This is a genomic window from Pseudomonas sp. NFX98, from assembly GCF_047784845.1.
Taxonomy (GTDB): Bacteria; Pseudomonadota; Gammaproteobacteria; order Pseudomonadales; family Pseudomonadaceae; genus Aquipseudomonas.
This window is the reverse complement of record NZ_JBLNNF010000007.1, coordinates 227,635-284,619: the sequence shown is the minus strand read 5'-3', so window position 1 is coordinate 284,619 and position 56,985 is coordinate 227,635. Positions and strand designations below refer to the sequence as shown.

The following is a 56,985-nucleotide window of genomic DNA, read 5'->3' as shown; positions in this document are numbered from 1 at the left end:
TGAACTGGAGCAGGGCGATTACAGCGGCGACGACATCGAGTCATCGCGTATCGGTACGGAACGCAACGCGGCCCTGACCCTGCAACGTGCGGTGGAGGACGGCAGCTACAAACTGTTCGCCGACACCAGTCAGCGTGACGATGACGACCGCAATGGCCTGGGCCTGTCCCGGACCTGGCAATTGGGCGTGAGCGATGAGCTGGAAACCGGCGTCGACTGGCATCGCAAGAACGAAGACAGCGGCTTGATGCGTGCTTTCGGCCAGCAGGATCGCGTGTATCTGGGTGGTCGGCACAGCCTGACGGCCCGCGATCAGTTCAGTTGGGAAGTCGCGCAGCGGTCGTTTTCAACTCGTGCCGGTGACGATCTGGGCGATGGTCATGCGTTGAAAATGGAGCTCAACCACACGCTGGAATTCGCCGGTCCCAACTGGACCGTGCGCAGCGGTGTCGATTACCAGAAGAACCGGGTCAAGGACAAAAATCTGGATTATCTGTCCAGTAATTTTGGTGGTCCGGTCATCAGGGCGGCGCCTGTGCAGACGTTCGATCCTGAAACCGGTGTGCCCGATCCGATCAATCCACTGGACATCGAGACCGTCACCGCTGACGACTTGCTGCAAAGCCGCTATGGCCAACTGTATTTCGGCAGTTCCTGGCGCCGTGGTTTGCCCGGCGCGCTGGTGCGTACCAAACCGCAATACACCTGGCTGGTGGACTTGACGGCAGGCTGGCAATGGACCGATCAAACCTTCAACTACGGCATCAACACCGGCATCGGCGTTGAAGTGCTGGGTGACGACGAACTGGCCCTGACCTTCGGCTACCAATCCGCGCCACAAGGCGGGGACGGCAAGTCGGGCGGAACACTGGGCGTGAGCTACGGCGTGCGTTTCGGACGCTGATCATGGAATTTTCTACGGGAGAAAAACGTATGCAAGCAATTCGTAATCTGAGCCTGGCGCTGGCGGTCCTGTTCGTCGCCGGTTGTGCCAGCTTCACCGACGAAAGCAGCCCGAGCCTGCCGCGCACTGCGCAGTGGGGCATCGTGCCGATGGTCAACTATTCGCAGACGCCTCAGGCCGGTGAACGCAGCGAGCAGATCCTGCTCAGCGTTCTCAGCAGCCACGGTTTGCAGCCACGGGTTTACCCGGCCAGCACCCAGGGTGAACAAGCGCTGATGGACGACAACGAGCGTCTGGCCGGTGCCCTGGACTGGGCGCGTGAGCAGAAACTCGATTACGTCGTGGCCGGTAGCGTCGAAGAGTGGCAGTACAAGAATGGCCTGGACGGCGAGCCGGCAGTGGGCATCAGCCTGCGCGTGCTCGACGCCAGCAGTGGCCAGGTACTCTGGAGCAAGAGTGGCGCACGTGCCGGTTGGTCCCGTGAAAGCCTCGCGGGCACCGCGCAAAAGGTGCTCGACAAACTTGTTGGCGCCCTTCGGTTCGAGTGATCGCAATGAATTCTCCACACATGGATTACAGCCTGGCGCCTCGCGCCAGTGGCCCGGTGTCTTGGCTGGAAACGTTCCTGGTGACCGGCCTGGCCATCGGCCTCGGCCTCTGGCTGACCCCGGAAGACCCGATGCGAATGCACGGCGGTTTCCCCTGGCCGATTCTGGCGCCGCTGCTGTTGGGTGTGCGTTACGGTTTTGTCCGCGGCCTGCTCAGCGCCGCGTTGTTGGTAATGGCGGTATTCGCCCTGCGCTACAGCGGCCATGCCGCGTATGCGCAACTTGAACCGTCGTGGATTGTCGGCGTTCTGGTGTGCGGCATGCTGGTGGGCGAGGTTCGCGATCTGTGGGAGCGACGCCTGGAGCGTCTGCAGATGGCCAACGATTATCGCCAGTACCGTCTCGATGAATTCACCCGTGCGCATCAGATCCTGCGGGTCTCTCACGACCGACTGGAACAGCGCGTGGCGGGCAGTGACCAAAGCTTGCGCAGTTCCTTGCTGGGCTTGCGCGAAAGACTGCGGGTGATGCCGGAAGCGGGCGATGCACTGGCGGCATTGGCAGATCCGATCGTCGCTGTGTTTGGTCAGTACGGCGCACTGCGGGTGGCCGGTCTGTATCGGGTCGATGAGCGCGGTGAGCGGGTATTGCCTACACCGCTGTCGACCATCGGCGTCATGGGATCTCTGGATACCGAAGACGGCCTGGTCAAGCTGTGCCTGGAGCGCGGCGAGCTGGTAAGCGTGCGTCAGGAGTTGCTCGAAGCGGGCAGCTCGGCGCAGTTCTCGTCGTTGCAGGCGTGCATTCCGTTGATCGATGCCGAGGGGCGTTTGCTGGCGGTGCTGGCGGTACGGCAGATGCCGTTCTTTGCCTTCCAGGATCGTACCCTGAGCCTGCTGGCGCTGTTGGCGGGACACATCGCCGACCTGTTGCTGCGTGACGTGCAGGTGCTGCAACTGGTCGATGCCGATGCGCAGCATTTCACCCTGCAACTCAAGCGCTCGCTGGTCGACGTCGAGCAGCACAAGTTGTCGGCCGGTCTGTTCGCCTTTGAAATGACCCGCGCCAACGAAGAGCTGACGCGCTTGCTGGAACGCAGTCAGCGTGGTCTGGACTTGCACTTGCCGCTGCGCAACAACCGCGATCATCAGCTGTTGCTGGTGCTCCTGCCGTTGACCAGCCCGCAAGGCACCGAAGGCTACCTGGCGCGGATCAACCTGCTGATCCACGAACACTTCGGCATTGAAAGTGACATGGATAGCCTCGGCGTGCGGGTCATGCCGTTCAACCTGGAGCCTGGTGAACCCAACGGGCTGCGTAATTACCTGTTCAACGAGTGTGGTCTGAATGATCAGCAAGTGGCTGTTTAGCGGAGCCTTGTTGTTAGAGGCGGGCAGTTGGGCCAGTTTGTGGACCGACTTGCCCGAGGCGCATCAATTGCTGGTGTTCACCCTCAGCCATGGCCTGGCCTGCGTGATGTTGTGTGGCGCGGTCTGGCTGCTGTTGCCGGCGCGTTACCGCTCGCCGCTGCCGTGGAGCCCGCTGTTCATTTTCAGCCTGGCATTCTTTGTGCCGGTGCTGGGTGCGGTCGGCGTGGTCGCGGCGATCTTCCCGGCGCTGTACCTGCCGCGCAAACGCGACAAGCAAGAATGGCAAGCGGTGGGCATTCCGAGCCTGCCGTATCGGGCGCAGACAAATTTGCATTCGCCCATTTTCGCCGATGGCGGTTTGCAGGACGTGTTGCGTCATGCACCGGACCCGGATCAACGTCTGGCCGCCTTGCTGGCGACCAAACGCATGCCCGGCAAAGAAGCGGTGCCGATTCTCAAATTGGCACTGGGCGACCCGAGCGATGACGTACGGCTATTGGCCTACTCGATGCTCGACAAGCAGGAAAGCGACATCAACCTGCGCATCCAGATCGCTCTGGGCCAACTGCACGGCGCCACCGCCAAAGCCGCCGGTGTGTTGCACGGCACGCTGGCGCGCTGGTATTGGGAGCTGGCGTATCTGGGCCTGGCGCAAGGCAGCGTGCTTGAGCACGTACTCAATCAGGCCAACGAACATGCCGAACAAGGCCTGCAAGCGGGCGAGGGCGGTGAGCTGTTTTTGCTGGCCGGGCGCATTGCCCTGGAACGCGGTGACATCGAGCGTGCCGAAGTGTTGCTGACCCAGGCTCAGGAAAACGGCATGGGCGCGGCGCAGATTCTGCCGTTCCACGCCGAGCTGGCCTTCGAGGCCGGTCGTTACCACGAAATCCCAGGGTTGCTCGCCAGCCTTCCGGAGAAAACCCGTCAGCGCCCACCCTTCGCTGACCTGGTGAGGAGCTGGACATGAGTCACAAGGAAGAGGCGCCGCTGGCCGACATCTGCCTGCTGCTCGAAGGCACCTGGCCTTATGTGCGCGGTGGCGTGTCGAGCTGGATTCACCAGATGATCCTCGGTTTGCCCGAGGTGACATTCTCGGTGATGTTCATCGGCGGACAGCGCTCGGCGTATGGCGAGCGACGCTATCAAGTACCGTCCAATGTGTTGCACATTGAGGAAGTCTTCCTCGAAGACGCGACCCATCCGACCGACACCCGGGGCACGCCGCGCGAGGCCGACCTGCAGCAGTTGCAGGATTTGTATCGCTTCCTGCATCACCCGGATGCACCGGAACCAGCGCTGGGCGAAAGCCTGCTCGACAGCATTGCCCAAGGCCGTCTGACCCTCGACGACGTGCTGCGCAGCCGCGCCAGTTGGGAGGCGTTGAGCGAAGGTTATCGCCTGCATTGTGCCGACCCGTCGTTCATCAACTATTTCTGGACCCTGCGCTCGATGCAGTCGCCGTTGCTGATGCTCGCCGAGGCGTCGCGACGCATGCCGCGGGCGCGGGTGCTGCATTCGATTTCCACCGGTTACGCCGGGTTGCTGGGCTGCATTCTCAAGCAACGCTGGAACTGCACTTACCTGCTCAGCGAGCACGGGATCTACACCAAGGAGCGCAAGATCGATCTGGCCCAGGCCAGCTGGATCGCCGAGAGTTCAGGGCAGGCGCTCAACCGCAGCCTCGACGCTGGTTCGGGTTACATCCGTACCTTGTGGGTGCGCTTCTTCGAGCGCATCGGTCAGCTGACGTACAACAGCGCCGACAGCATCATCTCGCTGTATGACGGCAACCGTCAGCGGCAAATCAAGGACGGCGCCGACCCGGTCCGCACCCGGGTCATTCCCAACGGCATCGATTTGCCGCAGTGGACCGCCGCGCTCGAATCCCGCGCGCCAGGCATTGCGCCGGTGGTGGGGCTGATCGGGCGTGTGGTGCCGATCAAGGACGTGAAGACCTTTCTGCGGGCCATGCGCGGTGTGATCAGCGCCATGCCCGAGGCCGAGGGCTGGATCGTCGGGCCGGAAGAGGAAGACCCGGAATACGTCAGCGAATGCCGCAGCCTGATGGCCAGTCTGGGGTTGGAGGGCAAGGTGCATTTCCTCGGCTTCCAGCGCATTCAGGAGATTCTGCCGCAACTGGGCCTGATGGTGCTGACCTCGATCAGCGAGGCGCAACCGCTGGTGATTCTTGAAGCCTGGGCTGCCGGTACGCCGGTGGTCAGCAGCGACGTGGGTTCGTGTCGCGAGCTGATCGAAGGCGGCAGCGCCGAAGATCGTGACCTCGGTCTGGCCGGCAAAGTGGTCGCGATTGCCGACCCGCAAGCCACCAGCGTGGCGATCCTTGAACTGTTGCGCAGCCCGCAACGCTGGCAGGCCGCTCAGGCCAGCGGCTTGCTGCGGGTCAATCGTTATTACACCGAAGCCTTGATGCTGCAGCGTTATCGCGACTTGTATCAAGCCGCCATGGAGAACAGTTAAATGGCCGGTATTGGCTTCGAACTTCGCAAGATCCTGTCGCGCGATTCCTACACCGCGACCTTGCATGCCTACGTGTATGCCGGGCTGATCAGCTCCGGTCCCTGGGTGTTGTCGATCATCAGCGTGATGCTGGTGGGGATCATCAGCCTGAGCCGTGTCGTGCCCAATACGCTGGTGGGGCAGTTCCTGGTGACGGTGACGTACCTGATGGCCAGCTCGCTGATCCTCACGGGCGGCTTGCAGCTGTTTTTCACCCGGTTCGTTTCCGACCGTCTGTTCGAGCACAAGTACGATCAGATCCTGCCCAATCTGGTGGGTGTGCTGTTGCTGGTCACCATCGGTGCCGGGTTGCTGGGTATCGTTGTGCTGAGCGTGTTGTTCGATCAGCCGCTGATGTACCGGTTGCTGGTGCTGGCGAACTTCGTGGTGCTGTGCAACCTGTGGATGGTGATCATCTTCCTCTCGGGGATGAAAGCCTATAACCGCATCCTGCTGGTGATGCTGGTGGGCTACACGCTGATGGTCATCAGCGCATACCTGCTGAGCTTCCTCGGGATAGCGGGCCTGCTGCTGGCGTTGTTGATCGGGCACAGCACGCTGCTGTTCCTGTTTCTCTACGACATCCTGCGCGAATACCGTGCCGAGAAATTGGTGGCCTTCGATTTCCTTGAGCGCCGCCAAGTGTTTGTCAGTCTGTTGGTGACCGGCTTTTTCTATAACTTTGGCATCTGGATCGACAAGTTTCTGTTCTGGTTCAACCCCGGCACCTCGAACATCGTCGTCGGCCCGTTGCGCGCCTCGATCCTGTATGACTTGCCGATCTTCCTCGCGTACCTGGCGATCATTCCCGGGATGGCAGTGTTCCTGGTGCGCATCGAAACCGATTTCGCCGAATGGTATGACCGACTGTTCAGGGCCATTCGCGAGGGTGAAACCCTGCAGCACATCGGTTCGCTGAAAACCGAAATGACCCTGTCGATCCGTCAGGGCCTGCTGGAAATCTGCAAGGTGCAAGGGCTGACCGTGGTGCTGTTGTTCCTGTTCGCCCCGCGCTTGCTGGACTGGCTGGGCATCTCCAGTTACTACCTGCCGCTGTTCTACATCGACCTGATCGGCGTGAGTATTCAGGTGGTGTTCATGGCGTTGCTCAACGTGTTCTTCTACCTCGACAAACGCGCCGTGGTGCTGGAACTGTGCGTGATCTTCGCGGTGTTGAACGCCGGTTTGACCTTGCTCAGCATGCACCTTGGCCCGAGCTTCTTCGGCTATGGCTTTACCCTTTCGTTGCTGGTCTGTGTGTTGCTTGGGCTGCACCGGTTGTCCACGGCGCTGGAAGACCTTGAGTACGACACCTTCATGTTGTCGCGCTGATACATCCTTGCGGTAGAAAAAGGCACTGGCGATAAACCGTCAGTGCCTTTTTTTATTGGGCAAGCAGTTTGCCGTTGATGCCAAGGCGTATTCTCTGATGAATTCCAATTCTGTCGGAGCCCGTACCCATGAGCGATCTATTGCAAAAAATCCTCGACGCCCATGGCGGCCTGGAGCGCTGGGACCGATTCACCACGCTCAATGCCAACATCGTTTCGGGCGGCGAGTTGTGGGGGATCAAAGGTGTGGTGCAAGACACGATGCCCCGCGAGATGACCGTCAGCCTGCACCAGCAACAGGCCTCGGTTACCCCTTTCGGCAATCCTGATTGGCGCACGGCATTCCGGGCTGATTACATCGCAATCGAAACCTCTCAAGGCGAAATCGTGCGTGAACGTCCGAACCCGCGCGAGGCATTCGCCGGGCACGGCATGGACACGCCTTGGGACCCGTTGCATCGCGCGTATTTCAGCGGTTATGCGATGTGGACTTACCTGACGACCCCGTTTTTCATGGCGATGCCGGGCTTCAATGTGAGCGAGATCGAGCCTTGGCACGAAGGTCAGGAGATCTGGCGCGGGCTGCGGGTCGAGTTTCCAGAACACATCGCCAGCCACAGCCGCTTCCAGGATTTCTACTTCGGCGACGACTTTCTGCTGCGACGCCATGACTACCACGTCGATATCGCCGGCGGGTTTGCCGCTGCTCAATACGTGAGTGATTACGTCGAGGCTCAAGGCCTGCGTTTCCCGACGCGGCGTAGAGCTTATCTGCGGGACGAAAATCTGCAGCCACTGCGGGAGCGGTTGATGGTGTCGATTGACTTGAGCGACTTTCGTCTGAGCTAGGGACGCCTTTTACTCCGCGTCGTGGCGGTCTTTGGTCGTACGGATGAGGTTGTTGCGCAGCTTCACAATCGCCTGCTGCATTTGCACGAAATCCTCGGGGTCGAGACCGGTTTGCGGGAAGCCTTCTTCGGTCAGTTCTCCGCGCAGTTTTCGCCCTTCTTTTGTGAGACTGATCCGCACCTGGCGTTCGTCTTCCGGGTCGCGCTGGCGCAGCAGAAAACCCATTGCTTCGAGTTTTTTCAGGATCGGCGTGAGGGTGTTGGATTCGAGGAACAGCTTTTCACCGAGGCTGCCAACGGTCTGGTCGTCTTGCTCCCACAGCGCCACAAGGGTGATGTATTGCGTGTAGGTCAGGCCGAGCCGTTCGAGCATTGGCTTGTACGCCTTGCCGAAGGCGAGGTTGGAGGAATAGACCGCAAAGCACAGGAAGTCGGAGAGCTTCAGGTCGAGGGCGGATGTCTTTTCAGTGGGTTTCATACGCGTTCTCTCTGGGCAAAGACGGATGGGTTGCAAACTCGGACTATACATCGCATGCGATGGTGTCGGAAGTGCTCAGACCTTTGCCCTTCAATGTACACGTGTAACCGGCCGGTAAAGCCGACGACCGGTCCACCGGGAAACACCCTGGCGACCGGTCGTGGACTGCGTTACGCGGTCTGGACGTTGATGGCAACATCAATGTTGCCGCGTGTTGCCTTGGAGTACGGGCAAATGGCATCGGCGTTGTGGGCCAGTTCGGTGGCGATTTCGTGCGACAGGCCGGGCACGCGCAGGGTCAGTCGGGCCTGAAGAAAGTAGGCCGCGCCGGTCTGGCCCAGATCGACTTCGATGTCGACAGCGGTATCGGCCGGCAGTGTCACCTTCAGTTGTTGGGCCGCCAGACTCACCGCCGCGATGTAGCAGGCCGACCACGCTCCGGCGAACAGTTGCTCGGCTTTCGGGTGCGGCTGCACGCCGGTGAACACGTGTGCCGGTGTGGCGCTGCCCGGGGACGACAGTTCGATGTCGAGGTTGCCGTTATGACCGCGCGAGGTAGTGCCTGCGCTGCTCAGGGTGGTGTGGGTTTTGCCGCTGGCCAGTACTTTGTCGATTTTGCTCATGATGATTCCCTCAGATTTTCAATTATGTGCTACGTGTACGCTAACATCGCATGCGACGTATTAAGCCGTAATAACGTTCAGGGCTACGTCTATATTGCCGCGTGTCGCTTTCGAGTACGGGCAGATGGAATCGGCGATGTGTGCCAGTTCGGTCGCCACATCGTGTGCCAGCCCCGGTACGCGCAGGGTCAGTCGGGCCTGAAGGAAGTAGGCCGGACCCGTCTGGCCCAGGTCCACTTCGATGTCGACGGCCAGGTCTGCGGGCAGTGCGATGTTGCGCTCTGCGGCAACCAGGCCAACCGCTGCGGTATAGCAGGCCGACCATGCCCCGGCGAACAATTGCTCGGCTTTCGGGTGCGGCTGGGTAGCGGCGAACATGTGGGACGGTTGAGCGGAACCGAGGGACGACAGCTCGATGTCGAGGATGCCGTTGTGACCGCGTGAGGTTTTGCCGGCGCTGCTGAAGGTGGTGTGGGTTTTGCCGGTGGCCAGTACTTTTTCGATCTTGCTCATGGGGTGATTCCTTAAGGTTGGTAGTGTGTGCGATTACATCGCATACGATATGTTAGGTGTGGAAAACGGTTTATCAGTCGGCTGCTGCAATGATCCAGTTGTTACCGTTGTGACCTTGGGCAGCGCGAGCGGTGGTAATGAACAGGGTGTAGGTGCTTGCGGTGTTCATGGTTGAATCTCCAAACGGCAACGAAGGTTTATGTTGTTGGTCGCTTTCGATTAGATCGCATGCGATGGATGAATATTCTGCCAAAGCCCCAACGATGTCAAAGATTATTTTTCGCCTCGACGACGAACGGTCGAGACGGGTGGATTGGCCCACCCGCCAACCTGATCCTCAGCCAACAGGAATCAGTTCTTCGATGCTAGGAGCTGGCGCGCTTAGCGCAGGGTCTTGAACCCGGCCCGGACTTCCTGCGAGAAAAGCGCCGGCTGCTCCCATGCAGCAAAGTGCCCGCCTTTGGGAAGCCTGTTGTAATGCACGAGCTTGGGATATGCCTTCTCCGACCAACTTCTCGGCGCCGTATACAGTTCATCGGGAAACACGCTGACCGCCACCGGGATGTTGACGCCCTTGACGGCGAAAAAGGTCGACTTGTTTTCCCAATAGAGCCGAGCCGAAGACAGGGCAGTCTTGGTCAGCCAGAACAGCGTGATGTTGTCCAGGACGTCATCGGGTGTCAGTCCTTCTGGATGTCCGTCGATAGAGCGCGCAATCATCTCGTAGCTTTTAGGATCGTGATCAAGCATGAACGCTGCCAAACCTACGGGGGAGTCGGTGATGCCGGTGAGCGACTGAGGCCTGTCGCCCATCATGATTGCGTAGCCGATGTGCTTGTAGGTGTTGGCGAGTTGATCGGCCGCCAGTTTCTCTTCCCCGGAAAGACCACTCGGGACCGGGTCGCCACGGAACAATGCCGCATCCAGTTCAGGCGGGATCACGCCAGGCATGTTCGAGTGAATGCCGATCAGGCCAGGTGGCGCCTTTGCAGCCATCAGGTCGACGACGATAGCGCCCCAGTCGCCGCCCTGCGCCCCATACCGGGTGTAGCCGAGGCGCTTCATCAACTCGATGTAGGCATCGGCGATACGAACAGGATTCCAACCGGCCTCGGTCGGTTTCTCCGAGAAGCCGTACCCCGGCATCGATGGAATGACCAGGCTGAACGCGTCGGCGGCGCTGCCACCGTGCGCCTCAGGATCGGTCAGCGGGCCGATGACTTTCATCAACTCAATCACCGATCCAGGCCAGCCGTGCGCCATGAGCAGCGGTAGCGCATTTTCGTGTTTGGAGCGGATATGGATGAAATGTATATCCAGGCCATCAATCCGGGTGATGAAGTTTGGAAGGGCGTTTATTTTTGATTCGATTACTCGCCAGTCGTACTGTGTCGCCCAGTGTTTTGCCAGTTTTTGAATCGTCGCAAGTTGTACGCCTTGCGATGAGTCGTTCACTGTTTCCTTGTCCGGCCATCTTGTTGCTTGTATGCGTCTGCGCAACTCTGAAAGTTCTGACTCCGGGGCGCTGAAATGAAAGGGACGTATTTCGGTGGAAGCACTATTTGTTGTTTTTTGATTATTGGTCATAGCGTCAGTCTTGATTGAGAAGCCGAGTAGCCCTAGGGGTGCAGCCGCGCAGGTCACGGCAGCAGCGCCGCAAAATTTGCGTCTGCTAAGGGAAAGTTGTTTGTTGTTTTTGGGCATGCAGATTCCTCAGGCGCGAAGTCACACGTAGAGCCCCTTTAATGGAAACTGCTATTAGTTATAACTTTTCACGGGATTATCGAAATTCAAATAGTACAAACGAAAGTCACTATCTGACGGGCCTGATTTTATAGGCGAGTTCAGGTGCCGAATAGAACGGAAAAAGCGATCATCTTCGGTTTTTCCGCACATCCGGCTTGCGCCACCACTCGTCGCCAAGACTTAACACGAGCTTTGACATCATCAGGTCTTTGCTTGAATATTTATCTATCGCGTACGATTCAATCGTATGCATTTGATGGATTTCGAGAAAGCCCCATGAGCAAAACCGAAAAAGTCCCGGTCGTCTGCGACCGTGCCTATAGCCGTCCCAGAGGCCGTGCTTCATGAAGCTGATTCAGCTGCGGGCCTTCTGCTCGGTGGTCGACATGGGCAGTTTCCGTTCGGCAGCGCGAGAGCTGGACGCTGCGCAAAGCACGTTGACGGAGTCGATTCAAAGTCTGGAAAAAGAACTGGGGGTCACCTTGCTGGTGCGCTCCAATCAAGGCATCAGCGTGACCCTCGCCGGCAAGGTTTTTCTGCCCCGGGCGCGCTCGATCATTCTGGATTGCGATCGCGCGGTTCAAGACGTCCGACAGTGGAATGGCATGCCCGAAGGGCAGATCGCATTGGGTGTCACCGTGGAACCGTTGGCCGCGTGCCTGATGCCAGTCTTCAACAGTTTTACCCGCCGATTTCCAAAGGTGCAGCTGCATGTCGCCAGCGGCAAGACGAAGATGCTGATCGAGATGATTCGCGCTGGCCGGCTCGATTTCGTGATGTGCCCCTTGAGCCCCAACGTCTGCGATATCGACCTGCAGATCGAGCGGCTCTACAGCTCGAAGTCCAGCGTGATTGCGCGCAAGGGACATCCGCTTGCGGGTGCTCGCTCAGTTCATGATTTAGCCGATTGCGAGTGGATAAGTGTCCGCCCGGCCGGGGTCGTCGGCAGTGCGGAAAATCATCTGGTCGAGCTGTTCAGAGCTCAGGGCTTGCCGCCGCCAAAGATCGCGATCACCACCGAATCGCTGCTGGAAATCCTGCACATCATTTCCGAGACGGACTACTTGACCATTGAGCCCGGGATGCTGCCCGGCATGAAGCTGTTTTCCTCGTCGCTGATCAGCATTTCGATTCGCGAACCGTTGGAGTCGAATGAGGTGTGCCTGGTCAGCCGTCGAGTGTCACCCTTCACCCAGGTCACACAAGAGCTGACCAGCATGCTGATCTCTTACTCGCGCTTGCGTCATCGTGCGAGGGGGTGAGCCTGGGACAGGTCATAGGACCACTTTGACCCGATCTCTCACCACATCACTGCATGGCAGCAGCCTGTCTACGTCGTCGAGCTCCGTGGCGTGATGGATACCCCATTCGATCAGCGAATCCAGGATGGGCCGCAGGCTTTCGCCAAGCGGGGTGAGCAGGTATTCGATGCCCTGGCGATCCACGGCGATGGGTTGCCGGCTCACCATTCCATGTTCCTCAAGCGCGCGAAGTTGCTCGATCAACACCTTTTGGGAGATACCGGCGATGCGCTTTTCCAGATCACAGGTGCGTTGCGGGCCGTCCAGCAACACATGAAGGATGACCGCTTTCCAGCGCCCGGAAAGGACACCTAGCGCACGTTCGACTGGCAAGCCGGGGAGTCTATTGATCGTCTTCATTTGTGACCACTGACCAAACGGTGTGTAGAGGAGGCGAATATCGAAAAGTACATTTTCCTTCCGATCCGTTCCGACCCGAAGGAAAATCCATGATAGACCTGTTTGATTCCCAATTGGTTGGCGGCACCGTCGCGCTGAAAAACCGCATTGTCATGGCCCCCATGACTCGCACGCGGACCTCCGAGGGTGATATCCCGAATGAGTTGATGGCCACCTACTACGGTCAGCGGTCAAGCGCCGGCCTGATCGTGGCCGAGGCAACCGACGTTGCGCCGTCCAGCAACGGCTATGCGATGACACCTGGCATCTACACGCAGGACCAGCGGCAGGGCTGGCGTCTGGTGACCGATGAGGTTCACCGCAACGGCGGCACGATATTTCTGCAACTCTGGCACGTCGGCAGGATGGCCCATCCATCGCTCATGCCCAACGGCGAAGCGCCATGGGGCGTCACCGAGGAAAGGGCGGATTCGCAAGTGTTTGCCCATGACGCGGATGGCGCGTTGGGCTATATGCCCGCAGGCAAGCCAAGACGCCTGAGGACGGAAGAAGTGTTTGCCTTGGTCGGCACCGTTACTCAAGCCTGCGTCCAGGCGCGGGAGGCTGGATTTGACGGGGTCGAAATCCACGCAGCCAATGGTTATCTGTTCGAGCAGTTCATGAACTCGGTGCTCAACACGCGCACCGATTGCTTCGGCGGCGGCAGCGTGGAAAACCGTACACGATTCCTGATGGAAGTGGTTGAAGCGGCAGTGCGCGAGTTGGGGCCGGGGCGCGTGGGTGTCCGCCTGTCGCCGTTCGGCAAATTCAACGGTATTCCGGCGGACCCTCTGACTGAAGAAACCTTGCTGTACGTTGCCGATAAATTGGGTCGCCTCGGCGTCGCCTACCTGCATCTGGTCTACGAACTGATGCCGGAAGCGAACATGGAAGTTGCCGAGTTCAAATCGCGTCACCTCGATCACGCCCTGCTGGCCAAGGTTCGAGCGGCGTTTCCCGGCAAGATCATTTGGTGCGGCGGATTCACCGATCGCCAGAGCACGCAGGATGCGCTCGACACCGGATTGGTGGACCTGATCGCCTTCGGCAGACCCTACATCGCAAACCCGGACCTGGCCGAGCGCCTCAAGCATGGTTGGCCGTTGGCGGAAGCGGATCGCTCAGCGTATTACACCCGGCGTGGGGAAAGGGGGTACACGGATTTTGCTGCATATCCTGAGCGGTAGTGTTGCGGGCGGGATAGCGGCACATGAATGCTGAGGTTTTGCTGAATTTCAGGCATAAAAAAAGACGTCCGTGGACGTCTTTTTTTTATTTGGTGGAGCCGGGGGGATTTGAACCCCCGTCCGCCAGTACTCCGCTGTCGGTACTACATGCGTAGCCGTGTCTATTAAGTTAACCCTCAGCGACCCGACGGGCAGGGTGCTTTGGGCGAGTTGTGTAAGTTTTAGCCGATTCGTCCACAACGTACTGCACGGCGATTCTGTTCTATATGACAATCACTTTGGGTTTACAGACATCCCCTGGTGATTGCTGGACCCGAAGGTACCAGAAGCTCAGGGCTAAGGCTGCTTACGCAGCGAGAGCGAATTCCTGGCCGTAGTTTTCGTCATTGGCAACTATAAGTAGTTGCAACAGTGGATTTACGAGTTCTGTTACCAACTCGGCATGCACCTAAAGTTTCGCGACCGGCGTCGAATCCTAAACGGCCCCGAACTCATTGCTCGTGAATCAGATGAGCAACAAGCCTGTGTAGTCTACGTCAATGTGCCCCGGAAGGCCAACCCGAAGGTTGGCCTTGTCTGGCATCAGTTCCGGGTAGGGTTGCGAATCTGCATTTTGGTGATGATGCCGGAGGAGATTTCCACGCAATCCTTGTCGTTCCCGGCCGCCTGGGCTGTTTTCGCTTTTGTCAGGGCAGCTTTGACGGTGTCCATTGTGCCTTCCGGGAGGGACGGCGCGCTGTCCACGAAATCGCTTATTTGTTGAATGTTCCCGTCACACAGATCCTTATCCGCCGCAAACACCGGCGACGCCAACATTGCAGTAGCGATGAACAATCCAGCAATTGCAGAGTGCTTCATGGTTATCTCCTTGCGCATGAGGGCTCGGTGCTGCCGGTGAAGCGGGCTGCTGGCCGAGGTGGTTATAAGCCCTTTCACAGAGCCTAGCTAAATGACTATAGCCGCGCGCAGGAATTCGGTTTTTTTTTGCAGGTGGATGATGGCGATGCACAGCAAAAAGGGGCAAGAAAATGCCCCTTTTTCAGTCCATCACCCTTAAGCCGGACGTGCTTGTGTCACACGATCCACGAGATACACCAGCCCGTGATAATCGATCCCGCCGTGCTGGCTCAGGCCGATTTCGCAGGTGCGGCTGGTGGAAATGCCTTCGCTGCAATACTGCACCGCGTCCTTCAAGGTGCGCAGGGAATGCGCATTCAATTCCGGCGTGGTGAAGCCTTTGTCGCCGGCAAATCCGCAGCAATGAATGCCTTCGGGGATGACCACGTTTTTGCTGCACTTGCGCGCCAGATCGATCAGCGCCTGGCTTTCCCCAAGGTGTTGGGTGCTGCACGTGACATGCACCGCGATCGGCGTGTCCAGTGGAGTGAAGTCCAGTCGATCCATCAAATGCGTGCGGATGAATCGCACCGGATCGTAGAGGTCCAGGCGCACATCGCCCAGGTCCTGAGCCAGGCGCAAGGTGCAGGGGCTGGTGTCGCAGTAAATCGGATCGAGCCCTCCGCGGCTGGCGTGGAGCAGGGCGCCGATCAGTTCCTGACGCTTGTGTTCGGCCTGTTCGGCATAGCCTTTTGAGGCGAACGGCTGGCCGCAGCAGAGGTTGTCCAGATTGTCCGGGAAGACCACCTGATAACCGGCCTTTTCTAGCAGACCGCGGGTTTTGTCGTACAGCGACATTTGCTCTTTGTCGCCGGCCGCTGGTCCCATGGCACGTGAAACACACGCGGCCAGATACACCACGCGCGGACGCTCGTCCGTCACCGTCGGGCTGAAGCGAATGGCTTTTTCCGGTTGCGGCATGGCGTTGGTCCATTGCGGGACCTGACCTTTGGACAAACGCGTCAACGTCGCCGATAACTTCGCCAATCGTGGTGCGCCCAGCAACATCCGCGCACCATTCGCCACGTGCAGGGTGAAACGCGCGCCTTGCAGCGCCGTGGCGAAATTGCCTTCAAGCCAATTGGCGGTTTTCGTATGGGTGGCGTGCTGGCCGCGAAGCTTTTTCACCAGTTCGCCGGTATTGATTCCCACGGGGCAGCGTTGCGCACACAGACCGGTCGCAGCACAGGTGTCGATGCCCTGATATTCATACGCCGCTTCAAGTTCGCGGGTATCGACCCCGGCGCGTTTCTTCGCCTGGATGTCACGCCAGATCACGATGCGCTGGCGCGGGCTCAGGGTCAGGCCTTTCGATGGGCAGACCGGCTCGCAGAAACCGCATTCGATGCACTTATCCACAATCTCGTCGGCGGCCGGCAACGGCTTGAGATGCTTGAGATGGATTTGCGGATCGTCGCTCAACACCACGTCCGGGTTGAGAATGCCGTTGGGGTCGAGCAGTCGTTTGAGCTGCCACATCAACTGATAGGCATCGCTGCCCCATTCCAGTTCGACGAATGGCGCCATGTTGCGTCCGGTCCCGTGTTCAGCCTTGAGCGAGCCGCCGAATTCCACCGCGACCAATTGCGCCACATCGTCCATGAACGCCTGGTAGCGTGCGACTTCTTCCGGATTGTTGAAGCCTTGGGTGAAGACGAAGTGCAGATTGCCTTCCAGAGCGTGTCCGAAAAGGATTGCTTCGTCGTAGTGATGTTTGTCGAACAACTCGATCAGCCGGTTCACACCGATGGCCAGTTGTTCCACCGGGAAGGTCATGTCCTCGATGATCACCGTGGTTCCGGTTTTGCGCACTGCGCCGACAGCGGGGAAAGTGTCCTTGCGGATCGCCCAGAGTCGGGCGTTTTCCAGCGGGTCTTCAGTGAAGTCGACTTGCTTCTCCACCGGGAAAGACGCCAGTGACGCCATGATCTGCGCCAGTTGTTCGTGCAGCAGTGTGGACGACGCCGCGCGGGATTCGATCAGCAGGGCGCAGGCATTGTTCGACAGATGCTGTACGAAAGCGGGCATGCCGGGTTTGCTTTGCACCGAACGCAAACTGCGTCGGTCCAGCAGTTCCACCGCCGACACCGGTTGGCTTTTCAGTACGGTGACCGCGTTGCAGCAGGTTTCCACATCCGGGAATACGATTAGCGCCGAGGCCTTGTTCGGGTGATCGATCACGGTGTCGTAAGTCACCGCGCTGATGAAGCCGAGCGTACCTTCGGAACCCACCAGCAAGTGGCTCAAGATATCCACAGGCTCGTCGTAATCCACCAGGGCGTTGAGTGACAGGCCGGTGGTATTTTTCAGACGGTATTTGTGGCGAATTTTGGCGGCGAGTTCAGCGTTTGCCCGAGTCTCGCGCCCCAACGTCGCCAGACGTTCCAGCAGCTCACCATGGCTTTGGCGAAATGCCGCGACACTGGCAGCATCTTCGGTATCGAGTCGACTGCCGTCGGCCAAAACCAGACGAATGCCCGCGAGGGTGTGATAGGTATTTTGCGCCGTGCCGCAGCACATGCCGCTGGCATTGTTGGCGACGATGCCGCCAATTTTGCAGGCGTTGATCGACGCCGGGTCCGGGCCGATCTTGCGCCCGAACGGTGCCAGCCACGCGTTGGCCTGCGCGCCGATCACGCCCGGTTGCAGGCGAATTTGCGTGCCCTGGCCACGGATCTCGCGACCGTTCCAGTTATCCCCAAGCACGATCAGCACCGAATCGCTGATGGCCTGCCCGGACAGGCTGGTGCCGGCGGCGCGGAAGGTCACCGGCACCTGATCACGCTGGGCCAGTTTCAGCAGCTCAACCACTTCATCTTCGGACTCGACGCGGATCACCAGTTGCGGAATCAAGCGATAGAAACTGGCGTCGGTGCCAAAAGCCAGGGTCGACAACGGGTCGTCGAAGCGACGCTCCCGTGGAATCAGTTGCTGCGCATCACGCAGGAAAGCGGCCGGTAGACTCATTGGTCCTCCAGGATCAACACCACCAGATCTTTCGGACCGTGGGCGCCGTAGGCCAGCACTTGTTCAATGTCAGCGGTTTTCGATGGGCCGGAGACTAGCAGCGCATTGGTCGGCATGCCTTTGGCCCAGTCGAACTCCTGCTGCACCTGATAGAAGTTGTCGCGGACTTCGCTGGCCTTGAGCAGGGCGAAATGCACTGGTGGCGCGAGGCTCATCAGGCGCGGCTCTTCCCGTGTCGGCCAGAGAATCAGGCTGCCGGTGGCAGCGATGGCGCCAAGAGTGCCGGTCAGGCTCGCCGGGGTGTCGTTGAACAGTTCGGCTTTCCATTCTTCCATTGGGCGATCGTAGGCCTTGAGTGTCGGCAGGCCAGGATTTTTCTCCCAGTGATGTGCGACACGCTGACCGTGAGGTGTGGTCGGCGCGATCAACAGGCTCGGCAACCGACGCTCCTGCAGTAGCTGTGCAAGCAACTCAGGCCAGGCTTCATCTGACGTCAGGTGGATTTCCGTGTGCACGGCTTCCATCAGTTTGCGCAGTTGCGGGATGCGTTGTTCGGCGGTGTAGGTGTAAGGCTGCGTCACCAGATCGACATCGAAGTTGTCAGCCACCGGCGTGGTGCCTGTCAGACTTTTACGCAGTTTGGCGAGGATGTTGTGCTTGGCGCTCATCAACGATCTCCCTGTTTGGCCAGATGCTCGCGAGCCAGGTCATGCAATGAGCGGGCAGCGGGTTTCGGGGCGCTGTGGTTTTGCGTCCACGGGCCAACATTGCTGGGTGTAAGTGCACGCAGGCGCGTCGCGGCCAGACCGAACAGGCGATACAGCGTGGGCGAGCTATTGAGTTTCGCCCAGGCGTTCCAGATGAAACGTTCCTTGCGCGAGTACTTGCTGCCCTGGCCGCGCATCACTTGATTCGTGCTGTCCGGCGCCTTGACGTTTTCTTCGCGCAAGCGACGCAGCAACGAAGGGATCGGGATTTTTACCGGGCAGACTTCACCGCAGGCACCGCACAACGAAGAGGCGCTCGGGTGGTCGGGGACTTTCGCCAGGCCAACCATGTGCGGGGTGATGATTTTTCCGATAGGGCCGGGGTAAACCTCGCCATAGGCATGGCCGCCGATTCGGGTATAGACCGGGCAATGATTCATACAGGCGCCGCAGCGGATGCAGTTCAGGGTCTGACGCAACTCGCTATCGGCAAAGGCCTGGCTGCGACCGTTGTCGAGCAGCACCAGATGCACTTCCTGCGGGCCGTCGAGCTCATGTTCCTTGCGCGGGCCGGAGATCATGTTGACGTAGGTGGTGATCGGGATACCCAGCGCCGAACGGGTCAGCAGCGACAGCAGCGGCACCACGTCGCGCAGGTTTTCCACGACTTTTTCGATACCGGTCACGGCGATGTGCACCGGCGGAACCGTGGTGGTCATGCGCCCATTGCCTTCGTTTTCCACCAGCAGCAAGGTGCCGGTTTCGGCCACGGCGAAGTTGACACCGGAGACGCCGATGTCCGCTTCGAAGAATTTCTGCCGCAGGACCCTGCGACCGATCTGAATGAGTTGGTCTACGTCCTTGGTGTATTCCACGCCAAGTTTGTCGTGGAACAAGGACGCGACCTGACCGGCGTTCTTGTGGATCGCCGGCATGATTATGTGTGAAGGCTTCTCGTGGTCGAGCTGGACGATGTACTCGCCCATGTCCGATTCCAGGCATTCAATGCCCTGTTCAGCGAGGACATGGTTCATCTCCATCTCTTCGCTGACCATCGATTTGCCCTTGATCACTTGCCGCCCCTCGTGAGCGCGGATGATCGAGAGGACGATGCCATTGGCCTCGTCCACCGTTTCCGCCCAGTGCACTGTCACACCGTTGCGGGTCAGGTTCTGTTCAAGTTGCTCGAGCAGCTCGGGCAACTTGGATAACGCACGAGCGCGGACGGCATTGCCCAGCGCACGCAAATGTTCTCTTTCGTGGGCATCGCTGAAAGCGGCCGCACGTTTGCTCATCAGTGAATCCATCGCCTTGCGGAAGTTGCCTCGCAATTGCGCATCACCCAAGGCCTCGTGAGCCCGGGTGCGGAAATCCTCTTCTACGGTAACCGTAGGAATAATCTCGGCGGCGCTCATCGGGCACCTCCGGTACGTTGCCAGAGGAAGCTGGCCAGATGTTGGCCGCGCAACGCTTCCTGCTGTTTTTCCAGCGAGCCGTTGATGTTCATCAGACAACCGCAGTCGGCACTGAGTACCTTGTGTGCGCCGGATTCCTTCAACGAGCGGGTCTTGTCAGCCACCATCGCGCCGGAAATATCTGGCATACGGACGCTGAAAGTCCCACCGAAGCCACAGCATTCGCTTTCATGGCTGTGGTCGACTCGCTCCACGTTGCTCAACTGCGCCAACAACTCGCGGCCGTGCAGGTGGGTGTTCATTTCACGGCGTGCCGAACACGACGTGTGCAACGCGACTTTTACCGGCTCGCCACTGTCATTGAGCTGCACCTTGCAGACAAACAACAGGAACTCGGCCAGCTCAAAGGTTCTGGCGGCCAGGGCCTGAACCTGTTTCAGCGTGTCCGGCTCGTCCTTGAACAAGTCGGCATAGTGTTCACGCAACATGCCCGCGCAGGAGCCCGAAGGCACCACCACCGGATAATCCCCGGCGAACAGCGCCAGTTGCGAGCGCGCCACGGTCCGTGCCTGCTCGGTGTAACCCGAGGTGTAGGCCGGTTGACCGCAGCAGCTTTGCCCTTGCGGGTATTCGACACGGATGCCTTCGCGCTCCAGCAAGTGGATCGCGTCCATTCCGGCTTCCGGGTAGAACAAGTCCACTACGCAGGTCCCGAACAGGTACACCCGTTGCGGCTTCTCGCTGGGGTATTGCCGAGGCTCGGGCAGTGGCGGGGCGACACGGGTCGCATTCGGCACAGCATTGTAAAAAAGCTCGCTCATCAGGCGTGTCTCCGGGTGGGCCCGGTTATCCGTCCGCTGAGGCTGCTGAATATAGAGAGAGATTCTTTCAGCAGCCTTACAGACCGGGTTGTGAATAGCTGACGCCGGAATCGTGGTCCGGCGTCGGTTTTTTCCATGTCGCGTGTAGTACTTAGTGCACCAGCATGCCGGTGAACCAATAGGCTTGAGCCAGGGTGATCAAGCCGACAATCGTGGCGAAGAACAGGCTGTGCTTGAGGGTGAAGCGGAACAGGTCAGATTCCTTGCCCACCAGCCCGGTCGCGGCGCAGGCGACGGCGATCGATTGTGGCGAGATCATCTTGCCGGTCACGCCGCCGCTGGTGTTCGCCGCGACCAACAGGGTGTCGTTGACGCCGATCTGGTGTGCGGTAGTCGCTTGCAGCGAACTGAACAGCGCGTTGGACGAGGTATCGGAGCCAGTCAGGAATACGCCCAGCCAACCGAGGAACGGCGAGAAGAACGGGAACGCTGCGCCAGTGCCGGCCAATACCAGGGCCATGGTCGACGACATGCCCGAGTAGTTGGTGACGAAAGCGAAAGCCAGCACCATGCCGATGGACAGGATCGGCCAGCGCAGTTCGTAGAAGGTCTCTTTCAAAGTGGTAAGACCAATTCTGAAATTGATCTTCAGCACCAGCATCGAGATCAACGCCGAGAAGAAAATCGCCGTGCCGGTCGCGGAAATCGGGTCAAGTTTGAACACCGCTGGAATGGCGGTCGGGTTGGCCACGATCGGCGCGACCTTGATCACCATTTGATCAAGGTGCGGGATGGCAAAGTTGAACACGAAGCTGTACATCGAACCGCCGGTGGCAAACATCGCCTTGAACGGTTTCAGGGTCCAGATGGTGACCAGTACGGTCAGGATCAGGAATGGCGACCAGGCTTTGAAGATTTCACCCAGGCTGTAAGGCGACGCGACGGTGCTGCGTTTCTGACCAAAACCACCGACGCTTGCGGTGACCACGGAGGCCGAAACGGCGCCGGCGATGTGTTGGCCGGCGGCGCGTTTTGGCTGCCAGACTTTCAGGAACAGGGTCAGGGAGATCAGGCTGGCCAGGGCCGAGGTGATGTCCGGCAGCTCCGGGCCGATGAAGTTCGATGTGAAGTACTGGGTCACGGCGAAACTCAAGCCGGCGACCAATGCTGCCGGCCAGGTTTCCCGGACGCCGCGCAGGCCATCCATCATGAACACCAGCCAGAACGGCACGAACAGCGACAACAGCGGCAGTTGGCGACCCGTCATGGCGCCGATCTTGAACGCGTCGATGCCGGTCACTTGGCCGGCGACGATGATCGGAATCCCCAAGGCGCCGAAGGCTACCGGAGCGGTATTCGCGATCAGGCACAGGCCTGCGGCGTACAGCGGGTTGAAGCCCAGTCCTACCAACAGCGCGGCGGTAATCGCCACCGGCGCACCGAAACCGGCCGCACCTTCGAGGAAGGCACCGAAGCAGAAGCCGATCAGCAGCACTTGCAGGCGCTGGTCGTCGGTAATCGACAGCACCGAGCTGCGGATCACTTCGAACTGGCCACTCTTGACTGTCAGCTTGTAGAGGAACACGGCCGCCACGATGATCCAGGCAATCGGCCACAAGCCGTAGGCGAAGCCATATCCGGCGGCGGCGAACGCCATGTCGACGGGCATCTGGAAGGCGAAGATCGCCACCAGGATCGACAAGCCCAGCGTGATACTGCCGGCCACATGACCTTTGAGGCGGAACACGGCCAGGGCCAGGAAGAAAAACACGATGGGAATGACGGCTGCGAGCGCGGATAAACCGAGGCTGCCGAGAGGGCTGTAGAGCTGTTGCCAGGTTTGCATATGGGGTGGCCCCTAATTGTTGTTGGTCAGGCACTGATCAGCGTTCTTGGATAATTGGTAAGACCAATTTACAATCGCTGTTGGCTAGGGTAAAAGTCTTGTGTGCGGTGTGTCAATTTGCCGCCCTAAAACTTTTGTCGAATGCGTGGCCTGATCGGGCATCTGGTCCGCTCGGTTAAATGTTGTCTGGCAGGTGCTGGCGCGGCGCGAATCGGCCAGAATAGAGCCCCGGCGAGCCGTCGGGATCGTGGAGAAATCGAGTTATGGGGTTTGATCAGATTCGTCAGCGCCGTTTGTCTGACGATATTGTCGAGCAGCTGGAGGGCATGATCCTCGAAGGCACGCTGAAGGCGGGTGAGCGCTTGCCGGCCGAGCGCGCATTGGCCGAGCAATTCGGCGTATCGCGTCCTTCCTTGCGTGAGGCCATTCAAAAGTTGACGGCCAAGGGCTTGCTGGTCAGTCGTCAGGGCGGCGGCAATTATGTGGTGGAATCCCTGGGCACGACCTTCAGTGATCCATTGCTGCAACTGCTGGAAAGTAATCCCGAGGCTCAGCGAGACCTGCTGGAGTTTCGCCACACCCTGGAAGCGTCCTGTGCTTATTACGCGGCGTTACGCGCTACGGATGTCGATCGCGAGCGACTGACTGCGGCCTTCAATGAATTGCAGGACTGCTATTCGCGGCACGATGAAGTCAGTCGGGCGGAAGAGGGCGCGGCAGATGCCAAGTTCCATTTGGCGATTGCCGAGGCCAGTCACAACGCGGTTTTGTTGCACACCATTCGTGGCTTGTTCGATCTGCTCAAGCGCAACGTGGTGACCAACATCGGCGGCATGTACAAGCAGCGCACTGAAACCCGCGACATGCTGATCACGCAGCACCGGGAGTTGTACCTGGCGATTATCGAAGGCAGGGCGGAACAGGCGCGGGAGGTTTCCAGTCGGCACATTCTGTATGTACAGGAAGTGCTGGAAGAAGTGCGTCAGGAAGTGCAGCGCATGGCCCGGGCGGAGCGGCGCAAGGGGATGTGATCGTTTAATGCAAAAAAGATCGCAGCCTGCGGCAGCTCCTACAGGGAACGCATTCCAGGGTAGGAGCTGCCGCAGGCTGCGATCTTTTCGCTAGCGCCGCAAAACTCAGGCCGAAAGTTTAATCTTCCTTGCCTTTGTTGCGCACCGCACGCTGCAACTCGCGACCGGCGTCACGTTCGCGTTCGGTATCACGCTTGTCGTATTCCTTCTTGCCCTTGCCCAGAGCGATCTCGCACTTGACCATGTGCTTGCTCCAGTACCAGGACAGGCAGATGCAGGCGTAGCCCTTCTGCTGCACGGCAGCGGCGAGCTTTTCCAGCTCGCGCCGGTTGAGCAGGAGTTTACGGGTGCGGACCGGGTCAGCGATGACGTGGGTACTGGCAGTCGTCAGCGGCGTGATATGGCTGCCAAGCAGCCAGGCTTCGCCATCCTTGAGCAGTACGTAACTGTCAACCAGCTGCAGCTTGCTTGCCCGCAGACTTTTTACTTCCCAGCCGGCCAGGACCAGACCAGCCTCGAACTTATGTTCGATGAAGTAATCGTGTCGCGCCTTTTTATTTTGCGCGATGGTCCCTGTTGGGTGTTTCTTCTGTTTAGCCATAGGGGCGGCATTATAGGGAGTTGCAAGCGAGTCGGCTACGGTGTTGCTGCGTGCTTGAGCAGGTTGATTGAATCCCGGACAATGCGCGCTCTTTTTTCAACGCTTGGTCGTAATATCAATGTCGACAGACAAGGTTTCTGTCCACGGCAGTTGGGCTAGCCGCTGGGTTTTCATACTCGCCGCGACCGGCTCGGCCGTGGGGCTGGGCAGCATCTGGAAATTCCCGTACATGGTCGGCGTCTATGGCGGCGGCGCCTTCGTGCTGATGTTCCTGGCCTGTATCGCGCTGATCGGCATTCCGGTGATGCTGGCGGAAACCCTGATCGGCCGACGTGCGCGGCAGAGTCCGGCCAACGCCTTGAAGGTGCTGGCGCTGGAGGCGGGGCACTCGTCCAAATGGTCCTGGGGCGCCTTTGCCGGGATGATCACGGCGTTACTGATCCTGTCTTTCTATAGTGTGGTTGGCGGTTGGTCGCTCGATTACATCATCGATATGGGGCGCGGCGATTTCCAGGGGGCGACACCTGATCAGGTGGGTGCTTATTTTGGCGGCGTCATTGCCGACCCGTGGCGCCTGACACTTTGGCACACGATTTTCATCCTGCTGTCGGCGATCGTGATCGCCAAGGGCGTGGTTGCCGGGCTTGAACGCAGCTTGCGGATCATGATGCCGCTGCTGTTCGTGATGATCCTTGTGCTGTTGGGTTACAGCATGACCAGCGGGCATTTCATGGAGGGCGTGCATTTCATGTTCGACTTCCAGCCGGAAAAAGTTCTCGACGGCTTGTTGCCAGCCATGGGGCACGCGTTCTTTTCCCTTAGCGTGGGTGTCGGTTCGATCATGATCTACGGCGCCTACATGCCGAAGAATTCGTCGCTTTCCGGGACCGTGGTTGGCGTGGCATTGCTCGATACCTTTGTTTCGCTGGTGGCCGGCCTGGCGCTGTTTCCGATTGTGTTCGCCGCAGGGCTGAACCCGAGCGAAGGCCCTGGCCTGATGTTTGTCAGCCTGCCGTTTGCCTTCGGTAACGTAGCGTTCGGCCAAGTGATGGGCGTAGTGTTCTTCGTGCTGGTGGCGATTGCAGCCTGGAGTTCGGCGATCTCGCTGCTTGAGCCGATGGTGGCGTACCTGGTCGAACGGAGCAAAATCAGCCGCGCCTGGGTGACCTTCTGGCTGGCATTCAGCTGTTGGTTTGTTGGCCTGGGCACTGTGTTTTCCTTCAATATCTGGAAGGAAGCCAAGTTTTTCGTGAACGAAGACGGTTTGTTCCACCTCTATCAATGGGGCGCCGCGGGCGGACTGGACTTCTTTGGCGTGATCGATTTCTTCACCTCGCGAATCATGTTGCCACTCGGTGGTTTGTGTTTCGTGGTGTTTGCGGGCTGGGTGATGGGGCGGGAAGCGGTGCGCGACGAATTGTCGATCCGTAATCCTGCGTTATTCGCCTTGTCTTTGTTTTTGATGCGCTATGTGGCGCCCATCGGCATTCTCGTAGTATTTGCCGCCCAGCTGTGGAAGTGACGCTGACATGACGACACACATTTCACGTTCGGCCTTGCTGCCGTACCCGGCACAAGCCCTGTATGACCTGGTCAACGACGTGGCGCGGTACCCGGAGTTCCTGCCCTGGTGCTCAACAGCTGAAGTCCTCGAAAGCTCCCCAGAACACATGCGCGCCAGCGTCGGTGTGGCCAAGGGAGGGCTCAGCCAGCATTTTGTAACGCGTAATACGTTGGTTCCCGGTCAGTCGATCGAAATGAATCTGGAAGAAGGGCCGTTCACTCAATTGCACGGAGTCTGGGTATTCAAGCCGTTGGGCGAAAAGGCCTGCAAGATCAGCCTGGACCTGTCGTTCGATTACGCCGGTCCCATTATTCGCGCGACCCTCGGACCTTTGTTCAATCAGGCGGCCAACACGCTGGTGGATGCGTTCTGCCAGCGGGCCAAGCAAATACATGGTTGAGGCAGGGGGCGAGATCGAGGTGGCGTATGCCGCCGTGGATCGTCAGGTGCTTTTGTCGGTGGTCGTTCCGGCAGGGACAAACGTTCGGGCAGCGATGCTCAAATCCGGTATCGGCCAGGCGTTTCCGGAGCTGGATCTGGCTACATGTCCTGTGGGGATTTTCGGCAAAGTGATCGTCGATGCGGACAGTCGACCGGTTCAGTCGGGGGATCGCATCGAGATTTACCGGCCGTTGCTGGCGGATCCGAAGGAAGTTCGGCGGTTGCGTGCGGCCAAGGCGGCCGAGGCTAAAGCCCGGAATCAGTGAATCGGTAAACGTCAGGCAATAAAAAACCCGGACATGCCGGGTTTTTTATTGCGTCGCAAATTATTGCGGCGTGGTGTCCAGTGGTTCTGGAGTCGGGACTGGGACAGTCTCTACACCGTCTACTTCTTTCTGGATCTGATCGAGCAACGAGCCTGGCTTGGTCGGTTTTTCCGGTTTCGGCTTCTCGACGTTCTCTGCTGGGGCGGCCACTGTCGTGCCACTGTCCTTGCCGAGAATGGCTTCGTCGCGGCTCACGCCTGGCATGAAATCACCAGAGAGGCTGACAAGCTGATCATTTGGGTTGAAGATAACGCTAATGCGTTCCTGTTGGCGTTCACCGCCACCCGGTTGCAGGCTGTACAGATAATCCCAGCGATCGGCATGGAACGTGTCGGTCAGCAGAGGGTTACCCATGATAAACCGTACTTGCTTGCGGGTCATTCCCGGGCGTAACTGGTCTATCATGTCCTGCGTGACGACATTGCCCTGCTGGATGTCGATTTTGTAAACCCCGGGGAATGAACAACCGGCGAGTGCGAGCAGTCCCACAAAGGTGAAACTGGTTAGCAAGAGCTTGGTGTTTTGCATCGGTGGGCGACTTCCACTATCTTGGCTGGGACAACGTAAACGCCGATCATACCCGCATTAAGAGAAGCTGCGAAGCAGCATCGCGAGAAAGCTGACCATGGTTGAAAATAGCGAACTACGCAAAGCCGGCCTCAAAGTGACCCTGCCACGGGTCAAAATTCTGCAAATGCTCGATTCCGCCGAGCAACGCCACATGAGTGCTGAAGATGTTTACAAGGCACTGATGGAGGCTGGCGAGGACGTCGGTCTGGCCACGGTTTACCGTGTACTGACCCAGTTCGAGGCAGCTGGCCTTGTGGTGCGGCACAACTTCGACGGGGGCCATGCGGTCTTCGAGCTGGACGACGGCAAGCATCACGACCATATGGTCAACGTCGAAACCAGCGAAGTGATCGAATTCTTCGACGAAGAAATCGAGCGCCTGCAGAAAGCAATCGTCGACAAGTATGGCTTCGAGATGGTTGATCACAATCTGGTGCTGTACGTACGCAAGAAAAAGTAAGCAGTCGCGCGAACGCAAGGTTCGCGAAACGAACGAAGGCGACCCCAGGGTCGCCTTCGTGCTTTCTGCTTGCCTTAAACTTTTGCGGTCACCACCATTTTTTTGGCGTGGGCCAGGGATTCCTTGGTGAGATTGATGCCGCCCAGCATTCGAGCCACCTCTTCGACACGATCGTTCTTGCTCAACTTGGAGACGGCGGTGCGAGTGGCATCCTCGCCTCGTACCTTGTGCACAAACAAATGCTGGTGACCTTGTGCCGCCACTTGCGGCAAGTGGGTCACGGTCAGCACTTGTCCGCGTTCGCCAAGTCGACGCAGCAACTGGCCGACGATCTCGGCGGTCGGGCCGCCAATGCCCACGTCAACTTCGTCGAACACCAGCGTCGGCACGCGAGAGGTTTGTGCGGTGATCACCTGGATGGCCAGACTGATCCGCGACAGTTCACCGCCCGATGCGACCTTCGCCAAGGCTTTTAAAGGCTGCCCCGGGTTGGCGCTGACCAGCAGTTCTACCTGCTCAAGTCCGTTAGGCAGCAATTCATCGCCGCTGTTGGGACGCAGCTCAATGGTGAATCGGCCGCCAGGCATGCCCAGTCGCTGGATTTCCTGCTCCACGGCGCTGGCCAGGCTGCTGGATGCCTGGTGGCGCAAGTCGCTTAGCTCCCGGGCCTTTTCCTGGTAGTGGCGGGCATAGGACGACAGCTCGTCGCTCAGTCGCTCGATGGACTCATCGTTGGCATTCAGGGTTTCGATTTCATCCAGCAGGCGCTGTTGCATCTCCGCGACTTCGGTCGGTTGAATGCGATGTTTGCGCGCCATGGTGTAAATCGCGTCGAGACGTTCTTCCAGGTATTGAAGTCGCGCCGGATCAGCGTCGAAATTGTCCAGGAAGCGGTTGAGCTCGCCCACGGCTTCTTCGACTTGAATCTGTGCGCTGGTCAGCAAGCTGCTGGCTTCGCCCAATGCGCCAATTGAGTTGTTCACGCTCGACAAGCGGTTGAGGCTGGCGGTAAGTGCATTCAGGACATTGCCGGAATCACTTTCGCTGCACTGCTCGACCACTTGCCGGCAAATACCCAACAAGGTTTCGGCATTGGTCAGGTTCTTGTGTTCCTGTTCCAGCTGTTCCAGCTCATTGTCGCCAAGGCCGAGGTTTTCCAGCTCTTCAAGTTGATAACTGAGCAATTGGTGGCGAGCGCGCTGTTCATCGCCGGAATTGGAGAGTCGCTCCAGTTCCTGCCGAGTCTGGCGCCAGCGCTGGGCGGCAAGCTGCACCTGTCGGGCGAGATCGGTAGCGCCGGCGTACTCATCGAGCAGGCGGCGGTGGGTGTCGGTCTTGAGCAGGGATTGGTGTTCGTGCTGGCTGTGGATATCGATCAGCAGCTCGCCCAGTGCCTTGAGGTCCCCCAAAGGGCAGGGCGTGCCGTTGATGTAGCCGCGCGAGCGACCTTCGGCGGTGATCACTCGGCGCAGGATGCACGGGCCATCGTTTTCGAGGTCGCGTTCGGCCAGCCAGGCGCTGGCTTCCGGAATGTCGGCCAGGTCGAAGGTTGCCAGGATGTCGGCCTTGTCTGCACCGGGGCGGACCACGCCGCTGTCGGCGCGATCGCCGAGGGTCAGGCCCAGGGCGTCGAGCATGATCGACTTGCCGGCGCCGGTTTCCCCCGTGATCACGCTCATTCCGCGATCGAGTTCGAGATCGAGATGTTCAACGATGGCGTAGTTGTGTACGGACAGGTGCACCAGCATAAAGGCCGCTCCCAGGCTTTAGGTCTGGTTATTTATACAGTGTTTTGTTTCTGGCTGACAATGCCCTCGCTTAGCTCGTTTCGCTCGATCCGACGAAATCCTTAGCGCGCCTTGGAATGACAATACTGAGCTTTTTGTAGGGTTAATCACTTCCACCCCTTGAAGCCGGATTTTGCGGCCCCATATAGCTGGGCAGAAGCGCGAGTCGAGCTCGCGGACGATATTGAAAGGAGAATTTTATGGCTGACGAACAGACAGTGGATACGCAAAATCTAGACGCCGATCAGGCTCCCCAGTCCTCGGGTGATGACCTGGCGGCTCGTGTACAAGTGCTCGAAGAGCAGCTGGCAGGCGCGCAGGATCAGGCTTTGCGTGTAGCCGCCGATCTGCAGAACGTCCGCCGTCGTGCAGAGCAGGATGTAGAAAAGGCGCACAAATTCGCGCTGGAAAAATTCGCCGGCGATCTGCTGCCGATCATCGACAGCCTGGAGCGCGGCCTGGAATTGTCCAATCCGGATGACGAAAGCATCCGTCCAATGCGCGAAGGCATCGAGCTGACCCTGAAAATGTTCCAGGACACCCTGAAGCGTTATCAGCTGGAAGCGATCGACCCGCATGGCGAACCGTTCAACGCCGTTCTTCATCAGGCGATGGCCATGCAGGAAAGCGCTGACGTCGAGCCGAACAGTGTGCTCAAGGTGTTCCAGAAGGGCTACCAGCTCAATGGTCGTCTGCTGCGCCCGGCAATGGTCGTGGTCAGCAAAGCTCCGGCACCGGTTTCGCCGTCGATTGACGAGCAGGCTTGAAATTAGCCGCAAGGCCCCCATTTAGAAGTCAAGCGTTTAAGTGCTACCGCAGTTAGCCACCACTGCTGCGGCAACCAAATCCAAAGTTTCGGGAGAGTGAACATGGGCAAAATTATCGGTATCGACCTGGGGACTACCAACTCCTGCGTCTCCGTTCTTGAAAACGGCGTAGCCAAAGTTATTGAAAACGCCGAAGGCGCGCGTACCACGCCGTCGATCATCGCTTACGCCAACGATGGCGAAATCCTGGTGGGCCAGTCCGCCAAGCGTCAGGCAGTGACCAATCCGCACAACACCCTGTACGCGGTGAAGCGTCTGATCGGTCGTCGCTTCGAAGAAGAAGTCGTACAGAAAGACATCCAGATGGTGCCTTACAAGATCGCCAAGGCTGACAATGGCGACGCTTGGGTTGAAGTGAACGGCCAGAAAATGGCGCCGCCACAAATTTCGGCTGAAATTCTGAAGAAAATGAAGAAGACCGCCGAAGACTACCTCGGCGAGCCAGTGACCGAAGCGGTGATCACCGTTCCGGCCTACTTCAACGACAGCCAGCGTCAGGCGACCAAAGACGCCGGCCGCATCGCGGGCCTGGACGTAAAACGTATCATCAACGAACCAACCGCAGCCGCTCTGGCTTACGGTATGGACAAGGCCAAGGGCGATCACACCGTGATCGTTTACGACCTGGGTGGCGGTACTTTCGACGTTTCCGTGATCGAGATCGCTGAAGTCGATGGCGAGCACCAGTTCGAAGTGTTGGCCACCAACGGCGACACGTTCCTGGGTGGTGAAGACTTTGACATTCGTCTGATCGACTACCTCGTCGACGAATTCAAGAAAGAAAGCGGCATGAACCTCAAGGGTGATCCGCTGGCCATGCAGCGCCTGAAAGAAGCCGCTGAAAAAGCCAAGATCGAGCTGTCTTCCGCTCAGTCGACCGACGTGAACCTGCCGTATATCACTGCAGACGCCACCGGTCCTAAGCACCTGAACGTGAAGATCTCCCGCGCCAAGCTGGAAGCGCTGGTTGAAGACCTGGTTCAACGCACCATCGAACCTTGCCGCATCGCTCTGAAAGACTCCGGTATCGATGTTGGCGCGATCAACGACGTGATCCTGGTCGGCGGTCAGACCCGTATGCCACTGGTTCAGAAGCTGGTGACCGAGTTCTTCGGTAAAGAAGCTCGTAAAGACGTGAACCCGGACGAAGCTGTTGCCATGGGTGCTGCCATCCAGGGCGCCGTACTGGCCGGTGACGTTAAAGACGTTCTGCTGCTCGACGTTAGCCCGCTGACCCTGGGTATCGAAACCATGGGCGGCGTGATGACTGCGCTGATCGAGAAAAACACCACGATTCCTACCAAGAAATCGCAAGTGTTCTCGACTGCCGACGACAATCAGGGCGCCGTGACCATTCACGTGCTGCAAGGTGAGCGTAAGCAGGCTGCACAGAACAAGTCCCTGGGCAAGTTCGACCTGGCCGAGATTCCACCAGCACCACGCGGCGTGCCACAAATCGAAGTGACCTTCGACATCGACGCCAACGGCATCCTGCACGTAGGCGCGAAAGACAAGGCTACCGGCAAGACCCAGTCGATCGTGATCAAGGCCAACTCCGGTCTGTCCGACGAAGAAATCGAGCGCATGGTGCGTGATGCCGAGGCCAACGCCGAGGAAGACCGCAAGTTCGAAGAGCTGGCCGCTGCCCGTAACCAGGGTGATGCATTGGTTCACTCGACGCGCAAAATGGTCGCTGATGCTGGCGATAAAGTGAGCGCTGAAGAGAAGACTGCAATCGAAGCTGCTGTTGTAGCGTTGGAAGCCGCTGTCAAAGGCGACGACAAGGCTGCGATCGAAGCCAAGGTTGAGGAGCTGTCCAAGGTCTCCGCGCCAGTGGCTCAGAAAATGTACGCCGAACAGGCTCAGCCAGCTGAAGGCGCGGCACCGCAAGGTGAGTCGGCCGAGAAGGCTGACGACGTTGTCGATGCTGAGTTCGAAGAAGTAAAAGACCACAAGTAAGTTGTTGGTCGCCCGGTTGACTGCCTTCAGGCGGTGACTGGTAGGATGTCGCCGCGCGGGAGCTTGCTCCCGCGTTGGCGTGTCTGGAATACGCGAATTTTTACAGCATGCGACAGCGTTTGCGTGCTGGAGGCATGGCCGGGAATGCTCCTGCTTTCCGAGCTGAAAGTGCCACATCGAAACAAGACCAGGATCGTTGAATTGACGTGAGTTGGGTCCGGGCCTGTATTGGGGCTCAACGAGTTCGACGAGGCTCAGGAGAGGTTTGTCGAACGTCCTCAAGAGTGCAAATGACTTATGGCAAAGCGTGACTATTACGAAGTATTGGGTGTTGAGCGCGGCACAAGCGAAGCGGACCTGAAAAAGGCCTACCGTCGCCTGGCGATGAAGCACCACCCGGACCGTAATCCCGATGACAAAGCGTCGGAAGAGATGTTCAAGGAGGCCAACGAGGCCTACGAAGTGCTGTCCGATTCCAGCAAACGTGCGGCGTACGACCAGTACGGCCATGCCGGTGTCGACCCGAGTATGGGTGGCGGCGGTGCCGGTTTCGGCGGCCAGAACTTCTCCGACATCTTTGGCGATGTCTTCAGCGACTTCTTCGGTGGCGGTCGCGGCGGTTCCCGTGGCGGTGCTCAGCGCGGCAGCGATTTGCGCTACACCCTGGAGCTGGATCTGGAAGAAGCGGTGCGCGGCACTACGGTGAACATCCGCGTTCCGACATTGGTCAACTGCAAGCCATGCGATGGCTCGGGTGCCAAGAAAGGTTCTTCGCCAGTGACTTGCCCGACCTGTGGCGGCATTGGCCAGGTGCGTATGCAGCAAGGCTTCTTCTCGGTGCAGCAAACCTGCCCGCGCTGCCATGGCCAGGGCAAGATCATTTCCGATCCGTGCGATTCCTGTCACGGCGAAGGTCGTGTCGAAGAGTACAAGACCCTGTCGGTGAAAGTGCCGGCCGGTGTCGATACCGGTGACCGCATTCGCCTGTCCGGCGAAGGCGAGGCGGGCGCTCAAGGCGGACCGACCGGCGACCTGTACGTGGTGATCAACGTGCGCGAGCACTCGATCTTCCAGCGTGACGGCAAGCACCTGTTCTGCGAAGTGCCTATCAGCTTCGTCGATGCGGCGCTGGGTGGCGAGTTGGAGATTCCGACCCTTGATGGTCGAGTCAAACTGAAAATCCCTGAAGGGACTCAGACCGGCAAGCAGTTCCGCGTGCGTGGCAAAGGCGTCGCGCCTGTGCGTGGCGGCGGTGCCGGTGACTTGATGTGCCGTGTGGCGGTCGAGACGCCGGTCAACCTGAGTCGTCGTCAACGCGAAATGCTCGAAGAGTTCCGCAGTTCGCTGGCGGACGACAACAGCCATTCGCCGAAAACCACTGGCTGGTTCGAAGGCGTGAAGCGTTTCTTCGGCGATTTGTAAGGAGACAGGCATGCGACGTATTGCTGTGATGGGTGCCGCCGGGCGCATGGGTAAAATCCTGGTCGAGGCGGTGCAGCAGCGTGCGCCGTTGACCGGTTTGACGGCTGCCATCGTGCGACCTGGCAGCACGCTGATTGGTGTGGATGCTGGCGAACTCGCTTCGTTGGGGCGTATTGGCGTGCCGCTGTCCGGCAACCTGGATGCGGTCGCGGAAGAGTTCGATGTGTTGATCGACTTCACGCTGCCGGAAGTCATGCTGAAAAACCTGGCGTTCTGCCGCAAGGCGGGCAAGGCCATGGTCATCGGCACCACCGGGCTGGATGCTGCGCAGAAGCAGTTGCTGACCGAGGCGGGCAAGGATATTCCCATCGTGTTCGCCGCGAATTTCAGCGTGGGTGTAAACCTGTCGCTGAAACTGCTGGAAATGACGGCGCGGGTGCTCGGCGATGACGCGGATATCGAAATCATCGAGGCGCACCATCGGCACAAGATCGATGCGCCTTCAGGTACTGCCTTGCGTATGGGTGAGGTGATTGCCGGCGCGCTGGATCGTGACCTGTCGAAAGTCGCGGTTTATGGGCGTGAAGGCCATACCGGTGCGCGTGAGCGTGAAACCATCGGTTTCGCCACGGTTCGTGGTGGTGATGTGGTTGGTGATCACACGGTGCTGTTCGCTTGTGAAGGCGAGCGCCTGGAAATCACCCACAAGGCATCCAGTCGCATGACCTTCGCCAAGGGCGCGGTGCGTGCTGCATTGTGGCTGGACGGGCGCGAGCCGGGTCTTTACGACATGCAAGACGTGCTCGACCTGCGTTAAGATGCACCTGAAATCGGGCTCGCGCACAGCGTTTGAGCCCGGTTTTGTTCCGCCAAGCGACGACCTGTCGCATTCTCTGGCCTTTCGGGCTCATTGGCGGTAGACCAAAAATGCCTTTTTCTGTAAGCTACAGCTTTAGTGTGTCCACTAAAAGCGCGCAGAATAATTCAGTGAAGAAGCGGGGTGACGTGTCCATACGTCACTCCGCTTTTTTACAACCTGCGATCGCCCTTTCAGGCTTTATTTACGGGAGGTCTTCTTGACTAAGCCAGCCATACTCGCCCTTGCTGATGGCAGCATTTTTCGCGGCGAAGCCATTGGAGCCGACGGTCAAACCGTTGGTGAGGTGGTGTTCAACACCGCAATGACCGGCTATCAGGAAATCCTTACCGATCCTTCCTACGCCCAACAGATCGTTACCCTGACTTACCCGCACATTGGCAACACCGGCACCACGCCGGAAGACGCCGAATCGAACCGCGTCTGGTCCGCTGGCCTGGTCATCCGTGACCTGCCACTGGTAGCGAGCAACTGGCGTAACACGATGTCCCTGTCCGATTACCTGAAGGCCAACAACGTTGTCGCCATCGCCGGTATCGACACCCGCCGCCTGACGCGCATCCTGCGTGAAAAAGGCGCGCAGAACGGCTGCATCATGGCTGGTGACAACATTTCCGAAGAAGCCGCCATCGCCGCTGCCCAGGGTTTCCCTGGTCTGAAAGGCATGGACCTGGCGAAAGTCGTCAGCACCAAGGATTCCTACGAGTGGCGCTCGACTGTCTGGGATCTGAAAACCGACAGCCACGCGACGATCGAAGCCTCCGAGCTGCCGTACCACGTGGTTGCCTACGACTACGGCGTCAAGGTGAACATCCTGCGCATGCTGGTAGAGCGCGGTTGTCGTGTGACCGTGGTGCCGGCGCAAACGCCTGCTGCCGATGTATTGGCGCTGAAGCCGGACGGCGTGTTCCTGTCCAACGGCCCTGGTGATCCGGAGCCTTGCGACTACGCGATCCAGGCGATCAAGGACGTGCTGGAAACCGAAATCCCGGTCTTCGGTATCTGCCTCGGTCACCAACTGCTGGCCCTGGCCTCCGGCGCCAAGACCCTGAAAATGGGTCACGGTCACCACGGTGCCAACCACCCGGTCCAGGACCTGGACACTGGCGTGGTGATGATCACCAGCCAGAACCACGGTTTTGCGGTAGACGAAGCGACCCTGCCAGCCAACGTCCGTGCGATCCACAAATCGCTGTTCGACGGCACCCTGCAAGGGATCGAGCGTACCGACAAGAGCGCCTTCAGCTTCCAGGGTCACCCTGAAGCCAGCCCTGGCCCGAACGACGTAGCGCCTTTGTTTGATCGCTTCATCAACGAGATGGCCAAGCGACGCTGATCGCTCGCCCTGATGTAGCAACGCTTGAGGGCGGTCCCGACATCGGTGGCCCCCTCAAGTCAGAGATTGAACAAGACGGCTTGCCGACTGACCTGCGGATTTGAGTGACAAACCCATGCCAAAACGTACAGACATTAAAAGCATCCTGATTCTCGGCGCTGGCCCGATCGTGATCGGCCAGGCCTGCGAATTCGACTACTCCGGCGCCCAGGCCTGTAAAGCCCTGCGCGAAGAGGGTTACCGCGTCATCCTGGTGAACTCCAACCCGGCCACCATCATGACCGACCCGGCCATGGCCGACGCCACCTACATCGAGCCAATCAAGTGGCAGACCGTTGCCAAGATCATCGAGAAAGAGCGTCCGGACGCGCTGCTGCCGACCATGGGTGGCCAAACCGCTCTGAACTGCGCACTGGACCTGGAGCGCGAAGGCGTTCTGGAGAAGTTCGGCGTAGAAATGATCGGTGCCAACGCCGACACCATCGACAAGGCTGAAGACCGTTCGCGTTTCGACAAGGCGATGAAATCCATCGGCCTGGACTGCCCGCGTTCCGGCATCGCCCACAGCATGGAAGAGGCCAACGCGGTCCTCGAGAAGCTCGGCTTCCCGTGCATCATTCGTCCGTCCTTCACCATGGGCGGCACCGGTGGCGGTATCGCTTACAACCGTGAAGAGTTCGAAGAAATCTGCGCCCGTGGTCTGGATTTGTCGCCGACCAAAGAGCTGCTGATCGACGAGTCGCTGATCGGCTGGAAAGAGTACGAGATGGAGGTCGTCCGCGATAAGAAGGACAACTGCATCATCGTCTGCTCCATCGAAAACTTTGACCCGATGGGCGTGCACACCGGTGACTCGATCACCGTTGCTCCGGCGCAAACCCTGACGGACAAGGAATACCAAATCATGCGTAACGCCTCGTTGGCGGTACTGCGTGAGATCGGCGTGGAAACCGGCGGCTCCAACGTTCAGTTTGGCATCTGCCCGGACACTGGCCGTATGGTCGTGATCGAGATGAACCCGCGTGTATCCCGTTCCTCGGCACTGGCTTCGAAAGCCACCGGTTTCCCGATCGCCAAGGTCGCGGCCAAACTGGCCGTGGGTTACACCCTCGACGAGCTGTCGAACGACATCACCGGCGGCAAGACCCCGGCGTCCTTCGAGCCGTCTATCGACTACGTCGTCACCAAGCTGCCACGCTTTGCCTTCGAAAAATTCGCCAAGGCTGACGCGCGTCTGACCACTCAAATGAAGTCGGTTGGTGAAGTCATGGCCATCGGCCGTACCTTCCAGGAATCCCTGCAGAAAGCCCTGCGTGGCCTGGAAGTCGGTGTTTGCGGTCTGGACGAAAAGGTTGACCTGAGCAATCCGGAAAGCATGAGCGTGCTCAAGCGCGAGCTGACCGTGCCGGGCGCCGAGCGTATCTGGTACGTGGCGGACGCAATGCGCGCCGGCATGAGCGTTGAAGACATCTTCGGCATGACCATGATCGATCCTTGGTTCCTGGTGCAGATGGAAGATCTGATCAAGGACGAAGAGAAGGTCAAGACCCTGGGTCTGACCAGCATCGACCGCGACCTGATGTTCCGCCTCAAGCGCAAAGGCTTCTCCGACATGCGCCTGGCCAAGTTGCTGGGTGTGACCGAGAAGAGCCTGCGTGCTCACCGTCACAAGCTGGAAATCTTCCCGGTCTACAAGCGCGTCGACACCTGCGCTGCGGAATTCGCCACCGACACCGCTTACCTCTACTCGACGTACGAAGAAGAGTGCGAAGCCGCGCCGTCGGGCCGCGACAAGATCATGATCCTGGGCGGTGGTCCGAACCGTATCGGCCAGGGCATCGAGTTCGACTACTGCTGCGTACACGCGGCACTGGCCCTGCGCGAAGACGGTTACGAGACCATCATGGTCAACTGCAACCCGGAAACCGTTTCCACCGACTACGACACCTCCGATCGCTTGTACTTCGAACCAGTGACCCTGGAAGACGTACTGGAAATCGTCCGCGTCGAGAAGCCGAAAGGCGTGATCGTCCAGTACGGCGGCCAGACCCCGCTGAAACTGGCGCGTGCCCTGGAAGCCGCTGGCGTGCCGATCATCGGCACCAGCCCTGACGCCATCGACCGTGCCGAAGACCGTGAGCGTTTCCAGCAAATGGTTCAACGCCTGAACCTGCGTCAGCCGCCAAACGCCACCGTGCGCAGCGAAGACGAAGCGATTCGTGCCGCCAGCAAGATCGGTTACCCGCTGGTGGTGCGCCCGTCCTATGTACTGGGCGGTCGTGCGATGGAAATCGTTTACGAAGAAGAAGAACTCAAACGCTACCTGCGTGAAGCGGTTCAAGTGTCCAACGACAGCCCGGTGCTGCTGGACCACTTCCTCAACTGCGCGATCGAAATGGACGTGGACGCGGTTTGCGACGGCAAAGACGTCGTGATCGGCGCTATCATGCAGCACATCGAGCAGGCTGGTGTTCACTCCGGTGACTCCGCATGCTCGCTGCCGCCATACTCGCTGCCGGCGCACATCCAGGACGAGATGCGTGAGCAGGTCAAGAAAATGGCCCTGGAACTGGGTGTGATCGGTCTGATGAACGTTCAGTTGGCGCTGCAAGGCGACGACATCTACGTCATCGAAGTCAACCCGCGCGCTTCGCGTACCGTACCGTTCGTGTCCAAGTGCATCGGTGTTTCCCTGGCAATGATCGCGGCTCGCGTGATGGCCGGTAAGACTCTGAAAGAAATCGGCTTCACCAAGGAAATCATTCCGAACTTCTACAGCGTGAAAGAGGCGGTCTTCCCGTTCGCCAAATTCCCTGGCGTTGACCCGATCCTCGGCCCAGAAATGAAGTCGACCGGTGAAGTGATGGGCGTGGGTGACACCTTCGGTGAAGCGTTCGCCAAGGCCCAGATGGGCGCCAGCGAAGTGCTGCCGACCGGCGGTACTGCGTTCATCAGCGTGCGTGACGACGACAAGCCGCTGGTTGCGGGCGTGGCCCGTGATCTGATCAACTTGGGCTTTGAAGTGGTTGCCACTGCCGGTACTGCCAAGCTGATCGAAGCCGCAGGCCTGAAAGTGCGCCGCGTGAACAAGGTGACCGAGGGTCGTCCACACGTGGTCGACATGATCAAGAATGACGAAGTCACCCTGATCATCAACACCACCGAAGGTCGTCAGTCGATCGCTGATTCTTATTCCATTCGTCGCAACGCTCTGCAGCACAAGATTTACTGCACCACCACCATTGCTGCCGGCGAAGCTATCTGCGAAGCGCTGAAGTTCGGTCCCGAGAAGACCGTACGCCGCTTGCAGGATCTACACGCAGGATTGAAGGCATGATCAAATACCCAATGACCGTCCAGGGCGCCAAAGCCCTGGAAGAGGAGCACGCTCACCTGACCAAGGTCGTTCGTCCGAAGCTCAGCCAGGACATCGGTACGGCCCGCGAGTTGGGTGACTTGAAGGAAAACGCCGAATACCACGCTGCTCGCGAGCAGCAGGGTATGGTCGAGGCGCGGATCCGTGACATCGAAGGCCGGATTCAGAATCAGGTCATCATCGATGTCACGACCATTCCGCACACCGGCAAAGTGATTTTCGGCACCACCGTCGAAATCGCCAACGTCGAGACGGATGAGCGCGTCACTTACCACATCGTGGGTGAGGATGAGGCTGACTTCAAACTCGGCAAGATTTCGGTCGGCTCGCCACTGGCCCGCGCCTTGATTGCCAAGGAAGAGGGTGATGTGGTCGCCGTGAAAACGCCTGGTGGCGTTATCGAGTACGAGATTGTCGAAGTTCGCCACATCTAAAGGCATGCGCCCGCTCCGTGCGGGCGCCATGCTCTGGCAGCTGGCCCAGATGTTTTGGGTTGGCGGCCTGTGGTTGTTGCACATCGGTCTGCCGCCGGTGCTGGGTCAAATCGGCCTGGCACCGCTGCTGGTTGATGAAGTCGCAGGTACGCTCAATGCGCTGATGGTCGGATTCTCAGCCGCGTGTGTGATTTTTCAGGCTTTGGTGCTGATACAGGCCGAGGGCCTTGCCAGTCTATGGCGCGATATTCGTGGGCAACTGCTGTTGATGGCGCTGTATGCGTGCGGGATGTACATCGTCGTGCGCATCGGCTGGCCGGATGCGGTGCGTTGGCAGGTTTTCAGCTTTTTGATTCTGGGCTTCTCCGGGCTGGTGCTGGTACTGCAACCGGTGCCGGAATGGAGTGGCAGGGTGCGCGAAGCACACCCGTAACCCTTGTCATCACTTGAAGCGATGAACGTTCGACAGCTGCTTGTTGACGCTGAAGTTCTTGCGGTAGATCAGCGCCATCTTGCCGATGACCTGAACCAGGTCCGCTTTGCCGACCTTGCACAGTTCTGCAATGGACGCCAGGCGCGACTCGCGATCGAGGATGTTGAGCTTGATCTTGATCAGCTCGTGATCCGCCAAAGCGCGTTCAAGTTCGGCTAGGACACCTTCAGTCAAACCGTTGTCTGCCACAATCAGAACTGGTTTCAGATGGTGGCCAATGGATTTGTACTGTTTCTTCTGCTCTTGAGTGAGCGGCATAATCTGACCCTTTCGTCTGGATTCTGTAAAATGGCGGCCATTTTACCCGAGGGTTCGTGACTCCGCCCAACTAATCACGACCCTTATCATCGAGGTGCCCAATGGCGCGTTCCAAGACAAGCCTTGAGTGGCTGAAAAGACATGTCAATGATCCCTACGTGAAGCAGGCGCAGAAGGACGGCTACCGCTCGCGTGCGAGTTACAAGCTTCTGGAGGTCCAGGAGAAATACAAGCTGATCCGTCCGGGTATGACCGTTGTCGACCTAGGTGCGGCGCCCGGTGGCTGGTCGCAGGTCACTAGCCGGCTGATCGGTGGGCAGGGGCGTCTGATCGCCTCGGACATCCTCGAAATGGACAGCATTCCGGACGTGACTTTCATCCAGGGTGACTTCACTCAGGACGAAGTGCTCGCCCAGATCCTGGAAGCCGTGGGTAATTCGCAGGTGGACCTTGTGATTTCCGATATGGCCCCCAATATGAGTGGTACGCCTGAAGTGGACATGCCCAAAGCCATGTTCCTGTGTGAGCTGGCGCTTGATCTGGCGGAGCGGATACTCAAGCCTGGTGGTAATTTCGTGATCAAGATTTTTCAGGGTGAAGGTTTCGATGTTTACCTGAAGGACGCCCGTAAGAAATTCGACAAGATCCAGATGATCAAGCCGGACTCTTCTCGTGGCAGCTCTCGCGAGCAATACATGCTGGCTTGGGGCTATCGCGGTCGCAGTGAATAAAACGAGCTTTTTTGGCCGGGCGATAGGTTTTTCGTATTTCGCCTCGCGTGCATAAGCGAATATTGTGTAGAAAGTGTTTCACAAAGGGTTACAGACGGCGCCTGCCAGAGTTGTAGGTAATGTAGTAAGTTAGGCCGGTGAATATCATGCGAAGCGCGCGCCACCAGCGGCGCTTGCTTCAGAGGGTAGTTAATTGAACGATATGGCAAAGAATCTGATCCTGTGGTTGATCATCGCGGCAGTCCTGGTGACGGTGATGAACAACTTCTCCAGCCCTAACGAGCCGCAGACCCTCAACTATTCCGACTTCATCCAGCAGGTCAAGGATGGCAAGGTCGAGCGCGTAGCGGTTGATGGCTACGTGATTACCGGCAAGCGCAACGATGGCGACAGCTTCAAGACCATTCGTCCGGCAATCCAGGACAACGGTTTGATCGGCGACCTGGTGGATAACCATGTCGTGGTCGAAGGCAAGCAGCCTGAACAGCAAAGCATCTGGACCCAGCTCCTGGTTGCCAGCTTCCCGATCCTCGTGATCATCGCTGTGTTCATGTTCTTCATGCGACAGATGCAGGGCGGTGCCGGTGGCAAGGGCGGGCCGATGAGCTTCGGCAAGAGCAAGGCGCGCCTGCTCTCCGAAGATCAGGTCAAAACCACTCTGGCTGACGTCGCTGGTTGCGATGAAGCCAAAGAGGAAGTCGGCGAGTTGGTCGAGTTTCTGCGGGATCCGGGCAAGTTCCAGCGTCTGGGCGGTCGCATTCCACGCGGCGTGCTGATGGTGGGTCCACCGGGTACCGGTAAAACCTTGCTGGCCAAGGCGATTGCCGGCGAAGCCAAAGTGCCGTTCTTTACCATTTCCGGTTCCGATTTCGTCGAAATGTTCGTCGGTGTCGGTGCCAGCCGTGTTCGCGATATGTTCGAACAGGCCAAGAAACACGCTCCATGCATCATCTTCATCGACGAAATCGACGCCGTCGGTCGTCACCGTGGTGCCGGTATGGGCGGCGGTCACGACGAGCGCGAGCAGACTCTCAACCAGTTGCTGGTGGAGATGGACGGCTTTGAAATGAACGACGGTATCATCGTGATTGCCGCGACCAACCGTCCCGACGTGCTCGACCCTGCGCTGCTGCGTCCGGGCCGTTTCGACCGTCAGGTTGTAGTCGGTCTGCCGGATATCCGTGGTCGCGAACAGATTCTCAAGGTCCACATGCGCAAAGTGCCAATGGGTGACGACGTCGCTCCGGCCGTGATCGCTCGTGGTACTCCGGGCTTCTCCGGTGCTGACCTTGCCAACCTGGTCAACGAAGCGTCGCTGTTCGCTGCCCGTGCCGGCAAGCGCATCGTCGAGATGAAAGAATTCGAACTGGCCAAAGACAAGATCATGATGGGCGCCGAGCGCAAATCCATGGTCATGTCCGAGAAAGAAAAGCAGAACACCGCTTATCACGAAGCCGGCCACGCCATTGTTGGTCGCGTCGTGCCTGAGCATGATCCGGTGTACAAAGTGTCGATCATTCCGCGCGGTCGTGCGCTGGGTGTGACCATGTTCCTGCCGGAAGAAGATCGCTACAGCCTGTCCAAGCGTGCGCTGATCAGCCAGATCTGCTCGCTGTACGGTGGTCGCATCGCTGAAGAGATGACCTTGGGCTTCGATGGTGTCACCACGGGTGCATCCAACGACATCATGCGTGCCAGCCAGATTGCGCGGAACATGGTGACCAAGTGGGGTCTGTCCGAGAAACTCGGTCCGTTGATGTACGCCGAAGAAGAGGGCGAAGTGTTCCTCGGTCGTGGCGGTGGCGGTCAGAGTGCAAGCTTCTCGGGCGAGACGGCGAAGCTGATCGACTCTGAGGTGCGCAGTATCATTGATCAGTGCTACGGCACGGCGAAGCAGATCCTCACGGACAACCGTGACAAGCTCGACGCCATGGCTGATGCCCTGATGAAGTACGAAACGATCGACGCCGAGCAGATCGACGACATCATGGCGGGGCGCACCCCACGCGAACCGCGTGATTGGTCAGGTGGTACCGGTACATCCGGAACACCTCCGGCGGTGCAGGATGAGCGTCCGCAAACACCTATCGGCGGTCCGGCTGCTGACGTTTAAGGTTTGAAATGACTTCTGTTCAGTCCTCGACCCGGTTGCCTTGCGGCAACCGGGTTCTTGATTTGGCCCAGACGCATGTCATGGGCATTCTCAATGTCACTCCCGATTCTTTCTCCGACGGTGGCCAATACAGCCAGCTCGATGCGGCTTTGCGCCATGCTGAAGCCATGGTTGCGGCCGGAGCGACGCTCATTGATGTCGGTGGTGAATCGACACGACCAGGCGCAAGGGCGGTTTCACCGCTGGAAGAGCTGGAGCGCGTTGCACCGATCGTCGAACGGATACATCGCGAGTTGGATGTGATTATTTCCGTCGATACCTCCACGCCAGCCGTCATGCGCGAGACCGCACGGCTGGGGGCTGGATTGATCAATGACGTACGTTCATTGCGCCGCGATGGCGCACTGGATGCGGCGGCGGCAACGGGTTTGCCGGTCTGTCTGATGCATATGCTCGGTGAGCCGGGCGACATGCAGGACAACCCCCAGTACCGAGACGTTACGAAAGAGGTCGGCGAGTTTCTTGCCGAACGCATGGTTCAGTGTGCGGCGGTGGGTATTCCGGCTGGGCGGATCATTCTCGATCCGGGCTTCGGTTTCGCCAAAACCTTGCAGCACAATCTAAGCTTATTCAAAAATATGGAAGCTTTGCATGCCTTGGGGCGGCCCCTGTTGGTCGGGGTTTCGCGCAAGAGCATGATCGGTCAGGCGTTGAATCGCCCGGTGGATGAGCGCTTGTACGGTGGTCTAGCCCTCGTGGCGCTGGCTTCGCACAAGGGTGCGCGTATATTGCGCGTCCATGATGTAGCCGAAACAGTCGATGTGGTGAGGATGATCACCGCAGTGGAATCAGCCGAATAAGAATGATGGAGCGCTTATGACTAAGAAATATTTTGGCACCGACGGCATACGTGGTCGGGTCGGTGAGTACCCGATCACTCCTGACTTCATGCTCAAGCTGGGCTGGGCAGCGGGCATGGCATTTCGCAAGATGGGTGCCTGCAAGGTGCTGGTCGGCAAGGACACGCGGATTTCCGGGTACATGTTTGAATCGGCGCTTGAGGCCGGGCTGACTTCGGCGGGTGCCGATGTGATGCTCTTGGGCCCGATGCCGACTCCGGCCATCGCTTACCTGACGCGTACCTTCCACGCTGAAGCCGGTATTGTGATCAGTGCTTCGCACAATCCGCATGACGACAACGGCATCAAGTTTTTCTCCGGCAAGGGCACCAAGCTCCCGGATGAAGTCGAGCACATGATCGAAGAGTTGCTCGATACCCCGATGACAGTGGTTGAGTCGAGCAAAATCGGCAAGGTCTCGCGAATTAACGACGCTTCCGGCCGTTACATTGAATTCTGCAAAAGCAGTGTGCCAACCGGTACCAGTTTCGCGGGTCTGAAAATCGTTATCGACTGCGCCCATGGAGCGACCTACAAGGTTGCGCCTAGCGTTTTCCGGGAGCTGGGCGCCGAGGTCGTGGTGCTGTCCGCGCAACCCAACGGTTTGAACATCAACGACAACTGTGGTTCGACGCACATGGGGCAGTTGCAGGCTGCTGTCCTGGCTGAGCACGCGGATCTGGGCATCGCCTTCGATGGTGATGGTGATCGCGTTCTGATGGTCGATCACACCGGCACTATCGTCGACGGTGACGAGCTGTTGTTTATCATTGCTCGTGATTTGCATGAGCGGGGCAAGCTGCAAGGCGGCGTGGTCGGTACGCTGATGAGTAACCTGGGCCTTGAGTTGGCCTTGGCGGACCTGGCGATTCCATTTGTGCGGGCCAATGTCGGTGACCGTTATGTCATCGCTGATCTGCTTGAGCGCAACTGGCTGGTGGGTGGTGAAAACTCGGGTCATATCGTGTGCTTCAACCACACCACTACGGGTGATGCGATCATTGCCGCGCTGCAAGTGCTGATGGCGCTGAAAACTCGTTCCGAAGGCTTGGGTCAGGCTCGTCAGGCGCTGCGCAAGTGTCCTCAGGTGCTGATCAACGTGCGTTTTGGCGGTGGTGCGAGCCCTCTCGATCATCCATCGGTGAAAGAGGCGAGCGAACGTGTGACCAAGGCCATGGCGGGGCGCGGGCGGGTACTGTTGCGCAAGTCCGGAACGGAGCCGCTGGTACGCGTCATGGTTGAAGGCGAAGACGAAACGCAGGTTCGTGGCTACGCCGAAGAGCTGGCAAAACTGGTTACTGAAGTTTCTGCCTGAATTCGGCTTGCCAGCCATGATTGTGTTGGGTAACATCTGCGCCCACTTTGACCGACGAGGTACAGCATGCGTCGCCCTATGGTAGCTGGTAACTGGAAGATGCACGGTACCCGCGCCAGCGTCGCTGAGCTGATCAACGGCCTTCGTGACTTGGCCTTGCCGAGCGGTGTTGATGTCGCGGTATTCCCGTCCTGCCTGCATATCAATCAAGTGATTGACGGCTTGCAAGAAAAGTCGATTTCGGTCGGCGCGCAGAATGCTGCGGTGGAATCCGGACAAGGTGCGTTGACTGGTGAAGTTGCGCCGAGTCAGTTGGTGGATGCAGGTTGTTCCCTGGTGCTTGTCGGGCACTCCGAGCGCCGCCAGATTTTGGGCGAGCAGGACGCAGTGCTGATCCGCAAGTTCGCAGCGGCACAGGCAAGTGGCTTGATCCCGGTGTTGTGTGTAGGGGAGACCCTCGAGCAGCGCGAGGCGGGGAAGACTGTTGAAGTCGTCTCGCGTCAGCTGGGCAGCATCATCGACGAGCTGGGTGTCGGTGTATTTGCAAATGCAGTAATCGCTTACGAGCCGGTCTGGGCCATTGGCACCGGGCTGACTGCTTCGCCGCAGCAGGCGCAGGATGTGCACGCAGCCATCCGTGCCCAGTTGGCGGCAGAGAATTCTGAAGTCGCACAAGGTGTGCGGCTTCTATACGGCGGCAGCGTGAAGGCGGCCAATGCGGTCGAACTGTTCGGCATGCCGGATATCGATGGGGGCCTCATTGGTGGGGCTTCCCTGAATGCAGATGAGTTCGGTGCGATCTGTCGCGCCGCGGGAAACTGAAAAAATGCTGGAAACAGTCGTAGTCGTTTTTCATCTGCTGGGTGCATTGGGCGTAGTTGCTCTCGTATTGCTGCAGCAGGGTAAAGGTGCGGATGCTGGCGCGTCTTTCGGAGCAGGTGCTTCAAATACTGTGTTCGGAAGCCAAGGTTCCTCTACCTTTCTTAGTAAGTTTACTGCTATACTTGCCGCAGGTTTTTTCATAACCAGCTTGGGGTTAGGTTACTTTGCTAAAGAGAAGGCTCATCAGCTGACTCAAGTAGGTCTCCCAAATCCAGCGGTACTGGAAGTTCCAAAGCAACAACCGGCTTCTGATGATGTCCCGGTGCTTCAAGAGCAAAAGTCGGCTACTCCAGCGACTGACGTGCCTCCAGCTCAAGAGCAGAAGTAAGAAGGTTTCAAACGTAGTATTGCCGAGGTGGTGGAATTGGTAGACACGCAACCTTGAGGTGGTTGTGCCCATAGGGTGTAGGGGTTCGAGTCCCCTTCTCGGTACCAATTAGTCAGGAGAGCCCGCTGTTGCGGGCTTTCTTGCAGGTGGAAGGTTACATTGACCCTGTAGGGGATCGGTCGTATACTTCCGCCCCAGCTTTGTCGCGGGGTGGAGCAGTCTGGTAGCTCGTCGGGCTCATAACCCGAAGGTCGTCGGTTCAAATCCGGCCCCCGCAACCAGTTTAAGGAGCCCCTTTTAAGGGGCTTTTTGTTAGCTGGACACTTTCAACGCCGCTGTTCGACGGCGTTTCAAGGATGGGCGTTTCGCCCATTTTTTTATTTTGCATAGCATGCACATACATGCACTAGGGGGTTCAGGTGTCGAGCAAGCTAGAAGAGTTGCAGGCCTTGCTGGCCCCGGTGGTCGTGGCCCTAGGCTATGAATGCTGGGGTATTGAGTTTTCGGCCCAGGGTCGTCACTCGATGTTGCGCGTTTATATCGATAAAGAGGGCGGCGTGCTGGTGGACGATTGCGCCATTGTCAGCCGTCAGATCAGCGGTGTGCTGGATGTTGAAGATCCGATCTCCGTTGAATACACCCTTGAAGTTTCCTCGCCTGGCATGGAACGCCCTCTGTTCACTATTGAGCAGTTTGCAAAATTTGCCGGTGAACAAGTGAAGATCAAGCTGCGCTCGCCTTTTGAAGGTCGACGCAACTTTCAGGGCCTTCTGCGCGGCGTAGAAGAGCAGGATGTAGTGGTGCAGGTAGAAGACCATGAGTTCCTGTTGCCGATCGATATGATCGACAAGGCCAACATTATTCCCAGTTTTGACTGAGACGCGGATCCCGCGGATCCAATGGCTTGCGAAAGGCGAGGCGTACGATGAGCAAAGAAGTACTGCTGGTTGTTGAGTCGGTATCCAACGAAAAGGGTGTACCGGCAAACGTAATTTTTGAAGCGCTGGAGCTGGCTCTGGCCACTGCTACCAAAAAGCGTTTCGAGGACGAAGTCGATCTGCGTGTGGAAATCAATCGCCACACCGGTGCTTACGAGACTTTCCGTCGCTGGACGGTCGTCGAAGAAGCAGACCTGGACGATCCGGCCATCGAAACCTGGCCGAGCAAGGTTGCCGAAACGCATCCTGGCGCCAAGGTCGGTGACGTTGTCGAAGAGAAAATCGAGTCCATCGAGTTCGGCCGCATCGCTGCACAGACTGCCAAGCAAGTCATCGTGCAGAAAGTTCGCGAAGCCGAGCGCGCTCAGGTTGTTGACGCTTACCGCGAACGCCTGGGTGAAATCATCTCCGGCACCGTGAAAAAAGTGACCCGCGACAACGTGATCGTCGATCTGGGCAACAACGCTGAAGCGTTGCTGGCTCGTGAAGACATCATTTCTCGCGAAACATTCCGGGTTGGCGTGCGTCTGCGTGCGCTGCTCAAGGAAATCCGCACCGAGAACCGCGGCCCGCAGTTGATCCTGTCGCGTACTGCGCCGGAAATGCTGATCGAGTTGTTCCGCATCGAAGTGCCGGAAATTGCAGAAGGCTTGATCGAAGTAATGGCCGCCTCCCGTGACCCGGGTTCGCGCGCCAAGATCGCGGTCCGCTCCAAGGACAAACGCATCGACCCGCAGGGCGCTTGCATCGGTATGCGCGGTTCGCGCGTCCAGGCAGTGTCGGGCGAGTTGGGCGGTGAGCGTGTGGACATCGTCCTGTGGGACGACAACCCGGCTCAGTTCGTAATCAACGCCATGTCCCCGGCTGAGGTTGCGGCAATTATCGTTGACGAAGATGCCCATGCAATGGACATCGCCGTTGGCGCAGACAATCTGGCTCAAGCCATCGGTCGCGGTGGTCAGAACGTGCGTCTGGCTAGCCAGTTGACTGGCTGGACCCTGAACGTGATGACCGAATCGGACATCCAGGCTAAGCAGCAAGCAGAAACCGGTGACATCCTGCGCAACTTCATCGACGAGCTGGAAGTCGACGAAGACCTGGCACAGGTGCTGGTAGATGAAGGCTTCACCAGCCTGGAAGAGATTGCCTACGTACCGTTGGAAGAAATGCTCAACATCGACGGCTTTGACGAAGACACCGTCAACGAGCTTCGCGCTCGTGCCAAGGATCGTTTGTTGACCAAAGCCATCGCTACTGAGGAAAAGCTGGCAGACGCCCATCCGGCCGAAGACCTGCTCTCGCTTGAGGGTATGGACAAGGATTTGGCGATGGAACTGGCGGTGCGCGGCGTAATTACCCGCGAAGACCTGGCCGAGCAGTCTATTGACGACCTGCTCGACATCGACGGCATTGACGATGATCGTGCCGGCAAGTTGATCATGGCCGCCCGAGCCCACTGGTTCGAGTAATTAGGCGCGGCCTGAGGAGAGAAGTGCATGACGCAAGTCACGGTGAAACAACTGGCCGATGAGGTCAAAACACCGGTAGAGCGCCTGTTGCAGCAGATGCGTGAGGCAGGTCTGCCGCACACCGCCGCCGAAGAAAGTGTGACTGACAGTGAGAAGCAATCGTTGCTGACTCACTTGAAAAGCAGCCACAAGGCGAAAGTGGAAGAACCACGCAAGATTACGCTGCAGCGTAAAACCACCAGCACCCTGCGTGTTGCTGGCAGCAAAAGCATCAGCGTTGAAGTCCGCAAGAAGAAAGTCTTCGTACAGCGCAGCCCGGAAGAAATCGAAGCCGAGCGCAAGCGTGAAATGGATGAACGTCGCGCAGTAGAAAATGCTGCACGTCAGAAGGCTGAAGAAGAAGCCAAGCGTCGCGCCGAAGAAGAAGCGCGTCGCCAGCCTGCTGCTGCGCCGACTGCTCCAGCCGAACCTGTTGCCGCACCTGTTGCAGTGGCAGAGCCTGTGCGTGAAAGCGCACCGGTCGTGGCTGCTGCGCCAGCTGCCGACGCTCGCAAGCGTGACGAACCACGCCGTCCGGACAAACCACGTGCCGACGATAACAATCGTCGCGGTAGTGGCGATGGCGAGCGCAAAAACGCTCCGCATCGTGCTTCGGTTAAAGAGAAAGCGCCTGCACCACGCGTTGCCCCACGTACTACCGACGAAGAAAGCGATGGCTTCCGTCGTGGTGGTCGCGGCAAGGCCAAGCTGAAGAAACGCAACGCCCACGGTTTCCAGAGCCCAACCGGCCCTGTCGTGCGCGAAGTGAAGATCGGCGAGACCATTACTGTGGGCGATCTGGCCCAGCAGATGTCGGTCAAGGCTGCTGAAATCATCAAGTTCATGTTCAAACTGGGTACTCCAGCGACCATCAACCAGGTACTGGATCAGGAAACTGCTCAACTGGTAGCTGAAGAGCTGGGCCACAAAGTGACCCTGGTCAGCGACACCGCCCTGGAAGATTCCCTGGCCGAGTCACTGAAGTTTGAAGGTGAGGCGGTTTCCCGTGCTCCGGTCGTGACCGTAATGGGCCACGTTGACCACGGTAAAACTTCCCTGCTCGACTACATCCGTCGTGCCAAGGTTGCTGCTGGCGAAGCCGGTGGTATCACCCAGCACATCGGCGCATACCACGTTGAAACCGACCGTGGCATGGTGACGTTCCTCGATACCCCTGGTCACGCCGCGTTTACCGCAATGCGTGCCCGTGGTGCCAAGGCGACCGACATCGTGATCCTCGTGGTTGCAGCTGACGACGGCGTGATGCCGCAGACCATCGAAGCTGTTCAGCATGCCAAGGCCGCCGGTGTTCCGCTGGTCGTGGCAGTGAACAAGATCGACAAGCCGGGCGCCGATCTCGATCGCATCCGTAGCGAACTGTCGGTACACGGCGTGACGTCGGAAGAGTGGGGTGGTGACACTCCATTCGTACCGGTCTCGGCGAAGATGGGTACTGGCGTCGACGAACTGCTCGAAGCCGTATTGCTGCAAGCCGAAGTTCTGGAACTGACTGCAACTCCATCGGCTCCTGGCCGTGGTGTCGTGGTTGAATCGCGTCTGGACAAGGGCCGTGGCCCGGTGGCTACCGTTCTGGTTCAAGACGGTACCCTGCGTCAAGGCGATATGGTCCTGGTCGGTTCGAACTATGGCCGTGTACGTGCCATGCTCGACGAGAACGGCAAGCCAATCAAGGAAGCCGGTCCAGCCATCCCTGTCGAGATTCTCGGCCTGGACGGTACCCCGGACGCTGGCGACGAGATGAGCGTGGTTGCCGACGAGAAGAAAGCCCGTGAAGTGGCTCTGTTCCGTCAAGGCAAGTTCCGCGAAGTCAAACTGGCTCGCGCTCACGCCGGCAAGCTGGAAAACATCTTCGAAAACATGGGTCAGGAAGAGAAGAAGACGCTCAACATCGTCCTCAAATCCGACGTCCGTGGTTCGTTGGAAGCGTTGAACGGTGCCTTGAATGGCCTGGGCAACGACGAAGTGCAAGTGCGCGTAGTGGGTGGCGGTGTCGGTGGTATCACCGAATCCGACGCCAACCTCGCACTGGCCTCCAACGCTGTACTGTTCGGCTTCAACGTGCGTGCCGATGCCGGCGCTCGCAAGATCGTCGAGCAGGAAGGTCTGGATATGCGTTACTACAACGTGATCTACGACATCATCGAAGACGTCAAGAAAGCCCTGACCGGTATGCTCGGCAGCGATGTTCGCGAGAACATCCTGGGTATCGCCGAAGTGCGTGACGTGTTCCGTTCGCCGAAGTTTGGCGCGATCGCCGGTTGCATGGTTATCGAAGGTGTTGTTCACCGTAACCGTCCAATCCGTGTACTTCGTGAAGACATCGTTATCTTCGAAGGCGAGCTGGAATCCCTGCGCCGCTTCAAGGATGACGCTTCCGAAGTGCGTGCCGGCATGGAATGCGGTATCGGCGTGAAGAGCTACAACGACGTTAAAGTCGGTGACAAGATCGAAGTCTTCGAGAAGGTTCAGGTTGCTCGCAGCCTCTAACTCGCGCACTTCAAGAGCCGTGATGGCCAGCCGCATGCAACTGTGCGGCGCATCGCCCGGACTCTAAACGCAACGCCCGGTCTGGCTTCTGTCAGGCCGGGCGTTTGCCGCTTTCAGACCTTACGGGTTTCACCGTGGGGCAGTTACAGGTAACAAGACATGGCAAAAGAATATAGCCGTACCCAACGTATCGGCGATCAGATGCAGCGCGAGCTGGCCCAACTGATCCGTCGCGAAGTGAAAGACCCGCGCGTCGGCCTGGTCACCATTACCGCTGTGGAAGTCAGCCGTGACGTCGGTCACGCGAAGATTTTCATTACCGTGATGGGCCAGGACAGCGCCGAAGACATCGCACAAAGCATCAAGGTGCTGAACTCCGCCGCCGGTTTCCTGCGGATGCAGTTGGCTCGTGAGATGAAGCTGCGCAGCGTTCCACAGTTGCACTTCCACTACGACGAAAGCGTCGTACGCGGTGCGCATCTGTCGGCATTGATCGAGCGCGCAGTGGCTGAAGACAATCAGCATCCGGTTGCGGCAGAAGCCGAAGACACCAAGGAGTAATCGGTGGCTCAGGTCAAACGTATCCGTCGTAACGTCAGCGGCATCATCCTGCTCGACAAGCCGCTGGGGTTCACTTCCAACGCTGCCTTGCAGAAGGTTCGCTGGTTGCTCAACGCCGAGAAGGCCGGACACACCGGCAGTCTCGATCCCTTGGCCACCGGTGTGCTGCCGTTGTGCTTCGGCGAGGCTACCAAGTTCTCGCAATACCTGCTCGATTCCGACAAGGGTTACGAAACCCTGGCGCAATTGGGCAAAACCACCACCACGGCGGATGCCGAGGGTGAGGTTTTGCAGGAGCGCCCGGTGACCGTTGGTCGCGCCGATGTCGAAGCTGCTTTGCCGGGTTTTCGCGGTCAAATCAGTCAGATACCGCCGATGTACTCGGCACTCAAGCGTGATGGGCAACCGCTGTACAAGCTGGCCCGTGCTGGCGAAGTAGTGGAGCGTGAACCGCGTTCTGTTACTATTACGCGCTTGGAATTGCTGGCCTTCGAAGGTGATACTGCGCGACTGGCAGTGGATTGCAGCAAAGGCACCTACATCCGTACCCTGGTGGAGGATATTGGTGAACAACTCGGTTGTGGCGCTTACGTGGCAGAACTGCGACGTACCCAGGCCGGGCCTTTCACGCTAGCCCAGACGGTCACCCTGGAAGAGCTGGAAGCGGTACATGCCGAATGCGGCAACGAAGCGGTTGATCGCTTCCTGATGCCATCGGACAGCGGCCTGCTGGATTGGCCACTGCTGCAGTTTTCGGAAGCGAGCGCGTTCTACTGGCTCAACGGCCAGCCGGTACGTGCCCCGGATGCTCCGAAGTTCGGCATGGTGCGGGTACAGGATCACAATGGTCGCTTCATCGGTATCGGTGAAGTGAGCGAAGACGGGCGCATCGCGCCACGTCGACTGATTCGGTCAGAATGACCGAACGAGGGTGGCTGTTAACAGGCACGGTCACTACTCATTTTTAGATACAGGGATTTGTCCCTGGCCTGTTGAAACTGTTTTTCTGAAACAGTTTCCTGATAAAAGGATTGCCTCATGGCTCTCGACGTTCAAGAAAAAGCTCAAATCGTAGCTGACTACCAGCAAGCTGTTGGTGACACTGGTTCGCCAGAAGTGCAAGTTGCACTGCTGACCGCCAACATCAACAAACTGCAAGGTCACTTCAAGGCCAACGGTAAAGATCACCACTCCCGTCGTGGTCTGATCCGCATGGTTAACCAGCGTCGTAAGCTGCTGGACTACCTGAAAGGCAAAGACGTGAGCCGTTACAGCGCTCTGATCGGTCGCCTGGGTCTGCGTCGCTAATAAGCGATTGCGCTAGAGGTTGGTTGTCTGTCGTGCGTCAGCGGTTATCCGCCGGCGCATGGCAGGCTCCCAGCCTCAAGTTTTATCTGGATGTCTGCTTTACTGCTTTACCTGTGTGAGTACACCCGGACAACCGGTCGGGCCGATTCCCGACATTGCCCAAGAATTTCGCAAGAAACCCGTTTCCCCAAGAGCCACAAAAGAAGGTAGGACACCGTGAACCCGGTAATCAAAAAATTCCAGTTCGGTCAGTCGACCGTTACCCTCGAGACTGGCCGTATCGCCCGTCAGGCCTCCGGCGCAGTATTGGTCACCGTTGACGACGACGTCAGCGTATTGGTGACCGTAGTCGGTGCCAAACAAGCCGATCCAGGCAAGGGCTTCTTCCCTCTGTCTGTTCACTACCAGGAAAAGACTTACGCTGCCGGTAAGATCCCTGGCGGTTTCTTCAAGCGTGAAGGCCGTCCTTCCGAGAAAGAAACCCTGACTTCCCGACTGATCGACCGTCCGATCCGTCCGCTGTTTCCTGAAGGCTTCATGAACGAAGTGCAGGTTGTCTGCACCGTCGTTTCCACCAGCAAGAAGACTGATCCGGACATCGCTGCGATGATCGGTACCTCGGCTGCGCTGGCAATCTCCGGCATTCCTTTCGATGGCCCGATCGGCGCAGCCCGCGTTGCTTTCCACGAAAGCACCGGCTACCTGCTGAACCCGACTTACGAGCAACAAGCTGCTTCGAGCCTGGACATGGTCGTTGCCGGTACTTCGGACGCTGTGCTGATGGTTGAATCGGAAGCCAAAGAGCTGACCGAAGACCAAATGCTGGGCGCGGTACTGTTTGCTCACGACGAGTTCCAGGTTGTGATCAACGCTGTTAAAGAACTGGCTGCCGAAGCTGCCAAGCCAACCTGGACCTGGGCCCCTGCGCCAGAAGCCACCGAACTGCTGGGCGCTATCCGTGCCGAGTTCGGCGACGCGATCTCCCAGGCTTACACCATCACCGTCAAGGCTGACCGTTACGCTCGCCTGGGCGAGTTGAAGGACCAGGTTGTTGCCAAGCTGTCCGGTGAAGAAGGCCAGCCTTCTTCCAGCGAAGTCAAAGCGGCTTTCGGCGAAATCGAATACCGCACCGTTCGCGAAAACATCGTAAACGGCAAGCCACGTATCGACGGTCGCGACACCAAGACCGTACGTCCGCTGAACATCGAAGTCGGCGTTCTGCCAAAGACCCACGGCTCTGCTCTGTTCACCCGTGGTGAAACCCAGGCTCTGGTTGTTGCAACGCTGGGCACCGCCCGTGACGCACAGCTGCTGGACACCCTGGAAGGCGAGAAAAAAGACCCGTTCATGCTGCACTACAACTTCCCTCCGTTCTCGGTGGGCGAGTGCGGTCGCATGGGTGGTGCTGGTCGTCGTGAAATCGGTCACGGCCGTCTGGCCCGTCGTTCGGTTTCGGCCATGCTGCCTGCCGCTGACGTGTTCCCGTACACCATCCGCGTTGTGTCGGAAATCACCGAATCCAACGGTTCCAGCTCCATGGCTTCCGTTTGCGGTGCTTCCCTGGCTCTGATGGACGCCGGTGTACCGATGAAGGCGCCGGTTGCCGGTATCGCCATGGGTCTGGTTAAAGAAGGCGAGAAATTCGCAGTCCTGACCGACATCCTGGGCGACGAAGACCACCTCGGCGACATGGACTTCAAAGTAGCCGGTACCGCTAAAGGCGTTACTGCGCTGCAGATGGACATCAAGATCAAGGGCATCACCGAAGAGATCATGGAGATCGCTCTGGGCCAAGCCCTGGAAGCGCGCCTGAACATCCTCGGCCAGATGAACCAGATCATCGGCCAGTCGCGTACCGAACTGTCGGCCAACGCACCGACCATGATCGCGATGAAAATCGACACCGACAAAATCCGTGATGTCATCGGTAAAGGCGGCGCGACCATTCGTGCGATCTGCGAAGAGACCAAGGCTTCGATCGATATCGAAGACGACGGCTCGATCAAGATCTTCGGTGAAACCAAGGAAGCTGCTGAAGCTGCACGTCAGCGCGTTCTGGGCATCACCGCTGAGGCTGAAATCGGCAAGATCTACGTCGGTAAGGTTGAGCGCATCGTCGACTTCGGCGCATTCGTCAACATCCTGCCGGGCAAGGACGGTCTGGTTCACATCTCCATGCTGAGCGACGCTCGCGTAGAGAAAGTGACCGACATCCTGAAAGAAGGCCAGGAAGTGGAAGTACTGGTACTGGACGTGGACAACCGCGGCCGTATCAAGCTGTCCATCAAAGACGTAGCAGCAGCCAAGGCTTCGGGCGTTTAATCACCCGCCAGGCTTGACCGCTTCAACGTTGTAAAAAAGGCCCCGCAGTGAAAACTGCGGGGCCTTTTTTTATCGGGTGAAAAACCGGGAAACGGGTCGAAGTTGCCGGTATTGCTTCGCGATGCTAGGTTTAGCCCACTGCCCGTGTAGCTCAGTCGGTAGAGCAGCGCACTCGTAACGCGAAGGTCGCAGGTTCGATTCCTGTCTCGGGCACCATCTCCTCTTACTTCATCTTGCTTCTCAAATCGTCGACAGTGCGTTTGAGCTGATCCATTTCGCGATCCTGATCGCTGACTTCCCGTTTGAGATTCGATATCTCGCTGTTGCTGGAGCTCGAGCTGGATCCGCTGTTGCGCTTCAACTCTTCGACCTGCTTGCTCAGATTTTCCAGGTCGCGCTCCTGCTCGTTGACGGTGCGCTTGAGCTCGTCGATCTCTTTGCCGCTTGAACTTGAGCTGGAACCGCTACTGCGCTTGAGTTCTTCGATCTGGCGCGCTTGATCGTTGAGGGTGGTTTGCATCGCCTTCAGGTCGCTGACGTCGAAATCTGTCTTGACCATGACGTCTTTGCCATACTCACTTTGAATCGCGGTGATTTTGCCGCTGGAAGACGAGTAGCCATTACTCAATTCAATGCCGGCCAGTGCCGTTCCCGGTAGCGCCAGAATCCCCAGCAGTGCCGTGATTGTGGTGGCTGACAGTGCAGACGAAAGCTTCGAAAAACTACGCATCACTTGAGTTCCATGTGAAGTGCCATATGGCACATCGCTATGACTTGGGGGCTGGTCTAATGTTCCCGAGTGTCACCGGCGGTGAATGCTTTTTTTTGTGGATGGATGTAAAGAGTCGTGTAAATCGTCCGACAAACGTCCTATATTCGGTGCCTGCATGAGCTTCGCCCAGCAGTTTTCAGATGATCCCGAATGGTTCTGAAGGCCAGACAAACCGGGCTGCAATCGGTTTTTTGCGTCAGAGAGATCCTTGATGATCCAGATCCATCTTCCATTCCCATGATCAGCGAGAACGCCATGACCGTGAAAGAATTGACTCAAGAGCAACGACACGAAGAAGCCCTGAAGAAGTACGTGCTGGATGCGCCCCAACTGATAGAAGAGATCAAGGACCTGCCGGCCGACGATCAAAAAGACCAGATTCAGTGGGCTTTCGAGGATGAGGCCGAAGCCCAGGGCTTGCAGCCGTGGGAACTGACGCTCAAGTACACATCAAGTCCCGAAGAATTCGAGGCTGCCCGCCTGGCGTTGCACAAAGAGGCCGCCGAGGTCTTGGGTGTCGAGTGGGAAGAGTATTGCGAGATGAACAATCTGGTGGTTTGACGAAAACTCTAACTGACCCGCTTTTGTAGGCGCGAGGCTTGCCTGCGATAGCGTCCTTG

General features: G+C 58.4%; 52 protein-coding genes, 3 tRNA genes and 1 other RNA gene (1 of these 56 only partly in view). 39 read left to right on the top strand and 17 right to left on the bottom strand.

Features of this window, described 5'->3' with window-relative positions:
- From ACM110_RS12005 to ACM110_RS11975, 7 genes are all read left to right on the top strand, one after another.
- Positions 1–904 carry the 3' portion of a tetratricopeptide repeat protein gene (locus tag ACM110_RS12005; RefSeq protein WP_416127924.1) on the top strand. 2,735 nt of this gene lie to the left of the window's left edge, so only the last 904 of its 3,639 coding nucleotides appear in the window; its start codon lies off the left edge, out of view; it ends in the stop codon at positions 902–904.
- Between the two features lie 29 nt (positions 905–933).
- Positions 934–1,452 carry a penicillin-binding protein activator LpoB gene (locus ACM110_RS12000; protein WP_416127923.1) on the top strand — a complete coding sequence of 173 codons (519 nt, stop codon included), beginning with the start codon at positions 934–936 and terminating at the stop codon, positions 1,450–1,452.
- A gap of 5 nt (positions 1,453–1,457) precedes the next feature.
- The gene (locus ACM110_RS11995; protein WP_416127922.1) at positions 1,458–2,822 is read left to right on the top strand and encodes a PelD GGDEF domain-containing protein; all 1,365 of its coding nucleotides are present in this window, start codon (positions 1,458–1,460) and stop codon (positions 2,820–2,822) included.
- On the top strand, positions 2,800–3,789 hold the full coding sequence (locus ACM110_RS11990; RefSeq protein WP_416127921.1) for a HEAT repeat domain-containing protein: 990 nt from the start codon (positions 2,800–2,802) through the stop codon (positions 3,787–3,789). Before ACM110_RS11995 ends, ACM110_RS11990 begins: the two co-directional genes overlap by 23 nt.
- Positions 3,786–5,300 (top strand): GT4 family glycosyltransferase PelF, encoded by a 1,515-nt coding sequence (gene pelF, locus ACM110_RS11985; RefSeq protein WP_416127920.1) that lies wholly within the window; start codon positions 3,786–3,788, stop codon positions 5,298–5,300. The genes ACM110_RS11990 and pelF overlap by 4 nt, the downstream gene beginning before the upstream one ends.
- The gene (gene pelG, locus ACM110_RS11980; protein ID WP_416127919.1) at positions 5,301–6,671 is read left to right on the top strand and encodes an exopolysaccharide Pel transporter PelG; all 1,371 of its coding nucleotides are present in this window, start codon (positions 5,301–5,303) and stop codon (positions 6,669–6,671) included. It abuts the gene before it with no gap.
- A 128-nt stretch (positions 6,672–6,799) separates the two neighbouring features.
- On the top strand, positions 6,800–7,519 hold the full coding sequence (locus tag ACM110_RS11975; RefSeq protein WP_416127918.1) for a hypothetical protein: 720 nt from the start codon (positions 6,800–6,802) through the stop codon (positions 7,517–7,519).
- Positions 7,520–7,528: 9 nt separating this feature from the next.
- On the opposite strand, the gene ACM110_RS11970 is transcribed toward ACM110_RS11975, so the two are convergent.
- The 4 genes from ACM110_RS11970 to ACM110_RS11955 form a co-directional block, all read right to left on the bottom strand.
- Positions 7,529–7,996, bottom strand: coding sequence for a MarR family winged helix-turn-helix transcriptional regulator (locus ACM110_RS11970; RefSeq protein WP_416127917.1), 468 nt, complete (start codon positions 7,994–7,996; stop codon positions 7,529–7,531).
- Positions 7,997–8,166: 170 nt separating this feature from the next.
- A complete protein-coding gene (locus tag ACM110_RS11965) occupies positions 8,167–8,619 on the bottom strand; it encodes an Ohr family peroxiredoxin (RefSeq protein WP_416127916.1) in 453 nt (150 codons plus the stop codon).
- A 60-nt stretch (positions 8,620–8,679) separates the two neighbouring features.
- The gene (locus tag ACM110_RS11960; RefSeq protein WP_416127915.1) at positions 8,680–9,132 is read right to left on the bottom strand and encodes an Ohr family peroxiredoxin; all 453 of its coding nucleotides are present in this window, start codon (positions 9,130–9,132) and stop codon (positions 8,680–8,682) included.
- Between the two features lie 381 nt (positions 9,133–9,513).
- A complete protein-coding gene (locus ACM110_RS11955) occupies positions 9,514–10,836 on the bottom strand; it encodes an epoxide hydrolase family protein (RefSeq protein WP_416127914.1) in 1,323 nt (440 codons plus the stop codon).
- Positions 10,837–11,222: 386 nt separating this feature from the next.
- Here ACM110_RS11955 and ACM110_RS11950 point away from each other — a divergent pair, with 386 nt between their 5' ends.
- Positions 11,223–12,140, top strand: coding sequence for a LysR substrate-binding domain-containing protein (locus ACM110_RS11950; protein WP_416127913.1), 918 nt, complete (start codon positions 11,223–11,225; stop codon positions 12,138–12,140).
- Between the two features lie 12 nt (positions 12,141–12,152).
- Here ACM110_RS11950 and ACM110_RS11945 read toward each other — a convergent pair whose 3' ends face one another.
- A complete protein-coding gene (locus ACM110_RS11945) occupies positions 12,153–12,539 on the bottom strand; it encodes a winged helix-turn-helix transcriptional regulator (protein ID WP_416127912.1) in 387 nt (128 codons plus the stop codon).
- Between the two features lie 89 nt (positions 12,540–12,628).
- Here ACM110_RS11945 and ACM110_RS11940 point away from each other — a divergent pair, with 89 nt between their 5' ends.
- Positions 12,629–13,765 carry an alkene reductase gene (locus ACM110_RS11940; protein ID WP_416127911.1) on the top strand — a complete coding sequence of 379 codons (1,137 nt, stop codon included), beginning with the start codon at positions 12,629–12,631 and terminating at the stop codon, positions 13,763–13,765.
- 90 nt (positions 13,766–13,855) lie between these two features.
- On the opposite strand, the gene ssrA is transcribed toward ACM110_RS11940, so the two are convergent.
- The 7 genes from ssrA to ACM110_RS11905 form a co-directional block, all read right to left on the bottom strand.
- Positions 13,856–14,252: a transfer-messenger RNA gene (ssrA, locus tag ACM110_RS11935) on the bottom strand.
- Positions 14,253–14,347: 95 nt separating this feature from the next.
- Positions 14,348–14,623 (bottom strand): hypothetical protein, encoded by a 276-nt coding sequence (locus tag ACM110_RS11930; protein ID WP_416127910.1) that lies wholly within the window; start codon positions 14,621–14,623, stop codon positions 14,348–14,350.
- Positions 14,624–14,818: 195 nt separating this feature from the next.
- Positions 14,819–17,629: an FAD-binding and (Fe-S)-binding domain-containing protein gene (locus ACM110_RS11925; RefSeq protein ID WP_416127909.1), complete on the bottom strand. Its 2,811-nt coding sequence runs from the start codon at positions 17,627–17,629 to the stop codon at positions 14,819–14,821.
- The gene (locus tag ACM110_RS11920) at positions 17,626–18,297 is read right to left on the bottom strand and encodes a LutC/YkgG family protein (protein WP_416127908.1); all 672 of its coding nucleotides are present in this window, start codon (positions 18,295–18,297) and stop codon (positions 17,626–17,628) included. Before ACM110_RS11920 ends, ACM110_RS11925 begins: the two co-directional genes overlap by 4 nt.
- On the bottom strand, positions 18,297–19,751 hold the full coding sequence (locus ACM110_RS11915; RefSeq protein WP_416127907.1) for a LutB/LldF family L-lactate oxidation iron-sulfur protein: 1,455 nt from the start codon (positions 19,749–19,751) through the stop codon (positions 18,297–18,299). The genes ACM110_RS11920 and ACM110_RS11915 overlap by 1 nt, the downstream gene beginning before the upstream one ends.
- The gene (locus ACM110_RS11910) at positions 19,748–20,572 is read right to left on the bottom strand and encodes a (Fe-S)-binding protein (protein ID WP_416127906.1); all 825 of its coding nucleotides are present in this window, start codon (positions 20,570–20,572) and stop codon (positions 19,748–19,750) included. Before ACM110_RS11910 ends, ACM110_RS11915 begins: the two co-directional genes overlap by 4 nt.
- A gap of 151 nt (positions 20,573–20,723) precedes the next feature.
- On the bottom strand, positions 20,724–22,418 hold the full coding sequence (locus tag ACM110_RS11905) for a lactate permease LctP family transporter (RefSeq protein WP_416127905.1): 1,695 nt from the start codon (positions 22,416–22,418) through the stop codon (positions 20,724–20,726).
- A 263-nt stretch (positions 22,419–22,681) separates the two neighbouring features.
- On the opposite strand from ACM110_RS11905, the gene ACM110_RS11900 reads away from it, so the two are divergent.
- On the top strand, positions 22,682–23,449 hold the full coding sequence (locus ACM110_RS11900) for a GntR family transcriptional regulator (protein WP_338584628.1): 768 nt from the start codon (positions 22,682–22,684) through the stop codon (positions 23,447–23,449).
- 118 nt (positions 23,450–23,567) lie between these two features.
- Here ACM110_RS11900 and smpB read toward each other — a convergent pair whose 3' ends face one another.
- Positions 23,568–24,050 (bottom strand): SsrA-binding protein SmpB, encoded by a 483-nt coding sequence (smpB, locus tag ACM110_RS11895; RefSeq protein WP_416127904.1) that lies wholly within the window; start codon positions 24,048–24,050, stop codon positions 23,568–23,570.
- Positions 24,051–24,168: 118 nt separating this feature from the next.
- Between smpB and ACM110_RS11890 the strand changes: the two genes are divergently transcribed.
- Genes ACM110_RS11890 through ACM110_RS11880 form a run of 3 tightly spaced genes read left to right on the top strand, consistent with a single transcriptional unit; the run spans position 24,169 to position 26,321 of the window.
- Positions 24,169–25,572 carry a sodium-dependent transporter gene (locus tag ACM110_RS11890; protein WP_416127903.1) on the top strand — a complete coding sequence of 468 codons (1,404 nt, stop codon included), beginning with the start codon at positions 24,169–24,171 and terminating at the stop codon, positions 25,570–25,572.
- Between the two features lie 7 nt (positions 25,573–25,579).
- A complete protein-coding gene (locus tag ACM110_RS11885; RefSeq protein WP_416127902.1) occupies positions 25,580–26,014 on the top strand; it encodes a type II toxin-antitoxin system RatA family toxin in 435 nt (144 codons plus the stop codon).
- Positions 26,007–26,321, top strand: coding sequence for an RnfH family protein (locus tag ACM110_RS11880; RefSeq protein ID WP_416127901.1), 315 nt, complete (start codon positions 26,007–26,009; stop codon positions 26,319–26,321). The genes ACM110_RS11885 and ACM110_RS11880 overlap by 8 nt, the downstream gene beginning before the upstream one ends.
- A 60-nt stretch (positions 26,322–26,381) precedes the next feature.
- Here the strand turns inward: ACM110_RS11880 and ACM110_RS11875 are convergent, their stop codons facing one another.
- Positions 26,382–26,909 (bottom strand): outer membrane protein assembly factor BamE, encoded by a 528-nt coding sequence (locus ACM110_RS11875; RefSeq protein WP_338584631.1) that lies wholly within the window; start codon positions 26,907–26,909, stop codon positions 26,382–26,384.
- 97 nt (positions 26,910–27,006) lie between these two features.
- On the opposite strand from ACM110_RS11875, the gene fur reads away from it, so the two are divergent.
- A complete protein-coding gene (fur, locus tag ACM110_RS11870) occupies positions 27,007–27,411 on the top strand; it encodes a ferric iron uptake transcriptional regulator (protein WP_003197684.1) in 405 nt (134 codons plus the stop codon).
- Positions 27,412–27,485: 74 nt separating this feature from the next.
- Here the strand turns inward: fur and recN are convergent, their stop codons facing one another.
- Entirely contained in the window at positions 27,486–29,159 is a 1,674-nt protein-coding gene (gene recN, locus ACM110_RS11865) for a DNA repair protein RecN (protein WP_416127900.1), read from the bottom strand.
- A 239-nt stretch (positions 29,160–29,398) separates the two neighbouring features.
- Between recN and grpE the strand changes: the two genes are divergently transcribed.
- The 8 genes from grpE (at position 29,399) to ACM110_RS11825 (ending at position 39,862) form a co-directional block, all read left to right on the top strand.
- Entirely contained in the window at positions 29,399–29,965 is a 567-nt protein-coding gene (gene grpE / locus ACM110_RS11860; protein WP_338584633.1) for a nucleotide exchange factor GrpE, read from the top strand.
- Between the two features lie 102 nt (positions 29,966–30,067).
- Complete coding sequence (dnaK, locus tag ACM110_RS11855) at positions 30,068–31,984, top strand: molecular chaperone DnaK (RefSeq protein WP_150731776.1); 1,917 nt, start codon at positions 30,068–30,070, stop codon at positions 31,982–31,984.
- A gap of 297 nt (positions 31,985–32,281) precedes the next feature.
- The gene (gene dnaJ / locus ACM110_RS11850) at positions 32,282–33,406 is read left to right on the top strand and encodes a molecular chaperone DnaJ (RefSeq protein ID WP_150703930.1); all 1,125 of its coding nucleotides are present in this window, start codon (positions 32,282–32,284) and stop codon (positions 33,404–33,406) included.
- A 10-nt stretch (positions 33,407–33,416) separates the two neighbouring features.
- Positions 33,417–34,223 (top strand): 4-hydroxy-tetrahydrodipicolinate reductase, encoded by an 807-nt coding sequence (gene dapB, locus ACM110_RS11845; RefSeq protein ID WP_416127899.1) that lies wholly within the window; start codon positions 33,417–33,419, stop codon positions 34,221–34,223.
- A 259-nt stretch (positions 34,224–34,482) separates the two neighbouring features.
- A complete protein-coding gene (carA, locus tag ACM110_RS11840; RefSeq protein WP_095965946.1) occupies positions 34,483–35,619 on the top strand; it encodes a glutamine-hydrolyzing carbamoyl-phosphate synthase small subunit in 1,137 nt (378 codons plus the stop codon).
- 115 nt (positions 35,620–35,734) lie between these two features.
- Positions 35,735–38,956, top strand: coding sequence for a carbamoyl-phosphate synthase large subunit (gene carB, locus ACM110_RS11835; RefSeq protein WP_338584637.1), 3,222 nt, complete (start codon positions 35,735–35,737; stop codon positions 38,954–38,956).
- The gene (gene greA, locus ACM110_RS11830) at positions 38,953–39,429 is read left to right on the top strand and encodes a transcription elongation factor GreA (RefSeq protein WP_150633542.1); all 477 of its coding nucleotides are present in this window, start codon (positions 38,953–38,955) and stop codon (positions 39,427–39,429) included. Before carB ends, greA begins: the two co-directional genes overlap by 4 nt.
- A gap of 28 nt (positions 39,430–39,457) precedes the next feature.
- Positions 39,458–39,862 carry an MFS transporter gene (locus tag ACM110_RS11825; RefSeq protein WP_416127898.1) on the top strand — a complete coding sequence of 135 codons (405 nt, stop codon included), beginning with the start codon at positions 39,458–39,460 and terminating at the stop codon, positions 39,860–39,862.
- A gap of 9 nt (positions 39,863–39,871) precedes the next feature.
- Here ACM110_RS11825 and ACM110_RS11820 read toward each other — a convergent pair whose 3' ends face one another.
- Positions 39,872–40,180, bottom strand: a complete 309-nt coding sequence (locus tag ACM110_RS11820) for a YhbY family RNA-binding protein (protein WP_007942889.1) — start codon at positions 40,178–40,180, stop codon at positions 39,872–39,874.
- Positions 40,181–40,281: 101 nt separating this feature from the next.
- Between ACM110_RS11820 and rlmE the strand changes: the two genes are divergently transcribed.
- From rlmE to ACM110_RS11740, 16 genes are all read left to right on the top strand, one after another.
- Positions 40,282–40,911: a 23S rRNA (uridine(2552)-2'-O)-methyltransferase RlmE gene (gene rlmE / locus ACM110_RS11815; RefSeq protein ID WP_338584639.1), complete on the top strand. Its 630-nt coding sequence runs from the start codon at positions 40,282–40,284 to the stop codon at positions 40,909–40,911.
- A 202-nt stretch (positions 40,912–41,113) separates the two neighbouring features.
- Positions 41,114–43,024, top strand: a complete 1,911-nt coding sequence (gene ftsH, locus ACM110_RS11810) for an ATP-dependent zinc metalloprotease FtsH (protein ID WP_338584640.1) — start codon at positions 41,114–41,116, stop codon at positions 43,022–43,024.
- A gap of 8 nt (positions 43,025–43,032) precedes the next feature.
- Positions 43,033–43,884, top strand: a complete 852-nt coding sequence (folP, locus tag ACM110_RS11805) for a dihydropteroate synthase (protein ID WP_416127897.1) — start codon at positions 43,033–43,035, stop codon at positions 43,882–43,884.
- 16 nt (positions 43,885–43,900) lie between these two features.
- A complete protein-coding gene (glmM, locus tag ACM110_RS11800) occupies positions 43,901–45,238 on the top strand; it encodes a phosphoglucosamine mutase (RefSeq protein ID WP_416127896.1) in 1,338 nt (445 codons plus the stop codon).
- A gap of 66 nt (positions 45,239–45,304) precedes the next feature.
- Entirely contained in the window at positions 45,305–46,060 is a 756-nt protein-coding gene (tpiA, locus tag ACM110_RS11795; RefSeq protein WP_416127895.1) for a triose-phosphate isomerase, read from the top strand.
- Positions 46,061–46,064: 4 nt separating this feature from the next.
- Positions 46,065–46,448: a preprotein translocase subunit SecG gene (secG, locus tag ACM110_RS11790; protein ID WP_017336473.1), complete on the top strand. Its 384-nt coding sequence runs from the start codon at positions 46,065–46,067 to the stop codon at positions 46,446–46,448.
- Positions 46,449–46,469: 21 nt separating this feature from the next.
- Positions 46,470–46,555 (top strand) — tRNA-Leu (locus tag ACM110_RS11785).
- Between the two features lie 97 nt (positions 46,556–46,652).
- Positions 46,653–46,729 (top strand) — tRNA-Met (locus ACM110_RS11780).
- A gap of 138 nt (positions 46,730–46,867) precedes the next feature.
- The gene (rimP, locus tag ACM110_RS11775) at positions 46,868–47,326 is read left to right on the top strand and encodes a ribosome maturation factor RimP (RefSeq protein WP_038843818.1); all 459 of its coding nucleotides are present in this window, start codon (positions 46,868–46,870) and stop codon (positions 47,324–47,326) included.
- A 47-nt stretch (positions 47,327–47,373) separates the two neighbouring features.
- The gene (gene nusA, locus ACM110_RS11770; RefSeq protein ID WP_008057419.1) at positions 47,374–48,855 is read left to right on the top strand and encodes a transcription termination factor NusA; all 1,482 of its coding nucleotides are present in this window, start codon (positions 47,374–47,376) and stop codon (positions 48,853–48,855) included.
- A 27-nt stretch (positions 48,856–48,882) separates the two neighbouring features.
- Entirely contained in the window at positions 48,883–51,402 is a 2,520-nt protein-coding gene (gene infB, locus ACM110_RS11765; protein WP_416127894.1) for a translation initiation factor IF-2, read from the top strand.
- Between the two features lie 159 nt (positions 51,403–51,561).
- Positions 51,562–51,963 carry a 30S ribosome-binding factor RbfA gene (gene rbfA / locus ACM110_RS11760; protein WP_034148332.1) on the top strand — a complete coding sequence of 134 codons (402 nt, stop codon included), beginning with the start codon at positions 51,562–51,564 and terminating at the stop codon, positions 51,961–51,963.
- 3 nt (positions 51,964–51,966) lie between these two features.
- Positions 51,967–52,884 (top strand): tRNA pseudouridine(55) synthase TruB, encoded by a 918-nt coding sequence (truB, locus tag ACM110_RS11755; RefSeq protein WP_416127893.1) that lies wholly within the window; start codon positions 51,967–51,969, stop codon positions 52,882–52,884.
- A gap of 117 nt (positions 52,885–53,001) precedes the next feature.
- Entirely contained in the window at positions 53,002–53,271 is a 270-nt protein-coding gene (gene rpsO, locus ACM110_RS11750) for a 30S ribosomal protein S15 (RefSeq protein WP_046820615.1), read from the top strand.
- Positions 53,272–53,487: 216 nt separating this feature from the next.
- Complete coding sequence (gene pnp, locus ACM110_RS11745; protein WP_016986494.1) at positions 53,488–55,593, top strand: polyribonucleotide nucleotidyltransferase; 2,106 nt, start codon at positions 53,488–53,490, stop codon at positions 55,591–55,593.
- A 140-nt stretch (positions 55,594–55,733) separates the two neighbouring features.
- A tRNA-Thr gene (locus tag ACM110_RS11740) sits at positions 55,734–55,809 on the top strand.
- A 7-nt stretch (positions 55,810–55,816) separates the two neighbouring features.
- Here the strand turns inward: ACM110_RS11740 and ACM110_RS11735 are convergent.
- Positions 55,817–56,323, bottom strand: coding sequence for a hypothetical protein (locus ACM110_RS11735; RefSeq protein ID WP_416127892.1), 507 nt, complete (start codon positions 56,321–56,323; stop codon positions 55,817–55,819).
- A 297-nt stretch (positions 56,324–56,620) separates the two neighbouring features.
- Here ACM110_RS11735 and ACM110_RS11730 point away from each other — a divergent pair, with 297 nt between their 5' ends.
- A complete protein-coding gene (locus ACM110_RS11730) occupies positions 56,621–56,926 on the top strand; it encodes a DUF6388 family protein (RefSeq protein WP_416127891.1) in 306 nt (101 codons plus the stop codon).
- Positions 56,927–56,985: the final 59 nt, after the last annotated feature.

Coding starts and splice junctions, on each gene's coding strand:
- ACM110_RS12000 (WP_416127923.1), top strand. CDS start 934: ATGCAAGCAATTCGTAATCTGAGCCTGGCGCTGGCGGTCCTGTTCGTC.
- ACM110_RS11995 (WP_416127922.1), top strand. CDS start 1,458: ATGAATTCTCCACACATGGATTACAGCCTGGCGCCTCGCGCCAGTGGC.
- ACM110_RS11990 (WP_416127921.1), top strand. CDS start 2,800: ATGATCAGCAAGTGGCTGTTTAGCGGAGCCTTGTTGTTAGAGGCGGGC.
- pelF (WP_416127920.1), top strand. CDS start 3,786: ATGAGTCACAAGGAAGAGGCGCCGCTGGCCGACATCTGCCTGCTGCTC.
- pelG (WP_416127919.1), top strand. CDS start 5,301: ATGGCCGGTATTGGCTTCGAACTTCGCAAGATCCTGTCGCGCGATTCC.
- ACM110_RS11975 (WP_416127918.1), top strand. CDS start 6,800: ATGAGCGATCTATTGCAAAAAATCCTCGACGCCCATGGCGGCCTGGAG.
- ACM110_RS11970 (WP_416127917.1), bottom strand. CDS start 7,996: ATGAAACCCACTGAAAAGACATCCGCCCTCGACCTGAAGCTCTCCGAC.
- ACM110_RS11965 (WP_416127916.1), bottom strand. CDS start 8,619: ATGAGCAAAATCGACAAAGTACTGGCCAGCGGCAAAACCCACACCACC.
- ACM110_RS11960 (WP_416127915.1), bottom strand. CDS start 9,132: ATGAGCAAGATCGAAAAAGTACTGGCCACCGGCAAAACCCACACCACC.
- ACM110_RS11955 (WP_416127914.1), bottom strand. CDS start 10,836: ATGCCCAAAAACAACAAACAACTTTCCCTTAGCAGACGCAAATTTTGC.
- ACM110_RS11950 (WP_416127913.1), top strand. CDS start 11,223: ATGAAGCTGATTCAGCTGCGGGCCTTCTGCTCGGTGGTCGACATGGGC.
- ACM110_RS11945 (WP_416127912.1), bottom strand. CDS start 12,539: ATGAAGACGATCAATAGACTCCCCGGCTTGCCAGTCGAACGTGCGCTA.
- ACM110_RS11940 (WP_416127911.1), top strand. CDS start 12,629: ATGATAGACCTGTTTGATTCCCAATTGGTTGGCGGCACCGTCGCGCTG.
- ACM110_RS11930 (WP_416127910.1), bottom strand. CDS start 14,623: ATGAAGCACTCTGCAATTGCTGGATTGTTCATCGCTACTGCAATGTTG.
- ACM110_RS11925 (WP_416127909.1), bottom strand. CDS start 17,629: ATGAGTCTACCGGCCGCTTTCCTGCGTGATGCGCAGCAACTGATTCCA.
- ACM110_RS11920 (WP_416127908.1), bottom strand. CDS start 18,297: ATGAGCGCCAAGCACAACATCCTCGCCAAACTGCGTAAAAGTCTGACA.
- ACM110_RS11915 (WP_416127907.1), bottom strand. CDS start 19,751: ATGAGCGCCGCCGAGATTATTCCTACGGTTACCGTAGAAGAGGATTTC.
- ACM110_RS11910 (WP_416127906.1), bottom strand. CDS start 20,572: ATGAGCGAGCTTTTTTACAATGCTGTGCCGAATGCGACCCGTGTCGCC.
- ACM110_RS11905 (WP_416127905.1), bottom strand. CDS start 22,418: ATGCAAACCTGGCAACAGCTCTACAGCCCTCTCGGCAGCCTCGGTTTA.
- ACM110_RS11900 (WP_338584628.1), top strand. CDS start 22,682: ATGGGGTTTGATCAGATTCGTCAGCGCCGTTTGTCTGACGATATTGTC.
- smpB (WP_416127904.1), bottom strand. CDS start 24,050: ATGGCTAAACAGAAGAAACACCCAACAGGGACCATCGCGCAAAATAAA.
- ACM110_RS11890 (WP_416127903.1), top strand. CDS start 24,169: ATGTCGACAGACAAGGTTTCTGTCCACGGCAGTTGGGCTAGCCGCTGG.
- ACM110_RS11885 (WP_416127902.1), top strand. CDS start 25,580: ATGACGACACACATTTCACGTTCGGCCTTGCTGCCGTACCCGGCACAA.
- ACM110_RS11880 (WP_416127901.1), top strand. CDS start 26,007: ATGGTTGAGGCAGGGGGCGAGATCGAGGTGGCGTATGCCGCCGTGGAT.
- ACM110_RS11875 (WP_338584631.1), bottom strand. CDS start 26,909: ATGCAAAACACCAAGCTCTTGCTAACCAGTTTCACCTTTGTGGGACTG.
- fur (WP_003197684.1), top strand. CDS start 27,007: ATGGTTGAAAATAGCGAACTACGCAAAGCCGGCCTCAAAGTGACCCTG.
- recN (WP_416127900.1), bottom strand. CDS start 29,159: ATGCTGGTGCACCTGTCCGTACACAACTACGCCATCGTTGAACATCTC.
- grpE (WP_338584633.1), top strand. CDS start 29,399: ATGGCTGACGAACAGACAGTGGATACGCAAAATCTAGACGCCGATCAG.
- dnaK (WP_150731776.1), top strand. CDS start 30,068: ATGGGCAAAATTATCGGTATCGACCTGGGGACTACCAACTCCTGCGTC.
- dnaJ (WP_150703930.1), top strand. CDS start 32,282: ATGGCAAAGCGTGACTATTACGAAGTATTGGGTGTTGAGCGCGGCACA.
- dapB (WP_416127899.1), top strand. CDS start 33,417: ATGCGACGTATTGCTGTGATGGGTGCCGCCGGGCGCATGGGTAAAATC.
- carB (WP_338584637.1), top strand. CDS start 35,735: ATGCCAAAACGTACAGACATTAAAAGCATCCTGATTCTCGGCGCTGGC.
- greA (WP_150633542.1), top strand. CDS start 38,953: ATGATCAAATACCCAATGACCGTCCAGGGCGCCAAAGCCCTGGAAGAG.
- ACM110_RS11825 (WP_416127898.1), top strand. CDS start 39,458: ATGCTCTGGCAGCTGGCCCAGATGTTTTGGGTTGGCGGCCTGTGGTTG.
- ACM110_RS11820 (WP_007942889.1), bottom strand. CDS start 40,180: ATGCCGCTCACTCAAGAGCAGAAGAAACAGTACAAATCCATTGGCCAC.
- rlmE (WP_338584639.1), top strand. CDS start 40,282: ATGGCGCGTTCCAAGACAAGCCTTGAGTGGCTGAAAAGACATGTCAAT.
- ftsH (WP_338584640.1), top strand. CDS start 41,114: ATGGCAAAGAATCTGATCCTGTGGTTGATCATCGCGGCAGTCCTGGTG.
- folP (WP_416127897.1), top strand. CDS start 43,033: ATGACTTCTGTTCAGTCCTCGACCCGGTTGCCTTGCGGCAACCGGGTT.
- glmM (WP_416127896.1), top strand. CDS start 43,901: ATGACTAAGAAATATTTTGGCACCGACGGCATACGTGGTCGGGTCGGT.
- tpiA (WP_416127895.1), top strand. CDS start 45,305: ATGCGTCGCCCTATGGTAGCTGGTAACTGGAAGATGCACGGTACCCGC.
- secG (WP_017336473.1), top strand. CDS start 46,065: ATGCTGGAAACAGTCGTAGTCGTTTTTCATCTGCTGGGTGCATTGGGC.
- nusA (WP_008057419.1), top strand. CDS start 47,374: ATGAGCAAAGAAGTACTGCTGGTTGTTGAGTCGGTATCCAACGAAAAG.
- infB (WP_416127894.1), top strand. CDS start 48,883: ATGACGCAAGTCACGGTGAAACAACTGGCCGATGAGGTCAAAACACCG.
- rbfA (WP_034148332.1), top strand. CDS start 51,562: ATGGCAAAAGAATATAGCCGTACCCAACGTATCGGCGATCAGATGCAG.
- rpsO (WP_046820615.1), top strand. CDS start 53,002: ATGGCTCTCGACGTTCAAGAAAAAGCTCAAATCGTAGCTGACTACCAG.
- ACM110_RS11735 (WP_416127892.1), bottom strand. CDS start 56,323: ATGCGTAGTTTTTCGAAGCTTTCGTCTGCACTGTCAGCCACCACAATC.
- ACM110_RS11730 (WP_416127891.1), top strand. CDS start 56,621: ATGACCGTGAAAGAATTGACTCAAGAGCAACGACACGAAGAAGCCCTG.